The 57671-nt window shown below is 67.8% G+C and carries 48 protein-coding genes and 2 pseudogenes (2 of these 50 only partly in view); 24 read left to right on the top strand and 26 right to left on the bottom strand.

The annotated features are described in order from the left end of the window. The first annotated feature begins 182 nt into the window (after positions 1–182). On the top strand, positions 183–290 hold the full coding sequence (locus B0I32_RS60345; RefSeq protein ID WP_245956276.1) for a hypothetical protein: 108 nt from the start codon (positions 183–185) through the stop codon (positions 288–290). Positions 291–397: 107 nt separating this feature from the next. On the opposite strand, the gene B0I32_RS37015 is transcribed toward B0I32_RS60345, so the two are convergent. The 3 genes from B0I32_RS37015 to B0I32_RS37030 form a co-directional block, all read right to left on the bottom strand. Then, on the bottom strand, positions 398–655 hold the full coding sequence (locus tag B0I32_RS37015) for an abortive infection family protein (protein ID WP_106247730.1): 258 nt from the start codon (positions 653–655) through the stop codon (positions 398–400). Between the two features lie 306 nt (positions 656–961). Further along, a complete protein-coding gene (locus B0I32_RS37025) occupies positions 962–1585 on the bottom strand; it encodes a YdeI/OmpD-associated family protein (RefSeq protein WP_219912198.1) in 624 nt (207 codons plus the stop codon). Between the two features lie 152 nt (positions 1586–1737). Next, positions 1738–2187: a carboxymuconolactone decarboxylase family protein gene (locus B0I32_RS37030; RefSeq protein ID WP_106247733.1), complete on the bottom strand. Its 450-nt coding sequence runs from the start codon at positions 2185–2187 to the stop codon at positions 1738–1740. Positions 2188–2360: 173 nt separating this feature from the next. On the opposite strand from B0I32_RS37030, the gene B0I32_RS37035 reads away from it, so the two are divergent. Beyond that, positions 2361–3311 (top strand): helix-turn-helix transcriptional regulator, encoded by a 951-nt coding sequence (locus tag B0I32_RS37035; RefSeq protein ID WP_106247734.1) that lies wholly within the window; start codon positions 2361–2363, stop codon positions 3309–3311. Between the two features lie 513 nt (positions 3312–3824). Here the strand turns inward: B0I32_RS37035 and B0I32_RS37040 are convergent. Further along, a complete protein-coding gene (locus B0I32_RS37040; RefSeq protein ID WP_106247736.1) occupies positions 3825–4673 on the bottom strand; it encodes a tryptophan 2,3-dioxygenase in 849 nt (282 codons plus the stop codon). 413 nt (positions 4674–5086) lie between these two features. Here B0I32_RS37040 and B0I32_RS37045 point away from each other — a divergent pair, with 413 nt between their 5' ends. The 9 genes and pseudogenes from B0I32_RS37045 (at position 5087) to B0I32_RS37090 (ending at position 15124) form a co-directional block, all read left to right on the top strand. After that, positions 5087–6580, top strand: a complete 1494-nt coding sequence (locus B0I32_RS37045; protein WP_106247737.1) for a multicopper oxidase family protein — start codon at positions 5087–5089, stop codon at positions 6578–6580. Positions 6581–6872: 292 nt separating this feature from the next. Beyond that, positions 6873–7181, top strand: coding sequence for a hypothetical protein (locus tag B0I32_RS37050; protein WP_106247739.1), 309 nt, complete (start codon positions 6873–6875; stop codon positions 7179–7181). A gap of 799 nt (positions 7182–7980) precedes the next feature. After that, positions 7981–8265, top strand: a pseudogene (locus tag B0I32_RS61810) (DUF4158 domain-containing protein); the annotation flags it as partial. Between the two features lie 65 nt (positions 8266–8330). Next, on the top strand, positions 8331–9608 hold the full coding sequence (locus B0I32_RS60350) for a hypothetical protein (protein WP_245956251.1): 1278 nt from the start codon (positions 8331–8333) through the stop codon (positions 9606–9608). Continuing rightward, on the top strand, positions 9587–11152 hold the full coding sequence (locus B0I32_RS59115; RefSeq protein WP_106247744.1) for a Tn3 family transposase: 1566 nt from the start codon (positions 9587–9589) through the stop codon (positions 11150–11152). The genes B0I32_RS60350 and B0I32_RS59115 overlap by 22 nt, the downstream gene beginning before the upstream one ends. Further along, positions 11140–11787, top strand: a complete 648-nt coding sequence (locus tag B0I32_RS59120; protein ID WP_245956277.1) for a tyrosine-type recombinase/integrase — start codon at positions 11140–11142, stop codon at positions 11785–11787. Before B0I32_RS59115 ends, B0I32_RS59120 begins: the two co-directional genes overlap by 13 nt. After that, complete coding sequence (locus tag B0I32_RS59125) at positions 11784–13049, top strand: hypothetical protein (protein WP_219912200.1); 1266 nt, start codon at positions 11784–11786, stop codon at positions 13047–13049. Before B0I32_RS59120 ends, B0I32_RS59125 begins: the two co-directional genes overlap by 4 nt. A gap of 60 nt (positions 13050–13109) precedes the next feature. Continuing rightward, positions 13110–14273 carry a tyrosine-type recombinase/integrase gene (locus tag B0I32_RS59130; RefSeq protein WP_219912201.1) on the top strand — a complete coding sequence of 388 codons (1164 nt, stop codon included), beginning with the start codon at positions 13110–13112 and terminating at the stop codon, positions 14271–14273. A gap of 461 nt (positions 14274–14734) precedes the next feature. Next, positions 14735–15124 (top strand): Tn3 family transposase, encoded by a 390-nt coding sequence (locus tag B0I32_RS37090; RefSeq protein ID WP_281262648.1) that lies wholly within the window; start codon positions 14735–14737, stop codon positions 15122–15124. Positions 15125–15331: 207 nt separating this feature from the next. On the opposite strand, the gene B0I32_RS37095 is transcribed toward B0I32_RS37090, so the two are convergent. Then, a complete protein-coding gene (locus B0I32_RS37095; protein ID WP_106247751.1) occupies positions 15332–15571 on the bottom strand; it encodes a helix-turn-helix domain-containing protein in 240 nt (79 codons plus the stop codon). Then, complete coding sequence (locus B0I32_RS37100; RefSeq protein ID WP_106247752.1) at positions 15571–16272, bottom strand: DUF2975 domain-containing protein; 702 nt, start codon at positions 16270–16272, stop codon at positions 15571–15573. Before B0I32_RS37100 ends, B0I32_RS37095 begins: the two co-directional genes overlap by 1 nt. Before the next feature lie 346 nt (positions 16273–16618). Here B0I32_RS37100 and B0I32_RS61815 point away from each other — a divergent pair, with 346 nt between their 5' ends. Further along, positions 16619–16999, top strand: a complete 381-nt coding sequence (locus B0I32_RS61815) for a helix-turn-helix domain-containing protein (protein WP_219912202.1) — start codon at positions 16619–16621, stop codon at positions 16997–16999. Continuing rightward, positions 16912–17553, top strand: a complete 642-nt coding sequence (locus B0I32_RS59140) for an IS30 family transposase (RefSeq protein WP_245956278.1) — start codon at positions 16912–16914, stop codon at positions 17551–17553. The genes B0I32_RS61815 and B0I32_RS59140 overlap by 88 nt, the downstream gene beginning before the upstream one ends. Positions 17554–17732: 179 nt before the next feature. Here B0I32_RS59140 and B0I32_RS37110 read toward each other — a convergent pair whose 3' ends face one another. From B0I32_RS37110 to B0I32_RS37140, 7 genes and pseudogenes are all read right to left on the bottom strand, one after another. After that, complete coding sequence (locus B0I32_RS37110; protein ID WP_281262643.1) at positions 17733–18287, bottom strand: ATP-binding protein; 555 nt, start codon at positions 18285–18287, stop codon at positions 17733–17735. Further along, positions 18284–19958 (bottom strand): annotated as a pseudogene (gene istA / locus B0I32_RS37115) (IS21 family transposase). Before istA ends, B0I32_RS37110 begins: the two are co-directional and overlap by 4 nt. A gap of 421 nt (positions 19959–20379) precedes the next feature. Continuing rightward, entirely contained in the window at positions 20380–21213 is an 834-nt protein-coding gene (locus B0I32_RS37120) for an alpha/beta fold hydrolase (protein WP_106247754.1), read from the bottom strand. 27 nt (positions 21214–21240) lie between these two features. Then, positions 21241–21663, bottom strand: a complete 423-nt coding sequence (locus B0I32_RS37125; RefSeq protein WP_106247755.1) for a DoxX family protein — start codon at positions 21661–21663, stop codon at positions 21241–21243. 103 nt (positions 21664–21766) lie between these two features. Then, positions 21767–22612 (bottom strand): ABC transporter permease, encoded by an 846-nt coding sequence (locus B0I32_RS37130; protein ID WP_106247757.1) that lies wholly within the window; start codon positions 22610–22612, stop codon positions 21767–21769. Next, the gene (locus B0I32_RS37135) at positions 22609–23562 is read right to left on the bottom strand and encodes an ATP-binding cassette domain-containing protein (protein ID WP_106247758.1); all 954 of its coding nucleotides are present in this window, start codon (positions 23560–23562) and stop codon (positions 22609–22611) included. Before B0I32_RS37135 ends, B0I32_RS37130 begins: the two co-directional genes overlap by 4 nt. A 103-nt stretch (positions 23563–23665) precedes the next feature. Then, positions 23666–24259 (bottom strand): PadR family transcriptional regulator, encoded by a 594-nt coding sequence (locus B0I32_RS37140; RefSeq protein WP_106247760.1) that lies wholly within the window; start codon positions 24257–24259, stop codon positions 23666–23668. Between the two features lie 121 nt (positions 24260–24380). Here B0I32_RS37140 and B0I32_RS37145 point away from each other — a divergent pair, with 121 nt between their 5' ends. Together B0I32_RS37145 and B0I32_RS37150 are read left to right on the top strand one after the other, a co-directional pair. Next, on the top strand, positions 24381–24671 hold the full coding sequence (locus B0I32_RS37145; RefSeq protein WP_106247762.1) for a hypothetical protein: 291 nt from the start codon (positions 24381–24383) through the stop codon (positions 24669–24671). Positions 24672–24704: 33 nt separating this feature from the next. Further along, entirely contained in the window at positions 24705–25766 is a 1062-nt protein-coding gene (locus B0I32_RS37150; RefSeq protein ID WP_106247763.1) for an integrase core domain-containing protein, read from the top strand. A 40-nt stretch (positions 25767–25806) separates the two neighbouring features. Here B0I32_RS37150 and B0I32_RS56805 read toward each other — a convergent pair whose 3' ends face one another. The 3 genes from B0I32_RS56805 to B0I32_RS37165 all read right to left on the bottom strand — a co-directional run bounded on the left by B0I32_RS56805 (position 25807) and on the right by B0I32_RS37165 (position 34096). After that, on the bottom strand, positions 25807–26496 hold the full coding sequence (locus tag B0I32_RS56805) for a histidine kinase (protein ID WP_146178461.1): 690 nt from the start codon (positions 26494–26496) through the stop codon (positions 25807–25809). Between the two features lie 509 nt (positions 26497–27005). Then, positions 27006–27398 carry a DUF5958 family protein gene (locus B0I32_RS37160; RefSeq protein ID WP_106248004.1) on the bottom strand — a complete coding sequence of 131 codons (393 nt, stop codon included), beginning with the start codon at positions 27396–27398 and terminating at the stop codon, positions 27006–27008. After that, positions 27398–34096 carry an RHS repeat-associated core domain-containing protein gene (locus tag B0I32_RS37165; protein ID WP_146178462.1) on the bottom strand — a complete coding sequence of 2233 codons (6699 nt, stop codon included), beginning with the start codon at positions 34094–34096 and terminating at the stop codon, positions 27398–27400. Before B0I32_RS37165 ends, B0I32_RS37160 begins: the two co-directional genes overlap by 1 nt. 1177 nt (positions 34097–35273) lie before the next feature. On the opposite strand from B0I32_RS37165, the gene B0I32_RS37170 reads away from it, so the two are divergent. Continuing rightward, positions 35274–36296: an IS630 family transposase gene (locus B0I32_RS37170; RefSeq protein WP_106247768.1), complete on the top strand. Its 1023-nt coding sequence runs from the start codon at positions 35274–35276 to the stop codon at positions 36294–36296. A 1290-nt stretch (positions 36297–37586) separates the two neighbouring features. Here the strand turns inward: B0I32_RS37170 and B0I32_RS37175 are convergent. The 3 genes from B0I32_RS37175 to B0I32_RS37185 form a co-directional block, all read right to left on the bottom strand. Continuing rightward, complete coding sequence (locus B0I32_RS37175; protein WP_106247770.1) at positions 37587–38471, bottom strand: HpcH/HpaI aldolase/citrate lyase family protein; 885 nt, start codon at positions 38469–38471, stop codon at positions 37587–37589. Next, entirely contained in the window at positions 38461–39645 is a 1185-nt protein-coding gene (locus B0I32_RS37180) for a CaiB/BaiF CoA transferase family protein (protein ID WP_219912204.1), read from the bottom strand. Before B0I32_RS37180 ends, B0I32_RS37175 begins: the two co-directional genes overlap by 11 nt. Positions 39646–39744: 99 nt before the next feature. Continuing rightward, on the bottom strand, positions 39745–40674 hold the full coding sequence (locus tag B0I32_RS37185; RefSeq protein WP_106247773.1) for a LysR family transcriptional regulator: 930 nt from the start codon (positions 40672–40674) through the stop codon (positions 39745–39747). 106 nt (positions 40675–40780) lie between these two features. On the opposite strand from B0I32_RS37185, the gene B0I32_RS37190 reads away from it, so the two are divergent. The 3 genes from B0I32_RS37190 to B0I32_RS37200 are packed head-to-tail and all read left to right on the top strand — an operon-like array spanning position 40781 to position 45313. Continuing rightward, positions 40781–42109: a CitMHS family transporter gene (locus B0I32_RS37190; RefSeq protein ID WP_106247774.1), complete on the top strand. Its 1329-nt coding sequence runs from the start codon at positions 40781–40783 to the stop codon at positions 42107–42109. Positions 42110–42119: 10 nt separating this feature from the next. Further along, positions 42120–43694 carry a CocE/NonD family hydrolase gene (locus B0I32_RS37195; RefSeq protein WP_219912205.1) on the top strand — a complete coding sequence of 525 codons (1575 nt, stop codon included), beginning with the start codon at positions 42120–42122 and terminating at the stop codon, positions 43692–43694. Next, positions 43691–45313: a tannase/feruloyl esterase family alpha/beta hydrolase gene (locus B0I32_RS37200; protein WP_106247776.1), complete on the top strand. Its 1623-nt coding sequence runs from the start codon at positions 43691–43693 to the stop codon at positions 45311–45313. Before B0I32_RS37195 ends, B0I32_RS37200 begins: the two co-directional genes overlap by 4 nt. Before the next feature lie 373 nt (positions 45314–45686). On the opposite strand, the gene B0I32_RS37205 is transcribed toward B0I32_RS37200, so the two are convergent. The 3 genes from B0I32_RS37205 to B0I32_RS37220 all read right to left on the bottom strand — a co-directional run bounded on the left by B0I32_RS37205 (position 45687) and on the right by B0I32_RS37220 (position 46843). Then, positions 45687–45845, bottom strand: a complete 159-nt coding sequence (locus tag B0I32_RS37205; RefSeq protein WP_146178463.1) for a cupin domain-containing protein — start codon at positions 45843–45845, stop codon at positions 45687–45689. A 319-nt stretch (positions 45846–46164) separates the two neighbouring features. Continuing rightward, positions 46165–46635 carry a Clp protease N-terminal domain-containing protein gene (locus B0I32_RS37215; protein ID WP_219912206.1) on the bottom strand — a complete coding sequence of 157 codons (471 nt, stop codon included), beginning with the start codon at positions 46633–46635 and terminating at the stop codon, positions 46165–46167. Between the two features lie 7 nt (positions 46636–46642). After that, positions 46643–46843 carry a hypothetical protein gene (locus B0I32_RS37220; RefSeq protein WP_106247777.1) on the bottom strand — a complete coding sequence of 67 codons (201 nt, stop codon included), beginning with the start codon at positions 46841–46843 and terminating at the stop codon, positions 46643–46645. An 84-nt stretch (positions 46844–46927) separates the two neighbouring features. On the opposite strand from B0I32_RS37220, the gene B0I32_RS37225 reads away from it, so the two are divergent. Next, entirely contained in the window at positions 46928–47620 is a 693-nt protein-coding gene (locus B0I32_RS37225; RefSeq protein WP_106247778.1) for a DUF998 domain-containing protein, read from the top strand. Positions 47621–47954: 334 nt separating this feature from the next. Here B0I32_RS37225 and B0I32_RS37230 read toward each other — a convergent pair whose 3' ends face one another. Together B0I32_RS37230 and B0I32_RS37235 are read right to left on the bottom strand one after the other, a co-directional pair. Next, positions 47955–48626 carry a response regulator gene (locus B0I32_RS37230; RefSeq protein ID WP_106248009.1) on the bottom strand — a complete coding sequence of 224 codons (672 nt, stop codon included), beginning with the start codon at positions 48624–48626 and terminating at the stop codon, positions 47955–47957. Further along, positions 48623–49978, bottom strand: a complete 1356-nt coding sequence (locus tag B0I32_RS37235) for a sensor histidine kinase (protein ID WP_245956253.1) — start codon at positions 49976–49978, stop codon at positions 48623–48625. The genes B0I32_RS37230 and B0I32_RS37235 overlap by 4 nt, the downstream gene beginning before the upstream one ends. 275 nt (positions 49979–50253) lie before the next feature. Between B0I32_RS37235 and B0I32_RS37240 the strand changes: the two genes are divergently transcribed. From B0I32_RS37240 to B0I32_RS37255, 4 genes are read left to right on the top strand one after another with little or no spacing between them, the layout of a single operon-like run. Then, positions 50254–51144, top strand: coding sequence for an ABC transporter ATP-binding protein (locus B0I32_RS37240; protein ID WP_106247781.1), 891 nt, complete (start codon positions 50254–50256; stop codon positions 51142–51144). Further along, on the top strand, positions 51141–52214 hold the full coding sequence (locus B0I32_RS37245; RefSeq protein ID WP_106247783.1) for an ABC transporter permease: 1074 nt from the start codon (positions 51141–51143) through the stop codon (positions 52212–52214). Before B0I32_RS37240 ends, B0I32_RS37245 begins: the two co-directional genes overlap by 4 nt. Next, positions 52211–53656 carry a S41 family peptidase gene (locus tag B0I32_RS37250; protein WP_106247785.1) on the top strand — a complete coding sequence of 482 codons (1446 nt, stop codon included), beginning with the start codon at positions 52211–52213 and terminating at the stop codon, positions 53654–53656. Before B0I32_RS37245 ends, B0I32_RS37250 begins: the two co-directional genes overlap by 4 nt. Before the next feature lie 12 nt (positions 53657–53668). Further along, a complete protein-coding gene (locus B0I32_RS37255; protein WP_106247786.1) occupies positions 53669–54823 on the top strand; it encodes an alpha/beta hydrolase family protein in 1155 nt (384 codons plus the stop codon). 618 nt (positions 54824–55441) lie between these two features. Here the strand turns inward: B0I32_RS37255 and B0I32_RS37260 are convergent. Further along, on the bottom strand, positions 55442–57671 hold the 3' portion of the coding sequence (locus B0I32_RS37260; RefSeq protein ID WP_245956254.1) for an MMPL family transporter. It continues 2 nt past the right edge of the window; the window shows 2230 of its 2232 coding nt (coding positions 3–2232); only part of the start codon is in view: it crosses the right edge, with 1 base visible at position 57671; the stop codon is at positions 55442–55444. After that, a protein-coding gene (locus tag B0I32_RS61120) for a hypothetical protein (protein ID WP_281262644.1) crosses the window boundary here: on the bottom strand, positions 57670–57671 show a 2-nt sliver of it. It continues 124 nt past the right edge of the window; a 2-nt sliver of its 126-nt coding sequence is all that appears in the window; the start codon falls outside the window, past its right edge — the gene reads right to left on this strand; only part of the stop codon is in view: it crosses the right edge, with 2 bases visible at positions 57670–57671. Before B0I32_RS61120 ends, B0I32_RS37260 begins: the two co-directional genes overlap by 4 nt.

Consider the following 57671-nt stretch of genomic DNA (forward strand, 5'->3'; position numbering starts at 1 on the left):
CGATGCCCTGGAGGCCTGGCTGCGCTCCCACCCCGGGGTCGAGATCGTGTGCCGCGACGGATCGGGCGCCTACGGCGAGGCGATTCGACGCGCCTTGCCGGACGCGGTGCCCGGAACGACAGCCCGACCGGGTCCGCGAGGAGCTGCTCAAGCACGCCACCGTCTCCTCGATCGCCCGGCTGCTGAACGTCAGCCGCTCCACGATCTACAAGTACGTGCCCGAACTCGCCACGGGCCACCCCGCCGCCGAACGGCCAACGGTGCGAGCCGAGCTGGAAGCGGGACACTGATTCCCCGGATCAGCGCCTACTTGGCGGCTGGTGGCGCATTGGTTAACGGCACCTTGGGGTTGAGGACGAAGCCCGCAGAAATGAGCGGCAGCGCGGTACGGAGGAGGTCATGTCGTAGTAGGCGTGGTGGCCGAAGCGGATGGCGGCCGTTGCCAGGGAGCCTCGGGGTCGGCCAGCGTTTCGAGGATAAGTTCGCACCACGTGATGGCCGCGTTGGCTGCTAGATGGGCATGCCGAGGGCGGAGCGCGTGTCGGGCGCTGGCGGGACCGTAGCCGGTGCCGTAGCCGCTGTTGCGCAGTTCGGCGACGCCAAGGGCGATGGCGCTGGCGCTTCCCAAGATTTTCTTGATCGGCGACAGCTTGATCGCTTCCGCCTTGCGGTCGCTGCCCTCCCTGGACCCAGTCCAGGGAGGGCAGCGCGTCGTTCAACTGCGCCAGGGCGCTGTCATCTCCTCGCGCAGGCTGTCGCAGAACTCGGTCGGGTCCAGGGGCTTGCGGGGGCGGGCCACCCCTTGGTGCTTACGGGCCGGTCTGGGTGAGCACGACGATGACGTGGAGCATGCCAATGATGGGTTCTTGGGGGCTGGGTAAGGTTCCGGCTCTGGCCGAACGTCGCGCAGCCATGTGCGTGGGCTTGGAGGAGCGAGGCGGGGAGAGGAGTGGTCTAGCGTTCAACTGCCGAGGGCGCGCTTTTGTGGGTGGATCGTCTCGCCGCGGGCGAGCATGTCAACGAACTGGGTGATACGGCGGGCTCGGGTCTCGGCGCGTTTGGCGTTCGTGATCCGATAGAGAATGGCGTAGCGGTTTTGGGAGGTGAGGATGTCGAACATCGCTTGTGCCTGGGGTTTCGCGGCCAATGCGGCGGCCAGGTCGGCTGGTACCTCGATGCCGGCTTGTCCCGCGTAGGCCGTGTCCCAGCGGCCGTCGGCCTTGGCGCGTTGGACCTCGGCCATTCCGGCCGGATGCATCCGGCCCTCGCCGATCAGACGGGTGACGATGGAAGCGTTCCGCGCTGACCAGGGACTTTGCCTTCCGCGAGGAGTGAAGCGCCGGCAGAAGGTGATCTCATCCCGCCGTCGTAGCCGGCCATCGATCCAGCCGTGGCACAGGGCTTCGTCGAGCGCCTGGTCATAGGTCAGGCTGGTGGGCCGGGTCGTGTTCTGCTTGGCGAGGACCAGCCACACCCCTGCCGAGCTGTCGTGGTGCCTGCTGAGCCACTCCCGCCAGGCTCGGGCATCGGCAACGGTCAGTTCCAGTAGTTCGTTGCTCATCGTCATTGTGCCCCTGATGATCATCAAAGGGATGGTTGTCGGCGGTCACCCGAAGGTGAGAGCCCAGAACGGGGCCTGCCGGCAGTGGCGCTGGATCGGCCAGCGGTGGAGCCGGCCGATCTCGTCCTTCGCCACGTCGCCACCGCGTCCTCTGGACGGATGACGGCCGCCCGCCTTCACCAGGCCTTGCCAGCCTGCTCCCGGATCGTGTGGTTGATCCGGTTGAAGAAGTTGGTGATGGCGATGTTCAAGATGATCGCCGACATCTGCTTCTCGTCGAAGTGGGTGGCAGCGGCGTCCCAGATCTCGTCGGTCACGCCCGGCGCGCCGTCCTGGATTCGGGTGGCGGCCTCGGTCAGCGCGAGCGCTGCCCGCTCCTCCTCGGTGAAGAACGGGGTCTCGCGCCAGGTGACCACGCTGTGCAGCCGCTCGTCGGTCTCTCCATGCTTCTTCGCCGACTGGACGCCGGCGAACACACACGGGCTGCAGCCGTTGATCTGGCTGGCCCGCAGATGGACCAGCTCGAGCACGAGCGGGTCGACGCCACCGGCGTGAATCGCCTTCTGGAGATGCTGGACCGCTGTGATCACGTCGGAATTCGCCACGCTCTTCATGCGTGCTTCCATCAGTGTTGCTCCTTCATCGGTTACCTCGGCCCGTCCGGTTCCGTCATCTAACGCACCTTGGCGGAGGTCATCGTCGTCATGGACCTTTCGGCCGAGGAGTTCTCGGTCATGCCGGCGACGTTACGGTATGACCCGGTCAGAAACGGTCCTGGTTATCGAGCAGACTGTCAGCCATGGTCAACACCTCGGCGCGGCTGCTGCAGTTGCTGTCTTTGCTGTCAACGCGGCAGTCCTGGACGTGCGCTGATCTGGCCGCCCAACTGGAGATCACCGAACGGACGGTTCGCAGGGACATCGCCCGGCTACGTGAACTCGGCTACGGCATCGAATCGGAGATGGGCCCATGGGGCGGCTACCACCTCGGGCCCGGAACCAGCATTCCGCCACTGATCCTTGACGAGGAGGAGGCCCTCGCGGTCGCTGTCGGGCTGCGCACCGCCGCCTTCAGCGGAGTCTCCGGCAGCGACCAAGCAGCCCTGTCGGCGCTGCTGAAACTACGCCAGGTGCTGCCGGCCAGGATCGCCGACCGGCTCGGCGAGCTGGACGCCGCGTTCACCCACACCGCACGACCCGACGACAGCCAGATCTCCCCCGCGCTGCTCCTCGACCTGGCCACCGCGTGCCGGCGAGGCGAACGTACCCAGGTGACCTACCGCGACGGGGCCGGAACGACGTCCACCCGCCGGGTAGACCCCCACCGGCTCATCTACACCGGCCGCCGCTGGTATCTCCTCGCCTACGACCTGACGCGGCAGGACTGGCGTACCTTCCGTACCGATCGCATCATCGATGCCACAGCCACCGGGCAGGCCACCGCCCTGCCCGACCCGCCAGATCCAGCACAGATGGTCAGCACGGGCATCGCGCTGAGGCCCTACCCGGTGCGGGTGACCATCCGCCTGGCCGTGCCGGCCGATGAGGCCCGCAGGCTGGTGCCACCAACGGTCGGCGTCCACCACCCGGACGGCGATGACGCCACGATCATCGACATCGGCGGGCCCGACGCCGACGGCCTGGCCCGCTACCTGCTCAGCCTCGGCCGGCCACTCCAGATACTGGACCCAGAAGAGGTCCGCCAGGCATTCCTCACCCGCACACAACAACTCCTCAACGACAACCAGTAACACGAACACCCGCCGATCGCTGACACGGCTACCTGCAATGACGGATGTTGCCAGCCACCATGAAGTGCGAATTCGATCTTGACTGTCTCAATCGAGGTCCGCTCAACGAGACACGCCGCACTGCCGGTCCGCGAAGACGCGACCTGCGGAAACGCTGTCTCAGATAGGAGGTCCGCGCCGCCGGGACCTGGACGCCGGACTGGACAATCCCGCGCTGAACGCCACCGCGGAGGGTCGGACCGATGAACCGGGGATTCAGGAGGCAGGCGGGGCCATCGGCACCCAGCGGAGGCGCACGAAGCGCTCTATGCGGCCCGACCCGTTTTCCGCTGGAGACGCAGTGCCGCATCCCCACTGCGGCGATCCGCGCACCCCGCGCAGGGAACTGCACCGCTGGCACTTCCTCGGCGTCGAGATCTGCCGGCGGTGCCGGCGGCGGGCAGGGTCGATTTGGCCGCCCCCGGGTAACCCTGGGTAAGGCTGAAGCCTGCCACCCAAAGCAGTCACATACAGTCACATGGTCGTACGCGCGCTCCACAGTTCGGGGAAGACGGTCTGCTCCTCACCGCTGCGCAGCCAGTCGACAGCGGGCGTGTGGTAGTAGCCCGGCTTGTCGCCGAAGGTGCGCATGGTCACCGTCAGGTGTGCTTGCGTCCATCGATGGAAGCGATCGGCGACCTGGGTCAGCGCCTCGCCGAGGTCCCGAAGGTCAGTGAAGGATTCGTCGTGGTAGACCTGCACCCAAGCGGCCTCCACCTGAGGTTGTGCGACATACGGCTCGGCGAAGTCGCGGTGGACGGCCGAGTCCGGCACCGGCAGCCCTCTGCGCTGCAGTAGAGCCAGCACTTCGTCATAGAGGCTGGGCGCGCTGAGAGCCTCCTGCAGCCCTTGGTGGATCAGAGGCGTGGACCGGTGTGGCTCCAGCATCTCCGGGGACTTCTGTCCCAGCAGGAACACCAGGTGGCGGTACATGTAGGAGTGGACCGAGGAGGCCTCGCCCTTGCCGAGCTGGGCCTTGATGGGGTTCCAGTCCGCGGGTGTCATGTCCTCGTAGCTCTCCCAGGTGGCCTCGAGGGCACGCAGATGGCCCACGGTACGGCTCAGTGTGCGCAGGACCGCGGGCACATCATCAGCGCGGACTTCGCGTCGCGCTCTGCCGAGCTCATGGCAGAGCAAGCCGAAGTACAGCTCCATCACCTGGGAACTGATCAGGAAAGCCATCTCATAGGCGGTTTCCGTCATCGGGTGCTGCAAGGTGTGCAGCTGCCGAACCTGGAAGATATCGATGTAGCGGGTGGTCCCGCTGATCTCGCCGGAGGTGGCGGTTTCCGGGCGTAGATCGCGCCATGATTGGGTGAGCATGGTATCCCTCCCTCTCCGAGGAGCACGGGTACCCGTCTGCTGTCACGGAAGGGGTAGACCTTTACGGTTCGGCCGGTTCACTAAAATTCTACGTCCGGAACGAAGGGCCCTGCCTGGTTCATCGCGGCCGGCGCCATCGGCCTGAGCCTGCGCCAGCTCCCCGCAGGCGGCCTCGGGCACAGGGGCCCGCACGCGCGTGTGCGCATCAACGCTCAGCCCACAGGACGACGGATCGGACACCGATCTCGCCCCTCGACACCAGTGGCCGCAGGCCCCCGGGGGTCCCTCACCTGCGACGATTACCTATTGTCATACATTGAGGACTAAAAGCATGGAACATGTGCTGGGCCTGTTGCGAGACCGCCGCGTGCCAGCCCGGACCGCCAGGGGGACAGTAGAAGGGGGAGCACACCATGTCGATCGCTCGTCGCGACGTGCTCAAACTGGGCGGTGCGGCCCTGATGGCCGGCGGCGTGGCCAAGACGATCTCCGCCTTGGATCCCACCGCGACCGCGTCCGACTTCGCCTTGCTGGATAGGCTGACAGGCAGGGCCGATTACACGCTGCGTATCGGAACCGGGCTCGTCGAGCTCGCGCCCGACACGATCATCTCCACCACGACCTACAACGGCCAGTTTCCCGGGCCGCTGATCCGCTTCACCGAGGGCCGCCCCGTCGTGGTGGACGTGCACAACGACACCGACACCCCTGAGCAGCTGCACTGGCATGGTCAGATCGTTCCCGTCGATGTGGACGGGTCCGCGGAGGAGGGCACCCCCTACATCCCGGCCCACGGCATGCGGCGCCTGTCGTTCACTCCAGGACCAGCGGGGTTCCGCTTCTACCACACCCACGTGGTGCCCCGTAGCGATCTGTCCAAGGGCCAGTACACCGGCGAAGTAGGCCCCGTCTACATTGAACCCAGGAACGAGGCCGGCGCCTACGATCAGGAAGTCTTCCTGACGTTGAAGGAATTTCTTCCTGTCTTCAGCCAAGGCGGGGACATGGCCCAGGACTTCCTGGCCGGTTCGATGGTGCCGGCGCTGCGGCAGCGGGGCGAGAAGGCGATGGCCGCCTCTCTGCGGCGGGGGATGCCGCACGGCTATGAGGTCGGCTACAGCGCCTTCAGCATCAACGGCCGCAAGCTGGGCCACGGCGAACCGATCAAGGTCAAGGCCGGGCAACGCGTGCTGTTCCACGTCCTGAACGGCAGCGCCACCGAGATCCGCAGCCTGGCCCTGCCCGGCCACACCTTCCGCATCGTCGCGCTGGACGGCAACCCGGTCTCACGACAGGCCGAGGTGCCGGTGTTGTGGATCGGCACCGCCGAACGCGTGTCCGCGCTGGTGGAGATGAACCATCCCGGCGTGTGGGTGCTGGGCGACCTGTCCGACGACGACCGCAAAAACGGCATGGGCACGGTGGTGCAGTACGCCGGCCGCAGCGGTACTCCGCAATGGAGCACGCCCGCCAAGTTCACCTGGGACTACCGCGCCTTCGCCCGGTCCGGCCCGCCGACCGCGCGGCCCGACCATGTCATGGACTTCCTGATCGACAAGCGCAACGCCGCCGACCAGGGATTCAACCTCTGGACCCTGAACGGCAAAGCGTTCGACATGCACACCAACGAGCCGATCCTGCGGGTCCAGCGCGGCAAGCGCTACCGGTTGCGCTTCCGCAACGCCACCGACGACATCCACCCTCTCCACCTGCACCGCCACAGCTTCGACGTCACTCACATCGCCGGCACACCCGTCCACGGCCTGCTCAAGGATGTGGTCATGCTCGGCGGCTACCAGAGCCTCGATTTCGACTTCACCGCCGACCAGCCGGGGCTGTCGTTGTTCCACTGCCACCAGCAGATCCACATGGACTACGGATTCATGTTCCTGCTGCGCTGCACTTGACAACGACGCCGCCGGCGGCAGGTCATCGACCCGCCCGGAGAACTGCGGGTGGCCGAGCAGGATCAGATCAGCTCGATCGGACGGCTGGCGGCTTGACCCCGACCATGACCGGAAACGGGCTCAAGCCGCTGCCCATCGGCGGGCAATGGATCGCACCGCCGACGCGCGAGACCGGCGTGTCGCGGCGCCGATCCGGCCTCGCTGTAGTCCGGGGGAAATTTCCAACGGATTTGCCTGACCTGCGGCGATACACGGGCCTGGACGGCAGCCATGAGGCGTCTACGGTGGGATCATGGGCGACGACGAGCCGAGGTTCGGCTACGGCCAAGGGCGGCGGCCGCTGTGGAGCGAGCGCGATCGCGATGCCGAGCGAATCCGGGACGCACTGCGTGCTGCCGGGCTGATGGAGTTCAGCGACGGCCGGGCCGGGTTCGTGGTGGAGGGCGTGGGCGCGGAGCGGCCCTTCCTGGTGGCTTTCGCCGGGCCCACGAGCGGTGCCGGGGACCAGGTTGTCGCGTACGCGGCAGCGTTGAGGGCGGCAGGAATGCGGGGCGAGCCCGACTCCGATGATGAGCAGACCCTGCTGGTGTGGCCGGCCTGATGAGCGGTCGGCCGCCATGGTGTGGTGCGGTCAGCGGGGTGTTGGAGCGCGGAGTGCCGCAGCTGGTGCAGCGACCAGCCGGCCCCCGTGCGGGTCGAGCGCGGCGGAGGCCTGCTTGAACAGGTACTCGGCGTCCCGCGGGCGTCACGGGAGCCGGGCTCAGGGTGGGGTCAGCGGTGGGTGATCCACCAGATGGATCGGGGCGGTGGCCAGAGCCGCTGACCAGCATCAAGGCGCACCGCCGAGCACGAAAGGAGTGACCGTGCCACCCCCACGGCCAAACGAAAAGGATGATCAGGTGGAAAACGCCGCGAAGACGAGTAGTTCACCCAACTCGACCAAGACCTGAGCCATCGAGGTCGGTGATCACGAAACGGGCGGCCGTTGCCCCACTGCGTCGGCAACGACGGCGCGATCCGCTCCCACGTCTGGTCCGACAACACCTGATCACGGGTCACGCGCCCAGCTCAGCGCCTCACCGGGGGAGTACGCCCCAGTTGACGGCACAGCCATGCCACTCGAGCCGCGATGGCGTCCTGCGAGAGCACGGCATGGGGAACCACGACGTCGAACCCGGCCCCCCGCTCGGGTCCGCGTCACCAGCCGCAAAGTAACTCTGAGTAACTGATACTGCGCGGTTGGCCATAGGTTCCGTCGTGGGCCGGCCGCAAAGTAGCAAAGCGTTATGTCTCCGGCGCGTTGCGTCGCTGTCACAAGTGCGACATACCAGGTAGCCGGATGGTTACAGCCCATGTTTCTCCTGACCTCTCGTTGGAGGTCAGGGAGAAGGGTGCGGGACATGCGACGCGAATGGGAGATAGAGGACCTGATCGAGTGCTGGACGCTGGATGAGGAGGAGCTGGCGCTGCTGGCGAACAAGTCCGGGGCGACTCGGCTCGGCTTTGGCCTGATGCTGAAGTTCTTCGAGCTCGAGGCGAGGTCTCCGCGCCGGGAGGATCTGCCTCGCCCAGCGGTGGAGTTCATGGCGGGGCAGGTCAAGGTGGACGCGGCGTTGTTCGCCTCCTACGACTGGTCCGGGCGCACGATCGAGTACCACCGCGCGCAGAACAGGAAGTTCCACGACTTCCGCAGCCGACGGTCGGCGATGAGGACAAGCTCGCCGACTGGCTGGCCACCAAGATCTGCCCGGTGGAGATGTCGCGGGATCGGCTGCGCGGGGCGCTGCTGGCGCGCTGCCGCGAAGACCGGATCGAGCCGCCGAAGACGACCCGGATCGAACGCGTGCTGGGCGCGGCCGAGGCGATGTTCGAGCGGAACTTCACCACCACGACCGTGCAGCGCTTGTCGCTGGAGTCGGTCGGCAAGCTGGAAGAGCTGATCGTCGCCGAAGCCGCCCCGGCGGGCGTCCCGGCCGGCGGACAGGACGCTCCGCAAGGGGACGGGCAGGCTCAGGCCGCCGCTGCGGCCAGTGGCGGCAGGCGCGCGTTCTTGCAGGAGCTGAAGGAGGACCCGGGGCCGCTGCAGTTGGAGACGCTGCTGGCCGAGATCGTGAAGCTGGAGCGGGTCAAGGCGGTCGGTCTGCCGGCGGCGTTGTTCGAGGGGGTTTCGGAGAAGGTCGTGGCGGGCTGGCGGGCCCGGGCGATGAAGATGTACCCGTCCGATTTCGAGGCGGCGGCGCCGCCGGTGCGCCTTACCGTGCTGGCCGCTTTGTGCCAGGTGCGGCAGGCGGAGCTGATCGACGGGCTGGTGGAGCTGCTGATCCAGCTCGTGCACAAGATCAGTGTGCGGGCGGAGCAGAAGGTCGAGGGGGAGCTCAACGCCGAGTTCCGGCGGGTGCAGGGCAAGAACGGGATCTTGGTGAAGCTCGCCACGGCGGCGCTGGAGCTGCCGGAGGAGATCGTCCGCAAGGCGCTGTATCCGGTGGTCGGTGAGCGGACGCTGGAAGACATCATCGCTGAGGCCAAGGCGAACGAGAAGGAGCTGCGTACGCGGGTGCGGACCAAGCTGCGCGGCTCCTACTCCCACCACTATCGGCGCGGCCTGCCCAAGCTGCTCAAGGCGGTGCGGTTCCGCTCCAGCAACGACACCTTCAAACCGGTGATGGACGCCCTGGACCTGCTAAAACGCTACGACGGTTCCGACGCCGACTTCTACGCCGCCGCCGAGGCGGTGCCGCTGGAGCACGTGGTGCCCGACGACTGGCGCGACGCGGTCCTCGACCTCGACAGCGACCTGGTGGAGCGGATCCCATACGAGCTGTGTGTGCTGGTGGCGCTGCGCAAGGCCATCCGGCGCCGTGAGATTTGGGTCGAGGGCGCCAACACCTGGCGCAATCCCGACGAGGACCTGCCCGCCGACTTTGAGGACAACCGGGATGTGCACTACGAGGCGCTGTCCAAGCCCCGCGACCCGGCCGACTTCATCGCCGACCTGCAAAAGCGCACGTGGCGGCGCTGGACCGGCTGAACAAGGGGCTGAAGAAGGCCACCACGGGCGGGGTGAGCATCACCCGGAGGAAGGGCGAGCCGTGGATCAGCGTGTCGCCCCTGGGCAAGCAGGTCGAGCCGGAGAACCTGGAGGCGCTGAAGGAGGAGATCGCCCGCCGGTGGGGTGTGATCGACCTGCTGGACTTGATCAAGAACGTCGACCACGCCACGCAGTTCACCGGCGAGTTCACCTCGGTGGCCTCGCGCACGGTGACCGACGTCGAGGTGTTGCGCCGCCGGCTGCTGCTGTGCACCTTCGGGCTCGGCACGAACATGGGAATCAAACGGGTCGCCGACGGCACCGCGGCGATCGAGGGGATGGAGGCCGACACCGAGGCGGCGCTGCGCCGTACCCGCCGGCTGTTCGTCAACCGCGACAACCTGCGAGCCGCGATCCGCACAGTGGTCAACAAGACGCTGGAGGTACGCGATATCTGGCTGTGGGGGCCGGGTACGGCGTGCGCGTCGGACTCGCGCAAGTTCGGCTCGTGGTCGGCGAACTTCATGACCGAATGGCACCAACGATACGGCGGCGCCGGGATCATGGTGTACTGGCACGTAGAACGCAAGAATGTCTGCATCTATAGCCAAGTCAGATCAACAACGGACTCCGAGGTCGCCTCGATGATCGAGGGCCTGCTTCGGCATCTGACCAGTGCGGAGATCGACCGCCAGTACACCGATACGCACGGTGCTTCGATCGTGGGCTTTGCGTTCTCGCACTTGCTGGACTTCAAGCTGCTGCCCTGGCTGAAGAACATCGGCTCGGCCCGCCTGTATCGGCCGGGGCTGGCCGAGGGCGAGGCCTGGCCGCGGTTGGAGGGCGTGCTGTCGGGCAAGGCCATCGACTGGGAATTGGTCGCCAACCAGTACGACCAGATGATCAAGTACGCGACGGCGCTGCGGCTGGGCACCGCCGAGGCCCATCAGATGCTGCGCCGCTTCACCCGCGGCGGCCCCAAGCACCCCACCTACCGGGCCATTGAGGAACTCGGCCGGGTGATCCGCACCGTCTTCATATCAGTTACGTGGAATCAGACTGGGAGAGCGATCATGCTCTCCACGGTCTCACCACGAACTGAGGAGAAGCGTTGCCCCCCGTTGTACTTGAGGAGAAGTGGCCCGTTCTGGGTCGGCATGAGCAGGCGATCGGCTGGTTGCGGATTTGGACCGATCTGGGCAGGGCGCCCCGGACGATCGACGCGTACGCTCGCGGTCTGGCGGAGTACCTGGACCGGTGCGAGCGGGAGGGCATCGACCCGGTGCAGGCGACCCGGGAGCATGTCGCGGGCCACGTGCGGGAGCCCAGCACGCGGCCGAGTCACCGCGGCGCCAATGTCGTGTCGATTGACTCCGGGTCGGGGCTGGCCAATGCCACGATCCAGCAGCGGCTGGTGCCGGTCCGGCTGTTCTACGACTTCCTCATCGAGGAGGGCGTGCGCGACTCGAACCCCGTCGGGCGCGGGCGCTACACACCCGGACGGCGGTTCGGCGGTTATCAGCGCGGCTTGGTGCCGCGGCTGACCAAACTGCCCTGGATCCCCACCGACGCCGAGTGGCTGGCCTTCCTGGAGGTCGCCAAGGACGAGCCGTCTCGGAATCGGGTCATGCTGGCGCTGGCCTACGACTCCGCGCTGCGTCGCGAGGAGCTGTGCGCGTTGCGCACCGATGACCTCGACCCAGGACACCGCATGGTGCGGGTTCGGGCCGAGACCACCAAGAATCGGTACGAGCGGGTGGTGCCCTACTCGGCCTCGACGGGGGTGCTGCTGGCAGGCTATCTGCGGCACCGGGCGATGATCAGCCGGGCCCGCGGCCCGTTGTTCCTGTCGGAGTCGCGGCGCAACCAGGGGCAGCCGTTGACGTTGTGGAGCTGGTCGAAGATCGTGCGCCGGCTCGCCGTGGCCGCTGACCTGCCCCGCTTTGCCACGCACACGACTCGGCACCTGTGCCTGACCGATCTGGCCCGCATGGGCTGGGAGCTGCACACGATCGCTTCTTTCGCCGGTCACCGGTCGACCGAGTCGACGATGAAGTACATCCATCTGTCAGGCCGGGACCTCGCCGACAAGCTGGCCAAGGGCATGGAGCAGATCCACGCTTGGAGGATCGCGCAACTCGCCCAGCTCGCGACCGACTCCTCGGCGGGCAACGCGTGAGCGCCGCGCTCTCTGCGGCCGGCATCGGTCCGGCCGCGGCCCGCACCTGGCCATGGCCCATCGACCCCAGCCGCTACAACCGTCGGGCCGAACTGACCACGCAGGAGCTTCAAGCGCTGCGGGAGCTGGACTGGCAGGTCCGGCGGCGCCGGTGCTACGACCCGGACCTGCCGCAGTGGCGCGTCATCGGCAGGCTCCTCCTGCCGTTGGACGATGCGCGGGCAGCCCTGGGCTGGTGCCCTGACACCCCAGCGCACCGACGGTCGGTGACCGACGCGATCGGTCTGGTCCTCCGCCGCTGCCTCGAGGAGGAGACCTCGTTTTGGGCTTGGTCGGCCGAGACCTGGTTCGAGCTGATCGCGCCCGGCCACCTCGAGTTCGAGGCCGCCTGGCCCGGCTGGATCGACGGGACGGTCCGCCCTTACGTGGCCGCGTTCGCCTACCTGCTCGGCGACTTCACCGGCTTCCACCGGATCGGCCACTTCAACCGCCGCTCGCTGGCCTGGCGGATCTTCGGCAAGGACGTCGTCGAGGACGCCGTCGATCAGGTCGCCGACACCTTGCAGGGATGGGGTTGCCACCCCTCCGACGGAGCGGTCGGGCAGTTCCGGACGGTCTTGATCCAAGCGATGCTGGTCAACCGCAGCCCGCTCCTGCAGGACATGACCAGCGAAGCCCTCGCCCGAATCCGCGAAGCTCCCGGCACCACGCCCCACCACCGGCGGGGCCACTTTCGGGGCCTACACAAGGCCCTGTTCGCGCTCGGCCACGCAGGCCCGCCACCCAAGCCGATTCACGCGGTGACGCCCGACATCGGCGGCGTCCCCGACGCATGGGTGGAGATGATCGAACGCTGGCATGCCACCTCCACGCTGTCTCCCAAGGTCAGGGGCACCTATCGGACTATCATGGCCAAGGCGGCACGATGGCTCGCGGCAGAGCATCCCAACGTGATCGAGCCCGGCCAGTTGACTCGGGAGATCTGCGCTGCGTGGGTTGCGGCCATCGACCGGATGACGGTGGGTGACTACGTCCAACGCCAGGCCGGCCTTGAACGACACGGCGGAAAACCGCTGTCTCCCCAGACCAAGGCCGGCTATCTGAGCGCCACCCGCGCCTTCTTCCGGGACGCTCAGGAGTGGGGTTGGATCGTGCGTCGCTTCGACCCGGCCCGCGCCCTGGCCACCCCCAGAAGCATCGCGGCCCTGCTCGCGCCCAACCCCCGCGTCATCGCCGACGACATCTGGGCCAAGCTCCTCTGAGCCGGGCTCAACCTCGAACCCGAGGACTGTCCGACCAACACCTACGGGCTGGGCTACCCGATGGAGCTGATCCGAGCGGTCACGCTCACCTGGCTGTTCGGCGGCCTGCGCAGTGACGAGATCTCCCGGCTGCGCGTCGGATGCATCCGATGGCAGCACGACGGCGTCCCGATCTCCGCCGACGCACGTGACGTGCTGGCCACCGAGGCGGTCTGCCTCCTGGACGTCCCCACGCACAAGACCGGCACCGCGTTCACCAAACCCGTCGACCCGCTGCTCGGCCAGGCGATCGAGGCGTGGCAGACCGTCCGGCCCCAGCAGCCGGCCATGCTGGACCGCAAGACCTCTGAGCAGGTCCACTTCCTGTTCGCCCACCGCGCCAAGCGCATGGCCAAGACCTACATCAACAGCGCGGTCATCCCCTCCCTCTGCCGGAAGGCCGGAGTGCCGAGCACCGACGTCCGCGGCAACATCACCAGCCACCGGGCCCGCTCCACCATCGCCACGCAGCTCTACAACGCCAAGGAGCCGATGACCCTGTTCGAGCTTCAGGCCTGGCTCGGGCACAAGTCAGCCGACACCACCCAGCACTACGCCAAGATCACCCCGAACACATTGTCCAAGGCCTACCGCGACGCGGGCTACTTCGAACGCAACGTCCGAACCATCGAGGTCCTGGTCGACCGGGAAGCCGTCGAGAACGGGGCCGCGGCCGCCGGCGAGCCGTGGCAGTACTACGACCTGGGACACGGGTTCTGCAACTACACCTTCTTCGAGCAGTGCCAGCACCGGATGGCCTGCGCCAAATGCGACTTCTACACCCCGAAGGACTCCTCCAAGGCGCTGCTGCTGGAGGCCAAGGACAACCTGCAACACATGCTTGCCGCCATCCCCCTCACCGACGACGAACGCGCCGCGGTCGACGACGGCCAGGCTGCCCTGGACCGGCTGCTCGGCCAACTCGCCGACATCCCCACCCCCGCCGGGCCCACACCCCGGCACATCAGTGCCCCGGCCCAGGCGACCCTGCTGCCGGTCATCGAGATCAACCGGAGGCCGACCCAGTCAGGCCGCGCCGCAGCCGAGTGGGTGCCGCACCGACTCCGGGTGGGCGTCGCCGACCTCGATGCTGTTCTCATCAAGAGCGTTGGCGATATGGAAGCGGCCAGTGTTGTCGAACACGAACTCCACAGCGAGGGTGCCAGCCGCCATATCGCGACGTGATGGCCGCCACTCAAGCAGCGCCACCTCGCGCAGCTCCTGGCCGATGAACGGCTCAAGCTGTTCATCGGCTCCGGACCACGCCGGAGTCAGCTCGAACCACTCCCAGCCGGCGATCGCAGCCGTCGTGTCGATGGTGTTCCAGCCGATCGACAGCTCATCGAACTTCGAGTGGCTGATCTCTACCTGGACGCCGTTGAAGTCCAGGACGACGGGGCAGTCGGCATACCAGTCCCCGTCCTCGACGAAACGCACGAGCGCGAACCCGGTCAGACACCGGCCGACCAGCGCGGCCAGGCCCGGTCCGTGTTCCTCGCTGATGGCTTTGAGCCCGACGAGGAAGGTCGGCTCGAAGCCGGAGATACCCATCACGACAGGCGATTGTCCAGGTTCATCGCGAAACCGGCCAGCCGATATCCACTGCCGAGCCGCAGGGCCACGCTTGACAAATCAGATTCCACATAATCGCCCGCTACTTATATGACCGCGACCTGCAGCGAGAGATCGAGGAAGGGCTGAACGTGGTCGAGGCGTGGAATCGCGCCAACTCGGTGATCTGCTACGGCCGCGGGGGAGAGATTTCCACCAACCGGCGCGACGAGGTGGAGATGACCGCGCTATGTCTTAGGATCTTGCAGGCCTCGCTCGTCATGGTGAATGTTCTGATGCTGCAAGACGTTCTCGCCGAACCCGAATGGGCCGCGCTGCTCACACCGATCGACCGGCGCGGACTGACCCCCGCTGTTCTGGCTGCACGTCCGCCCCTACGGCGAGGTGCGTCTCGACCTGAGCGCCCGGTTGAGCATCGGTTCTCTCGGCTCGTTCGGTGGCGCATGACAGATATGGCTTGCTGATCATGTCGAGAATCGGTCGTTATCTTGACCCGGTAGCTGGCCCAGTTCTCTGTCCTGTACTGGCTCGTCGACGGCGCTGTCTTCGCCGGGACGTCGAGGTTGAGCTCGGTCTGCACCAGATATCCGGTGAGCAGATAGCGCTCGGTGCGGCCCCCGCCCTACTACCGCACCGAGCGCTATTCTTCGCGACCTCGGGACTGTACGCAATCAACCTGAAGAGCGGGGTGTGAAGGACAGTAGGTCGCCGGGCTGGCAGCCGAGAACCTCGCAGATCTTGCTCAGCGTCGAGAACCGGATCGCCTTGGCGCGGTTGTTCTTGAGGATCGACAGGTTCACGTTGGTGATCCCCACCTTGTCGGCCAGCTCGACCACTGTCATGCCGCGCTCTTCGAGCAATCGATCCAGATGTACCTCGATGGCGTGCTCGGGGTTTTCGGCGGGCGACATCAGACAGTTCCTTCGAGTTCCTCGCGCATGTGCGCGCCGACGCGGACGACCTTGGACATCACGACAAGCCCGAGCCCGGCGATCAGGGACGCCCATGGAAAGGCCCAGCCGTACAAAGCCATCCACCCCACCTCCCTGACGGTCCCGGCCACCATCGACACGGCCAGGCCGGTCTCGACGATGGTGGTGTAGAGCGACGCCGCGACTGTGCCGACCATAAGAGACACGCCGAGGAACCGCAGCTTGCGGACGACCACCTCATCGAAACCGCTGTCCTGTCGTGCGTCTCTGATCAGCCGGTCGAGGAGGAAGAGCGCGATGAGCAATGCGAGCGCGGTGGCGAACCGCGAGGTCTGGTAGAGCACCTGTGTGCCGAGGCTGGAGTCGTCCTTACAGATCTGAGGCAGCGGGTAGGCGAAGTCGACTCCCTTCTCCACGGGATAGGGGTTGTCGTCGACGCCGCTGCTCCCCGCCATGGCCTTTCGGCTTTGAGGGTCCTCGGCGAAGTTTCCCTCCACGTCGAGGATGCTCGGTGATGGCACACACACCAGACTTTGGACGCCGCGGGAACCGAAGGCGTTCTCTCCACCGGTCAAGGCTGCACGCCCGACTTCGTAGGCCATCGTCACGGCGAACAGCACCAGGAGAAGGCGGACGACGATCGCCGTCCACTTCAGGGGGGTGGATCTGTCGAGGGGCACGGCACGGCTCCATATCGTTGTCCGATATTATCGTTTGTCGATGATATCGAGGAACGATAAAGCGTCAAGTGGGGTCCTGATCGAGCAGGTTGTCCCGATGCGGACCCCCGAGCCCCGGGTCCCGGGCGGCCTGCTCTGGCCACTCCAGCGGCGTTGTTTGCCCCACCGTCACTCGCCATTACTGATCATGTCGAGATACGTTCGATTCTCAACACCCTGGCGAGAGTCCTCTTCGCGATCCGCCGACGGGCAGCCAGAGTGAACTTAGATTCGAACGATCAACGCAACACTGCAAGTGGATGGGTGGATCGTGGCTCGGATGGGTCGGCCGGGGATGTCGGACGCGATGAAAGAGGACTTGTGGCGGCGGTGGCGCGCGGGTGAGTCAATCAGCGTGATCTCTCGGGCACTGGGCAAGCCTCCGGGGTCGGTTTTCACGGTGCTGAAGCACCATGGCGGCATCGCGCCGGCCGCGCGGGTGCGCCGGGCCGACCGATTGAGCGCCGAGGAGCGGGAATCGATCTCCCGCGGCCTGGAGGCAGGAGCCTCACTACGGTCGATCGCCGTGTCGATCGGCCGCCCGGCATCCACGGTGAGCCGGGAGGTGCCCGCAACGGCGGCCGAGCGAAGTACCGTGGGATCGCTGCCGAGCAACGCGCCCAAGAGCAGGCACGCCGTCCGAAACCGTCCGCCCTGCAGGACAACCCAGTGCTGCGCCGGCTGGTGATCGAACTCCTCGACAACGAGTGGTCCCCGGAGCAGATCGTGGGACATCTGCGGCTGACGCACGCCGGCAACCCGCTCATGCGGATCAGCCACGAAAGCATCTACCGCGCGATCTACACAACCCGGTGGAAGCTGATCCCGCGTGAGCTGTGCACCAAGCTGCGCACGCGCCGTCCCATCCGCAAGAACAAGAAGAACACGGTCAAGGGCCAGTGGCGTTCCCAGATCACCGGGGCACAACCGATCGAGGAACGGCCTGAGGCAGCCGACGCCCGGACCGAGCTCGGCCACCTCGAAGGCGACCTCATCGTCGGAGCCAAAAACAGCCAGATCGCGACGCTGGTCGACCGCAAGTCCTGCTACCTGACCATGGTCGCGCTACCCAGCCGTCACACCACGACGGTCATCCCCGCCCTGCAGCAGGCGTTCGCACGGATGGATGCTCGCCTACGCAGCACTCTGACCTGGGACCGCGGCATGGAACTCGCCGGCCACCAGCTGCTCACCGAAGCGACCGGCATCGACGTCTTCTTCGCGGCACCGCGCAGCCCATGACAGCGGGGCACGAACGAGAACACCGACAAGCTAATCCGGCAGTACTTACCGAAGGGCACCGATCTGAGCCTGTACAGCCAAGCCGACCTTGACGCCCTCGCAGCCCGGCTGAACAACCGTCCCCGCAAGTGCCTCGGCTACCGAACCCCGGCCCAATGTGTTGCCTTGACTCTTTGAATCTAAGGCATGTAGCCGAGTTCGTCGATGCACAGCAGGTCGACGCGGCCGTAGCGGGCGATGGTCTTCGCCAGCGTCATCTCGTCGGCGGCCTCGACGAGCTCGTTGGCAAGCTGGGTCGCCAGGGTGTACTTGACCCGGTAGCCGGCCATGGCGGCCTCGGTGCCGAGTGCGATCAGCAGATGGGACTTGTCGGTGCCGGAGTCCCCGATCAGACACAGCGGCTGTCCCTTCTGGACCCATTCGCACTTGGCGAGGGTGTGGATCACGGCGGGATCGATGTTGGGGTTGGCGTCGAGGTCGAAGGCCCGCAGGGACTTCTCGCGGGGGAACTTGGCGGCCTTGATCCGGCGTTCGGACCGGCGTCGGGCGCGATCGTCGCACTCGGCAAGCAATAGTTCGGCGAGGAACCCGCGGTAAGACATCTGCTCACGCCCTGCCCGGTCGGCGTAGTCGGTGAAGGAGTTGCGGATGGTGGGCATTCGCAGCATCCGGCACGCTTGGTCGATCGCGGCGTCGGCTGCTTCTTCGGTCATTCCACGGCGCTTGGTGGTCACGGTGCGGCTCCTTCGTTCGGGGTGTCACGTCGGCTGGCCAACAGCTGGTCGTACTTCTCCACGCTCGGCAGCGGCCGAGTGTCGGCCGGGATGTGGGCGCGGAGCCGGCGCTCGGTCAGCGATCACACGGCAGGGATCTCGCCTTCTCCGCGTGCCCTGTCGCCGCTCATCAGGGACTGGTGGTCCGCTGTCGTGTCGTCGGCTCCGCCATCTGCTGTGTCGTTGTACTTGCGCGCTTCCAACGCGACAGCGTCCGCGGTGAGCGCGCCTGCACGCAGCGCCGTCGCGAGTCCGGCGACGACGTGGTCGTGTGGAAGGTGCCGGTGCAGCATCAGGACCTCAATGAGGGCACGGGTGCCGTCGGCGTCACCGTGGGCCTTGCAGGCCGCGGCCCACCAGGCGTCGTGAACGGGCGTGAACCGCCCGGATGCCCTGGCCTGCTCCAGCGCTTTCGCACCGGGTAGCACGCCCGGTTTGCGGAGGAGGACCTCGAGATAGTGGTCCAGGTCGACCCGGGTCGAGCCCTTGGTCATGAGCCGTTCGTGGCGGGCGATCTCGGTCCTGCCGTCGAACACGACCAGGTCGCTGGCGTTCAGGAGCACCCGGGCTTGACGGCCGACCATGCGCGCGGGCACGGAGTACTTGTTCATCCGGACCGTGACCTGGGCGTACCGGTCCACGCGCGGGGTGAACCAGCGGCCGGTCTCGAACGGCTCGGTCGGAAGGGGCGCGAGGAGTGGCTGTTCGGTGGCGAAGTGTTCCCCGACCGTGCGGGCGCGGGACCCGATCCGCCGGGCGTCGTCGGCTTCGTCCCAGGCGTCGACCATAGCGTTGAGCTCGTCTAGGGAGTCGACTTCTGGGATGGGGACGAGGTGGTTGCGTCGGAACCAGCCGATCTGCCCCTCGACGCCGCCCTTCTCGTGCGCACCTTGGATTCGGGCTGGCAATAGAAGGCTTCGATGCCGTAGTGGGAACGGACGGCGGTCCACCTGTCGGCCTCGACCCGCTGGCGGGAGAACCCGATCACGCTCGCGACGGCGGCCTTGAGGTTGTCGTAGCGGATCTTCCCGGTCGGCACCCCGCCGAGCACGTTGAAGGCGTGGACGTGACCCTCGAAGAAGGCTTCCTGCCAGCCGAGGCACTGACCCTGTGCACGGCCTTGCCCGAGCAGGAGAGCCGAAGGCTGAACAGCGCGCAGGTTACGAGCTCGCCGCGCAGGCGGATGGCGACGTCGCCGAAGTCAACCTCGGCCTCGCGGCCCGGGAGGTGCTCTTGCGGGATGAACGCGTTGGCAGGTTCCCGTCCGACCTCGACGCGAATCTCACGGCGTCGGGTGGCGACGTACTCGCGGACCATCCAGTACGACACCACCCCGGCCCCGTCATGTTCGTCAAGCAGTCGATCGAAGATCCGCTTCGCCGTGTGTCGCTGCTTCCGCGGCGCGTCGAGGTCCGAGCGCAGCCAGTCGTCGATCACCACTCGGTACGCGTCAAGCCGTGAGCCGCGTTTGGGCGGTTGCTTTCTCTCCTTCGGCCATGCAGATTCCAGCGCCGCCGTCACGGTTCGGAAGCCGACGCCGTGCTTGCGCTGCAGCGCGCGGTTGGACATCCCAGATCGGGCATCCCCTCGGATCGCCGCGTACAGGTCGACCCGGGAACGCGGCTGCGTCATCGGTGGCACTCCTGACGTGAGCACGCCGTGGGCACGACTTTCGGCACCGGGCCACCGCCCGGGAACGGTGACCGCATGCGACCACAGCCCGGAATCACTGGCCCTGCCGAGGTGCCTGGTCATGTGCTGCGCAGGGCTTCGGTGGGCGGTACTGAGGCGGCCCGGAGTGCGGGGTACGACCGACGACGGAGCCGATGAGCCGCGAGTAGGCCAGGTCGAGTCCCACTGAAGCCCAGGTCAGTACGACGGCCCGGCCTTGCGTGGCGACGAAGACGTTGGTGACGAGCACGCCCAGGATCAGGCCTGTGATGCCGCCGACGACATCAACCTCGGCACCACCTGTCCGCCCCGTGTCCCTGGCGCGACGAAGATCTGCTTGCGCGGTGCCTCATCGGTCTTCCCGCACCACCTCGCGGGCCTCTCAGTGTTCGCTGCTGAAGAACCGTAGCAATAGTGGGCCGATGGTCTGTGGGTCGACGACGTGATCCGGCCCGTCGAGGGTCTCCCGTTGAGCGTGGGGTAGTAGGTCTGCAAGCTCGTCGGCTGCGCGGTCGAAGAAGTCCGAGGGCAGGCCTGCCATGTAGGGGACCGTGATCGGTCCTCCGGTGGTGACCAGGACCGGTTGGGTGACCGTTGCCAGTCGATCGGTCGGCAATTGGTAGCGGTTGTGGAAGACGCTGTCGTGGACCAGCGTGGGCGCGAGGGCGACCGAATCCGCCCAATGCGACGTCTGCTTGCCTGCCGCTTTCCTGGCCGCGATGTTGTCGTCGGAAGCGCCGGACAGGCGCATGAACAGTTCGAGAACCTCCTCGTCTCGCCCGGCGTCGAAGGCGCGTCGGGTGTCCGCGATGTACTCCTCGAATCGCGGGCGTATGTCGTCCCCGACCGCGTAGGGCACCTCCCACACGGCGATCGTGTCGATGGCTGACCCGGCCGCGGCGGCTTCCAGCGCCAGCGCGCCACCAGAGGACGCCCCGAACAGGTGTGCCGAGCCACCCGCCTCCGCGATCAACGCATCCAGGTCCTCGATCTCTCTTTCCACGGCGTAGGGCTCGGTGAAGCCGCTCGCGCCGCGTCCCCGACGGGCATAGTTGTAGACCGTGAAGTGCTCGGCGAGAGCAGGTACCAAGGGAGCGTTCTCGGCTCCGTCGTCCAGCGCGCCGCCTACCAGGACGACAGCCGGGCCGCTTCCCTTCCGGTCGTAGGCGATGGTGGTGCCATCGTTTGATGTCACGCGAAAGTCCATCTCGTTCATCTCACATCTCCGTTCGAGAGGTTTGTCTCAGCGCCTGAGCAGCGTGCCGACGACGGCCTCGGTGCGCGACCACCGCGCCCTTGCGATCACGGCCGCCACGACGAGACAGGCGAGCGGCAGCCAAGGGCTCTGCTCGAGCACGAACTGATCGGTGATGACAGCACCGGTCAGCAATGCCGCCAACCCGAGACTGGCCAGGCCCGCCAGAGCCGGGATCAGGAGTCCAACCCCTCCCGCGACCTCCAGCGCTCCGACCAGGTACCGGAGCCACTGGCCAGCCCCGATGTCGGCGAACATGTCCACCATGACCGGGTCGCCGGCGAGCTTCGAGATTCCGCCGCCGGCGATTATCGCCGCCAGCACGACTTGCAGAATCCAGACCCCGATGCTGCTCGCCCGCCCGGGCGTGTGCGCAACGGTTTCCGAGTTGTTCTTGGGGATGGTGCTCATTCGGCTCTCCTTGTCGTGTCCGGGCCTGGTACCGGTGATGGCGTTGGCCGAGTGGGCCGGGTTGTCGGAGTTGATGTCGACCAAGTGCTCGCGGTAGCGGGATCTATTTCTTGTTGCGGTAGAGGACCATGGTGATGGGACCGAAGACCGCGAGGAGAAGTACGGACGAGACGAGCACCCAGCCGATTTCCCCGGCGGGCACCGAGCCGTGCATCAGGCCGCGTACCACGGTCGCCAGGTGGCTGATCGGGTTGACCTCGACGACCGCCTGCATCCACCCGGGCATCGTCTTCGGGTCCACGAAGATGTTGCTCACGAACGTCAGCGGGAACATCACCATCATGCTGACCCCCGCCACCGAGTTCGGCGTGCGCAGGATCAGGCTGAGCATCGTCCACAGCCACGACAGGCAGAACGAGAACACCAGCAGCAGCGCGACCGACAGCACCACGCCGACGGCGCCACCCTCCGGCCGGAACCCTAGGACCAGTCCGAGCGTGATCACGATCGCCGACCCGATCGAGTAGCGCATCACATCGCCGAGCAGGGCGCCGACCAGCGGTGACGGTCGCCACACCGGAAGTGACCTGAACCTGTCGAACACCCCCTTCTGGATGTCGGTGTTCAGCGTTATGCCGGTGTTCATGGTGATCATGACGTTCGCCTGCACCAGGATGCCCGGCAGCAGGAACTGCAGGTACTCCTGAGTCGACCCGGCGAGCGCGCCACCGAACAGGTAGGTGAACATCAGCGTGAACATGATCGGGAACATGGTCACGTCGACGAGCTGCTCGGGCACGTGTTTGATCTTCAGCAAAGCGCGCCAGCCGAACGTCAGCGAGGTGAGCACCGGGCCGGGGCGCGACGGCCGCTCGCCGGCCAACAGCACACTGCGCAGCGCGTCCTCGGTGACCGGCGCCGACGCCTGTTCCGCGGTCGTGGTATTCATGCGGCATCCTCCTCGGCGGCGTGTCCGGTCAGGGTGAGGAACACCTCGTCCAGGCTCGGCTGACCGAGCGCGAACTCGGTGACGTCGATGCCGCTGCGGGACAGCTCGGCCAGGGCGCGGGCGACCCGCTCGGGGTCGGAGATCCGCGCGGACAGCGCGGCCGGGTCGGCGGACGGCTCGGCCGGCACCTCGAGGACGCCGGCGAGGACCCGTTCGGCCTCGGCCCGCTGCTCGGGCGCACGTAGCCGTACGTGCAGAGAGCCGGCACCGACCGATGCCTTGAGCTCGCCACTCGAGCCCTCGGCGATCACCTTCCCGTGGTCGATCACCGCGATCCGGTCGGCCAGCTGGTCGGCCTCGTCGAGGTACTGCGTGGTCAGCAACACGGTGGCGCCCTCGGCGACCATGCCCCTGACGATCTCCCAGACCTGGTTCCTGCTGCGCGGGTCGAGCCCGGTCGTGGGCTCGTCGAGGAAGATCAGTTCGGGGGTGACGACCAGGCTCGCCGCGATGTCGATGCGCCTGCGCATCCCGCCGGAGTACTTCTTCACCGGCCGGTCGGCCGCCTCGGCAAGACCGAACGCGTCGAGCAGGTCGGCCGCCCGCTCCCTGCCTCGGCGGCGTGAGTAGCCGAGCAACCTGGCGAGCAGCAACAGGTTCTCCACCCCGGTGAGGTCCTCGTCGACCGACGCGAACTGCCCGGTGAGGCCCACCCTGCTCTGCACCGCCCGGGCGTCACGCACGACGTCGTAACCGAGCACTTGCGCCTCTCCGGCATCGGGGCGCAGGAGCGTGGCCAGCATGCGGATCGTCGTGGTCTTGCCCGCCCCGTTCGGACCGAGCACGCCGTACACGCCACCGGCGCTCACGGCCAGATCCACACCGGCGACCGCGTGGGTCTTGCCGAAGCTCTTCTTCAACCCTCTCGTCTCGATCGCGAGCTTTCCCATGGGTTCGAGTCCTTCTCTCGGTGTTGCGAACGGATTGGTTGAGCTAGTCAAGTTTGACTACTTGGCCAGAGTGCACGAGGAGGAAGCGTCTAGTCAAGGTTGATTAGAAGCGCATCTTGAGGGGATCGGGGACCGTTCGCCACGAACCCGGATCATCGGCCATGGTGTAGGCGCCCTCAGACAGTCGTTTGCTCAGGTTCTTCGCCCACTCCAGTTCGGTGCGTGCGTGTCCCGCCCACAGTTCGGCCTGATCGCGGACGTGTTCGGGAATGTCGGGGTTCGGGTTCTCCCGCCACTTGGCCTGCTCTACGAGCTCCGCTTCCAGGCGCGCGACCCGCTCGTTAACGTGCGCGATGGCATCTGTCCTGGTCAGCATGGGCAACATGGCGATGGACGCGTCGAGCATGGTGGGGTCATGGGTGCGCCGCAGACCGTCGCGGACCAGTTCGACTATCTCGTCACGTCCCCGAGCTGTCACGCGGTACAGAACGCGCTCCGGCCCGGAGTTGCCCGGCTCGGCGTGTTCGGTGAGGAGGCCATCAGCCGCCGCCTTCTTCAGCGCGTGATAAATCGAGCCGGGCTTGATCTTGGCCCAAATCTCCGCATGCCAGCTCTGCAGTTCGGACCGCACCTGGTATCCATGCGCGCCGCCGGAGAGGTGCACGATACCGAGCACCAGGAGCTTCGTCGCCGACATGCGCCCCCTCCGCTCAATCTGCTCGGACTCGCTCCGCTTGCGCCCGCCAGGGTGGTGTCAACTCCCACCAATACTAGGGTGCCCTCCTGGTCCGGGTGGTGTCAGCACTGACCTACAAACGGTGCTGGTGGAGACCTCCAAAGCCACAGCGGCGAACCTGGCGGGGTTCCCCAACGAAAGCGCGGGCGGGTACGAGACGGTGTATCCGCAGGCCAGAGTGATGGCGATCAGTGAGTGTGCCTCGCATGCGATCGTCGCGGCGGATGCCTCGGGCTGCTGGGACAGTGAGCAGACCCTCGCCTACTCGTTGTACGGACGGCTCACGCCCGAGCTGCTGCTGACCGCCGACCGCGGCTTCTGCAGCTTGTACCGCTTCATAACTCATCGCGTGGTGCTTGATCTGCGGCTTTGACCTCCACAGGCCCTACGGGCAAGATCGCAGTTCGTGTCGGTGCGTCTGCCGTATCTGAGCTTGATCCGGGTGTTCGGCTGGCTGGTGTTGCTGGGGCGTAGCCAGGCGTCCAAGGATGTCGAGATCATGGTGCTCCGCCACGAGGTTGCGGTGCTGAAGCGTCAGGTGGTGCGGCCGAAGCCGGACTGGGCCGATAGAGTGCTCCTGGCGGCCTTGGCCCGCGTTCTGCCGTCGGTGCTGCGCGCGCCTCGGCTGGTCACCCCAGGTACCCTCTTGGCCTGGCATTGTCGTTTGATCAAACGCTCCTGGACCTACCCCCACCGCACCGGCCGTCCCGGAACCAGTAAAGAGGCCCGGGATCTGGTCCTCCGCCTGGCCCGCGAGAACCCCAGATGGGGATACCGGCGGGTCCACGGTGAACTGGTTCAGCTCGGTCTGCAGGTCAGCTCGGCGACCGTGCGGCGGATCCTGCGTTCACACCGGCACAGTCCGGCGCCACGAACCTTCGACACCACTTGGCGGACGTTTCTACGGCTGCAAGCGAAGGGACTGCTCGCCTGTGACTTCTTCCACGTCGACACGGTCTTCCTGAAGCGCCTGTACGTGTTGTTCGTGATGGAGGTGGAAACGCGACGCGTGCACATCCTGGGCGTCACCACTCACCCCACAGGCGCCTGGACGGCTCAGCAGGCGAGAAATCTGCTTGTGGATCTCGGCCGTCAGGCAACGTCATTTCGGTTCCTCATTCGTGACCGGGACGCCAAGTTCACCGCCGCCTTCGACGAGATCTTCACCAGCCAGGGCATCACGGTGATGAAGACACCGCCACGAACGCCCCGAGCCAACTGCTACGCCGAACGCTGGATCCGCACCGTCCGAGCCGAATGCACCGACCGCATGCTGATCTACGACGAACGCCACTCTCGATCGGTCCTGAACGAGTACGTCGAGCACTACAACGCGCACCGCCCGCACCAGTCCCGCCGGCAACGCCCACCTGATCAAGACGAGGACGCCGTGGTGCCGCTGGAAGGCCGGGTTCAGCGCCGGAGGGTGCTCAGCGGAGCCATCAACGAGTACCACCGAGCCGCCTAGCTGTTCCGAAGAAACACCCAGCTCAGACCACATGCACCAGTTAAGAAGCGGTACAGGTGTAGGCGGCGAGCCGGTGCTCATCGAGGCCGACGCCGCCGTCGTCGACGGTGATCACAGCGCCGCGCTGTACCTGCCGGACCTCGACCTCGACCAGGGTGGTGGGCGGGGAACACGAGGTCGCGTTCGCCAGCAGTTCGGCCACCAGATGGATGAGCTGCTCCACCACCGAAGCTGCGGCGGCCAGGGTGCGGTCGCCGATCACCTTGACCCGGCGGTAGTCCACGATGCGGCCTGAGGCGGCGCGGACGACCTCGACGAACGCCATCGGGTCCGGCCACTGCTGACCCGGCCACTCGCGGCAGAGCACGGCCAGGCTCTGCGCCGCACGTGCTTGCTGGGCTGCGGCGTGGTCGATGCGCATCATCGTTTCCTGGACGAGTTCGTCGCTGATCCGGGCGTCGGCCAGGCGTGTGGCAGACTCCTGGATGCGATGAGCGGAGGGCTGTACGCGCCGGGCGAGAGCGACCGGAACCTGCCGCAGCGCCTCGCGGCGGTCGGCGTGCTGGGCATCACGTCGCGTGATCTCTTCCCTTACGACCTGCACCACGTCGTGGAGCGCCTCGGCGATGTCGTCCCCAGCCTGGGGCTCGGACGGCGCGTCTAGAATGGGAGCGCCACTGGCCACCGCGGCGATTCGCTCCTGCACCAGATGGGTGGTCAGGCGTTGCACGGCCGACGTTCTGTCGTCCCAGGCGTCGCGCCACTGCTGGTTGAGCTCGCGGGCCTCCTCACGAAGGGCGCTTTCACGCGGCTAGCGGACGTGCGCAGCCGTTGGTGCGCGATGTGCAGGCGTTTGAAGTCGGCGAGCACGCGTCGCTGTTCACGCTCTCGCAGCACGGTCAAGGCCAACACGGAGCCCACTCCACCTCGACAACCGACGGAGTGAACACCTCCGTCAACTCCCGCGCCGACACCGCCCGTGCGAACCTCGGGTACGCAGTCCGATCGATCGACGCCAACCCAGACCCCCGGAAGCCGCCACCAACCAGCGCGAACCAAGCGAGGCTAACGACCGGTGATCAACTGCGCGGCCCGTTTCTGCCGTATTCCGGTGGCACTCCTTGAGGAAGTCCTGGGCTGCCTGCGGAAGCTGCGGCGGAGCGCCGTCCCGAAGCTCGCCGCGCTTCGGGACGGGGACGTCATTCTTGCAACCGCGCCGCCGTCACCACCTGTTCCAGGTCAGTGGTTGCCCAAGTTATGCCACGGATGCGTGCACCCATCAGCGCAATCAAGCTCACGCCTACGGGCATCCGAGATCGATAGAAGTGCCAGCAATATCCTGAATGATTTTTCCATCTCGGCTTCAGGTAGATTCCCTATCTTAGCCAGCTTCTCACGGATTGGCCCACGGGAAATCAAGACAGCCGGAGTCGCCGTCGGCTTCACCCCTGCGCGGGCGATACTCTCCGCAGCATCCTCAGTTGCAGCCCTCGCCTGAAGAGCGTAAGAAGACAGCTCTCGAACCACGTCACGTTGCTCATCCAGCGGCAGCGTTTTGAACCAGTCAATCCCTTCCTGGAGTGGGCGGAGCCCTTGACTCAGTTCATTCAGGACGATAGATCGTTTGCTCATCACGGCTCCGGATCGAAGATGACGTGCGGGCGCTCAGGATCCAGGGTGGCATACCCCGGAGCATCCGGATTGTAATCCTGGAAGATGTCCTGCCCTCGTCTCCGGCCCTGCCAATCTCCGCCGATCCCTTCGGGGAGCGAGCTTGCAGCCCTGCCCCTTAGCCGGCCTGTCCTGCCGGACAATATGTAGTCCCAGTCCGAATCTGCCTTGGCGGTACCGCTTGCACGACTGCCTACCACTACAATCCGGGCCCCCATCCTATTCGCTGCGTTCTGGATGCGCCGGGCCTCGCTAGGGAGAATCCCCGCTTCCGCAGGAGTTTTGAGCCCGCACGGGCCACTGTTGTGCACCAGGACGGATGTCGTGCCTGCTTCCACATAGTACGTGTGCAGGTCGGCTACCGTCAGGTTGTGGACGCGCTGATCAGCAGCGGTCGACTTCTCGATCTCAGCAATCTTCAGATAGGTGCCTTGGCTGGTCTGCAGCCACTGCCCTGGCCGAAGCGTGCCTGCCTGCTCCCACTGCCGAGCGGTCGGCACCCAGAAGGGATGTGTGTCCGTGGCGGTGACGATGCCGGTCTCGCCGCCTTGGTCGCCGTCGCTGTCCACCGTCACCCGCACCAGATTCTTGACGCCTTCGCTGGTGATCGGAGTGATGACGGATTTCACCTCGTTCTTTCCTGTTTTTGGATCGGTCGCGACGACTTCATCGCCGGCCTCGATGTCTTCAATGGATTTCTTGGTTCCGTCTGCCATGAGGACTTTGGTGCCGGGAACAAAACTGCTGCAGGGCAACCCAGCCCTGATCCGCCCCTTCTTTGGCCCTACAAAGTCCAGCGGATTGTGGATGTTGCCATTTAATATGGCATCGGCCGGGCTGATGCCAGCCTTATCCAGCTTCCGATCAATCTCCTTCGCCTTCTCGCACATCTCCTTTGTGCTGTTCTTGCCACAGTACAAGCTCTCCTGAAAACCAGGTTTCCGGTTCTTCTCGGCTTCCTTCGCCGCTCTTCTCTCGGCCAATCCCTTCTTGTCCCGCGCTAGGGCAGAAAGCGCCTGGCCCTTCTCTCGCCGGCGGAAATTTCTCGCCGCCCTGCGTTCTCCGGCCATGTAGCTTTTGGTGATCTTTTTGCGTTCCTTCGCAGACTTTTTGCCCCAGTTCTTGTCATGCCACGGCCTGGGTTCTTCTCCGTCCGGATCCGAGAAACCAACAGGATTGTTGGCGGCGTAGCTGTAGGGGTTGGCCCATTCCGGCCGCTTCAAGCTGAGAACGGGGTCGGTGGAGATGAACCTGGCGATGGCCGGGTCGTAGTAGCGGGCGCCCAGGTAGGTGAGATCCGTGGAGGCGTCTTCGGTCTTGCCGAGGAAGCCGCGGTCAGTGAAGGGCAAGTCGTCGGCGCCGCGGCGTTGGCCGAAGGGCAGGTAGCGTTCGCGGCTGACGGTGCCGGTGGTGTCGTTGACGGCGAGCTGGGTGCTGCCGTGCGTGCCGGCGAGCAGCCAGGTGACACCACTGGCGTCGCGCATGGCGGCCAGGTCGCCGTCGGCGCTGCTGTAGTAGCGCTTGCCAGCCACGGAGCCGGCGGCCAGGCGCAGCTCCATGACCCCGAGGTAGAGGGTGGTCGTGCCGTCGGGGTCGCGCCGGATTAGGCGCTCACCGGCGGCGTCGTAGACCATGTCGGTCTGCCGGCCGTCGATGGTGGCCTGGGTAAGCTGGCCCAGCTGGTCCCAGGCGAAGGTGCCTTGCTTACCGCCGACGGTGCGGGCGGTGAGCTGGCCCTTGTTGTCATAGGCGTAGGTGTCGGTACCGCTCGGGCGGGCGATGCTGGTGACGGCGTTGGGACGGACGGCGGTGGCGCCGGCGGCGGGGTAGGTGTAGGTGGCCGTCTGGCCGTTGTGAGTCAGGCCGGTGAGGTTGCCGACCTTGTCATAGGCGTAGGCCTGGCTGTAGGGGTCCAATCCCAAGGCATCGCCGGTGCCGGTGCATGAGCTCGCGGTGGTGGTGTAGGCGGTCTTCAGCCGGAGCAGGCCGTCGTAGGTGAAGCATTCGGACTGGCCGTCGGTCTGGCCGGCGATGGCCGAGGCGGCGTCCAGCACGCGGGTGACGTTGCCGCCCAGGTTGTAGGTGTAGCGGTCGTCCTGGACGGTGTCAGGGGTGGATGTGTTGGCCTTGGTCTGGGTGGTGACCCTGGAGAGCCACTCGGTGGTGGCATCGCGCTGCAGGACGCGTTTGATCTGGCCGTTGCCGCCCAGCGAGCGGGTCTCGAGCTTGCCGGTGGCGGTGAAGGTGCTGTCCTTGACGTAGGTGAAGCCGCCCAGGTCGGATGTGGTGGCCTCGGTGAAACCGAGATCGGTGTAGCTGTGGGTGAGTTTCTCGGCCGGCAGGCCGCCCGCTGCGGGCATGCTCTGCTCGCGCAGGTTGCCGGCCGCGTCGTAGGCGGAGGTGAAGGTGTAGTCGCGGCCGAGACCGCCCTCGCCGGCTGGGATGGTGATGGTGGTGGTGGTGGGCCGGTAGTCGCTGTCGTAGGCGGTGACCGTCTCGGTGTAGGGCTGGCCGCCGGTGTAGCGGGTGGCGGCGCCGGGTTGCCCCTTGGCGACGGTGTCGTAGGTCCAGGCGGCGAGCCGGGTGCCGCTGTTCGGCTCGCCGGCCCACTGGCCGGTGCGGCGGCCCAGATCGTCGTAGACGGTGGAGACCTTCTGGCTCTTGCCGTCGATGGCCCAGATCTGCCGGCCCGCGGCGTCGTAGCCGAAGCTGGAGGCACCCGCGTCCGGATCCGAAGCGGCGGTGCGCCGGTCCAGCCAGTCATAGGTGTAGGTGCGGACGTTGCCGTTGGCGTCCGTCATCTTGGTCAGGTTGTCGTTGAGGTCGTAGCCGTAGAGGGTGTCGGCGTGGCTGGTCGCGTCTGACCATTCCTCGACCTTGACGACGCGGTCGAAAACATCGGTTACGGTGGCGGTCTTGCCGCCGACCGGCGGGGTGACCTCGGTGCGGTCGGTGCCGGGGTAGGCGGTGGTGGTCCGGCGCAGCTCGGTGCCCTGGTGGTAGGCGATGGACGCCACTTCGCGTTCCAGGCCGTCGTAGACGGTCTTGGTCCATTGCGGCAGGGTGACTGGCGCCGGGTTGAGCAGGCCGCTGCCCGGCTCGCCGCCGTTGTACACCGGTTCGCCGACCGCCTCGGTCAGGCCGCGCGCGTTGTAGGTGGTGGCCACGACGATCCGGCCACCGTCGGGACTGGGGGAGGCGGTCTGGTTCTCGCGGGGACGGCCGAGCCCGTCCTCATAACTGTGACTGGTCATCCACGTGGCCCCGCTGCCGGTGCCGGTCAGCAGTTGCTTGGCGGTGGTCTTGATCGGCGCGGTGGGCTGCCCAAGCCAGCCGTCCCAGGCGATCGCGTAGGCGACGGTGGCGCTGGGCGTGCCACCGTCGCGTGGCCGACCCGGCTCCCACAACGCGACGGCGCGGCCGATGCCGTCGTAGTCCAGCTCGGTGGTCTTGTTGTTGGCGTCGACCGACTTGGTGGGCTCGCCGAGGGTGTGCGAGAGGCTGGTGGTGGTGATGTAGCCGAGCGGGTCCTTGACCGTGATGCCGCCGGCGGGCCAGCCGACCGCCGGGGTGTAGGTGGTCGTGGTGGTCTTGCTGAGCGGGTCGGTCGCGCTCAGCGTCCGGCCGTAGTCGTCGAAGGTGGCCTTGCTGGTGGAGACGGTGCTCGCGCCCGCGTGCGCGCGGACCTCCGTGGGGTTGCCGTCGCTCGGCTTGTTCGTGGCCGGGTCGCTGCCCTGGTCGTACAGGGTGACGGTCCTACCAGCCAAGGTCCCTGCGGTGCAGTCGTCGCCGGAGCGTTTCTCCACCACGGACGGGAAGTTGACCAGCCACTGACCGGAGTCGGTGTTGCGCGCATACGTAATCTTGGTGCAGGAGTTGTCAGTGGTGACGCCGTCCTGGCCGTAGTCGTTGATCGTCTCTGGCAGACCGTCGGCGTTCGGGACGGTCTTCTCGTCGGTGTAGCGCCAGGTGCCGCCGGTGACCTTCTCCCGGGAGCGCTCGCGGGTCTGCACCACGTACGCCGGGTTCTGGCCGGCCCAGCCGGTGCCGGTGGACTTGAGCGTGTACTCCCAGCGGGTGGAGTCGATCTCGGTGTAGGCGCGCGGGCTGAGCGCGGTCATCTGCCAGGTCTGCTCCTGCAGCACCTGGCCCTGCAAGAGCGGCGCGTCGGTGACCGCGGTGCCGTCGAAGTCGGTGACCGTGCCACCGGTGCCGCGTAAGAAGGTCTTGGTGGTGACGCTGTAGCCGGCCGGGTCGCTGCCGGAGCCCTGGACGGTGCGGACCTGGCCGTAGCCGCGCCAGTCCGAACCGGCCGGTGCCAGCGCCGGCTCGGCGATCTGGACCGGGTTCGTCCAGCGCGGGCTGCCCAGGAATTCGTAGCTGTGGACCATGTCCGGCGAGCCGCCGACCATGTCCCGCTCGACGACCTTGGTGGCCAGCTGCTTGTAGAAGCGAGCCCAGGCCTCGTAGCCGCTCTCGGGTTCGCTGCCCATGTCGACCTGGTAGCAGTCGCCGACCTGGTCATTGTGATAATTGGAGCCGTCGCGACCCTTGCCGCCGCCGCATGTGTCGGCCTGCCCGTAGGTGACCTCGATCCGGCCGCCCATGCCGTTCTTGATGGCCGCGATCCGCGGCACCATCCTCCAGGACAGCTGGTCCTGCCAGTCGGAGTTGCTGATGTAGTCCATCCGGCCGGCCAGCATCACCGCGTCGAAGTCCAGCGGCGGCAGCGTCACCTCCGGCTCGGCGGCCTGGCCGGTCTGCTGCACGGTGTCCAGCCACATCGCCGCGTCCCACGGCAGCCCCTGGTCGGTGCGCTGGTACACCCACGTGTGGGTGAAGTCCAGCCGGTCCACCGGATCCCAGGCCGCCGAGCCGGACGTGCGCGACTCGGTCTGCACCGAGGCGAGCCGGCGTGTGCTGAAGAAGGCGATCGCGTCGTTGGCGCAGCCGGTCGCCTGCGTGCATTGCAGGTCGGTGGGCACGTCGTCACCGGTGCGAGCTCCGGTGGTGAACGTCATCCGCGCCGTCGAGACGCTGCCGGACACCTGCGTGTTGTGCCCCCACTGCACCGAAGACAGGAAACCGCCCCGGTCGTAGGGCAGCATCGAGTAGACCTCGTCGGTGCACGATGGCAGACAGAAGTAGTTGACGTCCCGGCTGTAGGAGTAGTCGATCACGTTCTCGTTGCGGTCGACCTCCTGGTCCAGGTTCCACCGCCACACCCCGGTGCAGGTGGGCGGGATGAAGTTGGCCCAGTACCGGTCGGCGCACGGCTCATTCAGTTCCTCACCGATGTACGGCACCTGCCATTGGGCGTCCTTGTTGTAACCGAACCGCCAGATCTGCCCGTCCCGGTCGGTGATCTTCCAGTACGCGTTGCCGTCCGCGCCCCCGGCGACCTGCTCGATCTTCCAGCCGAAGTCCGGAACCGTCTTCCACGCCCCCGCCGTGGTCTTGACGATCTGCGCCGATCGGCCACCCGCGCTCAGCACCAGCTCCGACTGCGTGCGATCCACACCGGCCGCATGCTCGTCCGGCGCCTCCCAGCACAACGCACTGCCGTTCTCGGCCTCTTCGGCGTACCAGATCAGATCCGCGTTTTCGGGGTGGTATTCGGTCCACACCTTACAGCGGCGATAGCGGCGCTCGATGAAGCCCGCACTCAGGTCCCAGCCCGCGCCGACCACGCTGGCCTGGTTGTTGGTCCACTCGCCCTGACCGTCCACCGACGAGGCGCTGTACTGCAGCGACAGATCCGGCCCATTGCCGGTCACCGACGGCGGCTCCGGCAACGGAACGTCATAGTCGAACCCGCCCCCGGATGTGCCCGCCTGCCAGGTGCCCGACGGCTTCAGATCGGTGGCGCCCCAGTTGCCGTCCGGCCCGGTCAGGCCGGCGGCCAGCACGTACACCGAGCCCGCCGCCAGCTGCGCCGCCAGCCTGGCCTGCGATGCCTTTGCCGCATCCGCCTTACGGTCCTTGTCCGGCTCCGTCGGCGTGACCGCTGCCTCCTTCGCGCCGACGGGGGCCGCCTCCACCTCCGCGGTCAGCGTGCCCGCCTTGAGGTCGTTGGTCGAGGGCACCACCGTGGGCCGCATCACGCACGTCTTTGGCCGCGGCACCGCAACAGCGCACGCAGGCAGCCGCACCACCTGCAATCGGGACGCGAACTGGCCGCCGTAGGCATCGCGGAAATCGGCGTAGGAGAACGCCGCCCGCACCTGGCCCGGGGTCGTGCCGCCGTCGGCGCGCACCAGCCGCGCGGCCACCCCCACCCCGCCCAGCTTGGTCGCGGTCTCCGGCGCCAGCGTCTCCACCGACACCTTGTCCAGCGCGGCGCCCTCGACCCGGCCCACCCGTACCGGCAACGCCCCGGCCTCGGCCAGCTTGCCCGGCTCCGGCACGCTCACCTCAGCCTTGCCCGGCTGGGGCCACACCGGCTTCTTCCGTGTCACCTTCGGCGCGGATTCCTCCGCCCCCTTGGCCGTCTTCTTGTCCGGTACCGGACGGCCGTCCACCGCCTGCTCCGGATCCGGCGCGGCCGCCGCCGCCTGCTGAATCAGCTGGTCAGGCACGCCCACACTGGAGATCAACACCAGCGACGCGAGACCGGCCATCAAGGCCACCCACCACATCCGTAAACCAGGACGGCGCATCTCGAAACTCCTTCACGGCACGCTGACGCCGGCCCGGGCAAGAGGGCGTTTAGGCGTCTAAAGCAGACATAAGGACGATCAAGAGGAATGTGATCGACAATCCAAGATCGGTCAATGACGGGAACGTCCCTTTCCCGACACGGACCGTCAGGAAAGAGTTAGGGTTTTTGATCATGTCTGCTGGTCAACTGGGCCGTTATAGACGATTTCGATGATCGCCCTTCGCGATCAGTGATATGGGTCACATAGCGGCCACTCTTGCATTCTTGCGATTTTGTGCTTTATTGCACTGCAGGAATTTTAGTTCTGAAGATCTACCAGTGCCGTGTGCAGGGCTTACTTGCTCATGTGCTCGGCGAGTTGAGCGATCACGGCGGCGTGGCGACCAGGAGAACCCGGCGAAGGCCTCGCCGGGCAGAGCGCGTCAGCCGTTCCACCGTCAGCGGAACAGGCCCGAACGGTCCCAGCCACGCCGGTGCCGGACTTGTACCTGGCGAGCCTGGACCTCGAGAACTACCTCCTGCTGGTCAACGGGGCCCGGGCGGCGTGGTTGCACGCCGCATCCGACGGCTGGCAGATCCACGACGCCAGCGGGCGGCTCGTCACCACCCTGCCCGCCGACAACACGCACGGGCTCGGACTGGTTCTCGCCCGGCGTGCGGCGGCCGCGCTGGACATCGGCGGCGCCGAGCACGCGGCGATGACGCTCGGCCCGCTAACCGACGACCGCGGCAGGACAATGCGCGCATCACCGGCACCTGCCCCGAGACCGACGAACAGTACGAGGGCTGCCTGTCCTTCTTCGACGTACGCGGCATGGGCCCCCGGCCGCTCACCCTGGAGGTCGAGCACACCACCCTGGACGGGCGGCAGAAGATCACCGCCTTCCCGTACGGGTTCACCGGTCCGGGTCGCCCACGAGATCGACCACCTTCCAGGCCGCCTGTACACCAGTCGCATGCGCGATGGCGTCAAGCCCATGCCCGTCGAGGAGTACTGCGGCATCGGGCGGCCCCGGCCCAAGGCCCCCTCCGGTCCGGCGTTCCAATCGGTCGAATCCTCGCAGACGCGGTCGTCCGCGCAACCCGGCTCTCGCTGCGCTCACCCCAGACCGCCAAAGATCTAATCCGTTCACAGGTTTTCGGACTTACTCCGGCGTTTGTGGGACGATTGATGCGTGGCGAGGTTGGGGCGGCGGGCCAGCTTTGAGGAGCGCCTGCGGGCGTGTCAGCTGATCGAGAGCGGGAAATCACCGGATCTGGTCGCGGAGATTCTCGGGTTCGGACGGGCGACGGTATTCGGGTGGTTGCAGGACTACCGGGCGCTGGGCCCGGAGGGGTTGCGCACGAAGAAGACCCGCGGGCCGGTGGCCCGACTGGATGAGGCGCAGCTGGCCCGGTTGTATGCGTTTATCGCGGGTAATGATCCGAGCCAGCTGAGTTTCGGGTTCGCGTTGTGGACACGGGCCATGGTGGCCGAGCTGATCCGCCGCGAGTTCAAGGTGAGACTGTCGCTGGTGAGCGTCGGCCGGGTGCTGGCCAGGCTGGGCATGTCGCCGCAACGGCCGCTGTATCGGGCCTACCAGCAGGACCCGGCAGCGGTGGCCGAGTGGAAGCAGCACACCTTCCCCGCGATCGCGGCCGAGGCCAGACGGCTCGGCGCGGCAGTGTTCTTCGCGGATGAGGCTGCGGTGCGTACCGACTACCACGCCGGCACCACCTGGGCCCCGATCGGGCGCACCCCGGTGGTGGCCACCACCGGAGCTCGCCGCTCGGTCATGATGATCTCCGCGGTCAGCCCGCGCGGCGAACTGCGCTTCCAGCTTTTCGATCAAGGACTGGACGCCGACGCGTTCATCGGATTCTGCAAGCGCCTGATCGGTGATGCGGACCGTCCGGTGTTTTTGATCGTGGACAACTCCCGGGTGCATCGGGCCAAGAAGGTCAAGGCGTTCATCGACTCGACCGAGGGCCGGCTGTCGCTGTTCTTCCTGCCGCCGTACTCACCTGAGCTCAACCCGGACGAGTGGGTGTGGAAGAACGTCAAGCACGACCGGATCGCCCGCGCTTCCACTCGCGGTGTCGAGGAACTCAAAGCTCTCGCTCTGGGCGCGCTGCGACGGTTGCAGAAGCTGCCCGCGCTGGTGCGGGCATTCTTCGCCGATCCGCACCTTGCCTACATCGGAGACGGCCTTCGGTAGTCCAGAAACCTACGAACTGATTGGGATCTAACGGACTACCGGTACCAGCTCAGCTATCGAAGAGCGACTGCCGTATTAGACTGCGCCTGCACCAAAACTTCATCACAACTTCAGTCCGGCAGGGCACAATATTTGCAAGTGAACTGAAGCGTCGAATGACTATCGACCGCTCTGCTCAAGGAACTGACACGGCTAACATCAGCTCCCGTTGGCAGTCGAAGGCTGAACACGCATATCGCTGGCCCGGCCAATCAACTCGGCGAAGGACATCTAGATGATGAAGTGCAAGCTCAGGCACCTTCTTTCCCGGACCACCGCGGCGCTAATCGCTGGTACGGCAGCTGTCGGCTTCGCGGCTGGTCCTGCCGGTGCGGCGGAACGACAAGCTACTGCGATGCAAGCGAGCAGCGTCGCCGCAACGTATTCAGCGGTGACGCCTTTTCGGCTGGCCAACGGCAATCTCCGTTTTCAAGCCATCATGACAGACGCGCCCAGTGCCAGGAGGATATGTATAATCGCCTGGTACGCGGGCCAGCCGCCAATCCCGGCTGGACCGATTTACAATAAGTGCTTCAACGTGGCCGGTGGTGTGCTCGGGCGTTACATTGACACGAACTGCTCCTTCCACGGCGCGTACTATACGACCGCATCTTTCTACAACGGCTCGGGCACGAGGCTTGCGTCCCGGACGTCTGACAGGCGCTCCTTTGTCTGCTGAAGCTGAAGCCATCGCTGCCATGCCGGGCGCCGGTATGTCTGTCAGGTGTGGGGACAGGCCGGTGCCGCGGTTGTCGAACCTGGTGACTTGGAAGCCGAGCTCGACCAGCGCGTCGCAGAGGCCTTCGGGGAAGATCAGCATGTGTACTCCTGGGCCGTTGATCAGCAGTAACGGCGCTCCGTTCCTGGTGGCGAAGGTCTCGTAGGCGCGATGGTTGTCTTGGGTTCGAGACCTCTTCCCACAGGTCAGAGCGATATGATCTTGTCAGGCGCGTAAGGCACGTCGACCAGCCTTGAAGGCAGCGCCAAGCTGGGCGTGCGCGGCCCTCGGCCGGGGCCGCGATGACAGATGGCTGGAGTTCTGTGTCACACCGCCCGACGCATGCGGCCACCCGAGCGTCCCGGTTCTCCCGGCCGAAACCCGGTCGAGCGTCGCCCGCGGCTGAATGTCGCGGGCCCAAGCTCTGGCGGGCAGACCGGCAGGTAGGGCAGGTCGGATCAGAGGGTGTCCGGAACTGATACGGCAGGTCACCGTCGTGGAGAGGGGACCGAGTCAGCAACGATGACGAGCCGTCACCGGTCCTGCGCTCTGTGCAGGGCCGCGCGAGCTCTGGCCGCCATGGCTTCGTCCACCATTTCGCCTTCGAAGGTGATCGCTCCTGCTCCGCGAGCCTGAGCTTCCTCGACTGTGGCGATCAGCCGCGCGTACCGGGCCAGGTCGTCGGGACCGGGTGAGAACGCCTCGTTGATGACGGGGATATGGGAGGGGTGGATGGCCATCATGCCCTCGTAGCCGAGGGAGCGGTTCTGCTCGGCGAAGGCGCGCAGGCCGTCGAGGTCGCCGATGGTGGTCCACAGCCCGGCGACAGGACAAGGCGCCCCGGCGGCGCGGATGTCCAGCAGCACGCGTGAGCGCAAGGCCAGGGTCTCGGTGCCGGAAGGGCTCCAGCGGTAGCCGATGGCCCGCTCGACGTCGCCGCCCTTGCCGGTGACCGCGCCCAGATAGGCCGCCCGGGGCGCGGCCGTGGCGATGTCGTAGGCGGCGCGCAGCGCCAGGGCGCTCTCCAGTAGCGGCACCAGGGCGATGCGGCCCTCGGTAAGGCCGTGCTCGCGCTCGCACCAGGTCAGCATCCGGTCGGCCAGCAGCACGTCGGCGGGTTCGCCCACCTTGGGCAGGACCACCCCGTGCAGGCGGCTGTGGGTGACGGCGCGCAGGTCCTCGGCCGCTGCCCAGCCGTCGAGGGGATTGATCCGGACGAAGAGCGCCATGTCACCGGTCCACGTGGCGACGGCCTCGGCCACCTGGGCGCGGGCGGCCGATTTCCCGGCCGGCGGGACGGCGTCCTCCAGGTCGAGGATGGCCGCGTCGGCGCCGGCGGCCGCCGCCTTGAGCAGCCAGTCCGTACGATTGCCCGGCACGAACAGCAGCGACCGCAGCGGCGGCCGGTCAGATGACACCGCGCTTCTCCAGGTCGTCGACGTCGAGCTCGAGCCACTGGCGGTAGACCAGGTCGTTGTCCTGGCCGAGCGCGGGCCCGGTGCGCCAGATGTGTCCCGGCGCCTGATGGAAGTGTGGGATGACGGCCTGCATGCGTACGGGGCCGAGGTCGGCGTCGTCGACGGTGACGATGTCGCCGCGTTCGGCGTAGACGGGGTCGGTGAGGATGTCCTCGGCAGTGAACACACGCGAGGCGACCACCTCGGCTGCCTCGAACGCGCGTAGGCATTCGGCGGTGCCGCGTTCTGCCACCCACGTGCTCAGTGCCTGGTCGAGCTGCTCCTTGCCGGCGAGTTGTTGCCGGGTGGTGGCGAAGTCGTCCTCGGGCAGGCCGAGAAGCCGGACGACGTTCAGCACCGAGCGCAGGGTGGCGGAGGTGACGGTGATCCAGTCGCCGTCGCCCGACAGGTAGGTGTTGATCACTGCCGCGGGGGCGACGGCGAGCTGGTTGCCCGATCTGCCGGGGATGGCGCCAAGCTGATCATGGGTGATGATCTGCCACTCCACCAGCCGAAACAGCGGCTCGAACAGGGCCAGGTCGATCCACTCCCCGTCGAATTCGGGGTCGTGGGCGCGGCGGTGCAGCGCGGCCAGCACAGCATAGGCGCCCATCAGCCCGGTCACCGCGTCTCCGTGGGAGAAGCCGGTGTGGACGGGCGGCCCGTCCGGGAATCCGGTCAGGTGCACCACGCCGCTTCTGGCCTCGCCGACCTTGCCGAACCCCGGCGCGTCGTTCTGCGCTCCGAAGCCGCTGATCTGCAGGAGGACGGCTTGGGGGTTGATGCGGTGTACGGCCTTCCAGTCGAGTTCCCACGCGCGCAGGCGCCCGGGGCGCAGCGTGACGATCACGACATCCGCCCAGGCCACCAGCCGGTGGGCGACCTGGCGGCCGTCCGGGTCGTGCAGGTCCAGGGTGACGGAGCGCTTGTTGCGGCCGGCGACCTTGAACCACAACGGTGTTCCGTCGCGGGTCGGCCCCATCGAGCGGGCGGCGTCACCGGAACCGGGCGGTTCGACGTGGACGACGTCGGCGCCCTGATCGGCGAGCATGGAGCCGGCCAGCGGCCCGGCGACCACGTGGGCGAACTCCACCACCTTCAATCCGCGCAACTGCCCGCGCTGTTCAAAGGCCACGCATGAACTCCTTCGCCCTGGTTGACGGAGCTTCATCGTGCACGGAGAGAGAAATGCGGGTCCAGCAGGATAGGTGGATATATTCATGCACTTGCTGCATCAGTCGGTGATCCAGGCGGCGCCGGCCGGCACCTCTCGTCCCTCGGCGCGCGCCTCCTGCAGCAGGTCGAGGAACGCGGTGGCGGCAGGAGGCAGGGCGCGCCGGGCCCGCACCACGATGTCCAGACGCCGTTCGACCACCGGGGCGACCAGTTCGCGATGCACGACGTGCCCCGGCCCCAGCAGGGGAAGCACGAGGGCGGGCATCGCGGAGACGCCGAGCCCGGCGGCGACCAATCCGCCCACCGTCGCCACGTTGCCGGCCTCCGCCGCAGGCGGAGCCACGGCCCCGGCCTGCTCGAAGGCCGCGTCGGTGAGCCGGCGCACGCTGGATTCGGGGCCGACGGCCAGGAACGGCTCGGCGGCCAGGTCCTGCCAGGTGACCTCCTCACGGTCAGCCAGCGGATGACTTTCCGGCAATACGGCGCGGAAGCGGTCACGGATGAGCGGGCGGTGCTCGAGCCGGTCGGAGGCCGCACCGACGGTCGTGACGGCGAAGTCGGCGTCGCCGTTGAGCACCTTGCCGAGCACCGCCTGTTCCAGACCGTCCATGATGCGCACGCTCACGTCCGGCCGACGGCCCCGGAAGGTGGAGATCATCCGGGGCAGCAGCACGGCCGCGACCGACGGGAGGGTGGCCATGGCGACGATGCCGGACTCGCCGAGCAGGTAGCGCCGCAACTGTTTCATTCCCGACCGGTGGGCCTCGACGATCTGCTCGGCAACCCGCAGGGTCTCCTGGCCGGCCGCGGTGAGCTGCACGTTGCGGGTGTCGCGTTCCAGCAGTTGGACGCCGAGGACGCGCTCCAGATCGGACACGGCGCGGCTCAACGTCGACTGGGAGACACGCATCTGCGCCGCCGCGGCGGTGAAACCGGCGGCTCTGGCCACGGCGACATAAGCGGCGAGCTGCCGCAGGCTGGCGTCCACGGCACCCACTGTTGCGCATACCGCATCGATAAATCCACTTTTGATGGTGGACGTGAAACGCCGGTGCTCGGAAACTTGCCCGTAACCTCCCGCCGAAAGGACCCCGATGATCGCGACCCTAGGCTTTCTCACCATTGGCCTGTTCCTGGTGCTGACCATGACCAGGCGTGTCTCGGTCCTGACCGCGCTCATCCTGGTCCCCGTCGTCACCGCGCTCGTCGGCGGGTTCGCCGCGGGCATGGGTCCGATGATCCTGGAAGGGCTGGGCAAGGTCGCCCCCACCGGAATCATGATCGCGTTCGCGGTCCTGTACTTCAGCCTGATGATCGACAGCGGCCTGTTCGACCCGCTGATCCGCGGCATCCTGCGCCTGGCCAAGGACGACCCGCTGCGCATCACCGTCGGCACCGTGGTCCTCACCATGTGCGTGGCCCTCGACGGCGACGGCGCCTCCACCTTCCTCATCACCGTCTCGGCCCTGTTGCCCGTCTACAAGCGGCTGAACATGAGCCCTCTGGTGCTCACCGGCGTCGTCTGCCTCGGCGCGGGCGTGATGAACATGGTCCCCTGGGGCGGCCCCACCGCCCGCGCGATGGCGGTGTTGAAGCTCGACAGCTCCCAGGTGTTCACTCCGGTGCTGCCCGCCATGGCCGCCGGCATCGCCTGGGTGCTGGTGGCCTCCTACCTGATCGGGCTGCGCGAACGCCGCCGCCTGGGCACCCTGACCCTGCCTGCCGAGCCTGCCGAAGCGCAGGCCGGGCAGGTCCGCGGTGACGGGCCGAGCGCGTCTTCGGCCCCGGAGCGCGAGCGCAAGAGCCGAGCTCTGATCCTCTTCAACCTCGTGCTCACCATCGTGCTGCTCGTCGCGCTGGTGTTGCAGGTCATGCCGCTGCCGGTGCTGTTCGTGCTCGGCTTCGCCATCGCCGCCGTGGTCAATCTGCCCACCTGGGACAAGCAGCAGGCGCTGCTCGACAAGCACGCCAGGAGCGTCGTCCTGGTCACCACCATGATCTTCGCGGCAGGCGTCTTCACCGGCATTCTCAACGGAACCAAGATGATCAACGAGATGGCCACCGCGTTCGTCGGGATCATCCCCGACTCCTTCGGCGGTCACCTGCCGCTGCTCGTGGCGATCACCAGTATGCCGCTCAGCCTCGTCTTCACCCCCGACGCCTACTACTTCGGCGTGCTGCCCGTGCTGGCCCAGACCGCGAGCGGCTTCGGCATCGACTCGGCCGAGATCGCCAGGGCGGCCATCCTCGGCCAGATGACCACCGGCTTCCCGCTCAGCCCGCTCACCGCCGCCACGTTCATCCTCGTCGGCATGAGCGGCGTACAGCTCGGCCAGCACCAGCGCTTCATCTTCGGCTGGGCGTTCGCCACCACCGCCGTCATGACCGTCGTCGCGCTCCTGACCGGCGCCATCTCGTTCTGAAGGAGAGTCTGTGTTCGTGACGTACGGCCGGATCCTCGCCGCCCTGTCCACCGCGTTAACCGTGCCGCTGGCAGCACACACCCCGGCGGCCGCGCAGATCGGCCCCTCCCTCACCCACGACCAGCCGGCCACGCACGAGGTGCGTATCGGCGAAGCGACCGACCCCTTCTTCGCCTACGACCGGCCGGCCGCCTACGAGGTGCGCACCGAGCGTGTCCAGGTCCCGCTGCGCGACGGCAGTCACCTGGCCTGCGACTTGCACCGGCCCGCCGCTGACGGCCGCTTCCCGGTGATCGTGTACGACTACACCGCCTACGACCAGCTCGACAGCCTCGGCCGGGCGGCCGCCTACTTCGTCGCCCGCGGCTACAACGCCGCCGTCTGCAACGCCCGCGGCTCCGGCGGCTCGCCCGGCTACCTCGACCCGTTCAGCGCCCAGGAGCAGCGCGACAACTACGACCTCATCGAATGGCTGGCCGCCCAACCCTGGTCCACCGGCAAGGTCGGGCAGATGGGCGTCAGCTACGGCGGGCACTCCTCCCTGCTCGTCGCGGTCAACAAGCCGCCCCACCTGGCCGCGATCATTCCCGTGGACGGCATCAGCGACTGGTATGAGAACACCATCTACCGCGGCGGCATCTACTCGGCCAGGATCCGCGACTGGCAGCGCTCCACCGCTCCCGACACCCTGACGACCTACGCCCAGCACCCGCTCTACGACGATTACTGGCGCGAACGCAGCGTCAAGGCCCGCTGGAAGGACCTCGACATCCCGGTCCTGCAGATCGCCGGCTGGTACGACCGCTACCGCGCGGCCATGGTGGAGAACTTCCAGGCCCGCCCCGGCAACGTCTGGCTCGTCGCCGGCCCCTGGCAGCACGGCTGGCCGGCCGGACAGCCCGCCGATATCGGCAACGGGCCCTATCTCGCCTGGTGGGACCGCTGGCTCTCCGGACGACGCGACGCCCCGCTGCCCGCCGCCAAGGTCACCTCCTACGAGATCCCCGGCCCTGGCGCCGGTACCGGGTGGAAGCGCTTGTCCACCTGGCCCCCGCGCGGCGCCCGACAGGAACGGCTCCGGCTCGGCGGCGATGGCGGGCTGACCGCCGACGCCGGCGAGCCGGCCAGTCGCCGCTTCACCGTCAATACCGACCAGGCGCCCGCCGCTCCGGACGAGCGCTTGACCTTCCATACGCGGCCCTACCAGTCGGACCTCGTGCTGACCGGCGAGATCACCGCGACGGTGCGGGCCGCCTTCAGCGCCACCGACGGCAACCTCGCCGTCGTGGCCGAGGATGTCGCCCCCGACGGCATGGCCGTCCGTATCACCCAGGGCTGGCTCAAGGCCAGCCACCGCTTCGGGCACGACCATGCCGTCCCTGTCCGCCCTGGTAAGACCTACGACCTGCGGATCCGCACCTGGCCGACTCACTACCGGCTGGCCGCCGGGCACAGTCTGCGCATCATCGTCTCCAGCGACGACTACCCCGAGATCGACTCCGACGCCTCCGAAGGCTCGGTCGACGTGCGTATCGGCCGCGGCGGTACTGACATCGTCCTCACCACTTGGAAGGAGACCCCGTGAGCCGCCTGTACGGATTCCTGACCGCGGTCGTGGCCTCGACCCTCATGGTGCTGAGCATCCCGGTGAACGCCGCAGCACGCTTCACCAGTCCCGCGGACGGCACCGGTGGTACGGCCGGCATGAGCACGGACGCCGATGCAGAAAGCAGGGCGTGCGAGGACCTGACCGGCATCTCGTTGCCGCACACCACGATCACCGTCGCCGAGACGATCCCCGCCGGTGACTACACCGCGCCCGACGGGCGCGCGCTGCCATCCGTGCCGGGCTTCTGCCGCGTCCACGGCATCGCCAAGCCGGTGCCCGCCTCCACCATCGGCTTCGAGGTGTGGATACCCCAGCAGTGGAACCAGCGGCTCCTGATGTACGGCAACGGAGGCTACGACTCCGCCATCGATTTCGCGTCCATGGGCGGCCCCACTCTGGCGGCCGGGTATGCCACGGTCGGTACCGACACCGGTCACACCGGCAACGACCCCGAGGTGTTCATCCAAGGGGCGGCCAATCCGGAAATCATCGTGGACTGGGGACACCGGGCTGTTCACGAGACGATCGTCAACGCCAAACTCGTCGTCGAGGCCTACACCGGGGCCAAGCCCCGCTACTCCTACTTCATCGGCTGCTCCACCGGCGGCCACCAGGCGCTGATGGAGGCCCAGCGCTACCCGGACGACTTCGACGGCATCGTGGCCGGTGCCCCCGGCAACAACCGCGTCGCCCTCAACGCCGGCTTCCTGTGGCAGTTCCTCCGCAACCACATCCCCGGTGACGACACCGAGCCGATCATCCCCGCCGCGAAGCTGCCGCTGCTCACCAAGGCCGCGGTCGGGCAGTGCCGGGGCAAAGACGGCGGCCGGCCCACCGACGCGTTCCTCACCGACCCGAGCCGGTGCACCTTCGACCCCGCCTCGCTGCGGTGCCGTTCCGCTGACGCCCCCACCTGCCTGACCGCACGTCAGGTCAAGGCTCTGCGGACGATGTACGCCGGAGCCCGCGACCCGCGCACCGGCAAGCAGATCTATCCCGGCTGGCCCATCGGCAGCGAGGCCGCCGTGGTAGACGCGACCGGCAGGGTCCGCTCGGGGTGGAGCGGCTATTGGGGCACCACCGAACCCGCCCGCGCCAACTTCTGGCGCTACTGGGTGTTCAACGACCCCCACTGGGACTGGTGGGACTTCAACTACCACCGCGATCTGCGCCACGCCCAGAACAAGCTGGGGCCGATCATCGACGCCACCAACCCTGACCTGCGCCCCTTCCGCCGCAGCGGCGGCAAACTCCTCATGTACACAGGCTGGGCTGACCCGGTCGTGTCCGCCCACGACACCATCGACTACTTCCGCCAGGTGGTCCGTACGACCTCCGGTGGCCGCGCACACGAGACCGGCACGTTCGCGCGGCTGTTCCTGGTGCCCGGCATGACCCATTGCAGCGGGGGGCCTGGCCCGAACACCTTCGACAAGCTGACCCCGATCGTTCGCTGGGTGGAACAGGGCATCGCCCCGGCCGAGATCGTCGCGACGAAATTCGTGAACGACAACCCCGGCGATGGTGTCGTGACGACCAGGTCCCTCATGCCGTTCGCGTGTGAGGCAACTCCATGGAACTCGGCCGGCCGATGAGGCGCTGGGCAAGCCGGTGACCGGCTGGCGCATGTCCATCCGTTCTCCCCCAGCCAGCCAGCCAGCCAGCCAGCCAGCCAGCCAGCCAGCCAGCCGGCCGGCCTGCGCTGCGGGCGGTCGTGCCAGTCTGCGCGTTCTGAGAGGTTTCGGCCCGACGGCACTAACGGCGAAGGCTGTGGCCAGGGCCAGGGCTGGGAGATGATGTGCGCGCGTTCCAGGTGCCACCGGTGCGCCTCAGGCGCGGCGGCGGAGCCTGGAACGCGCATCTCGGCGCGGTAGGCGGGCCGATCCGTGCGGGCATCGGGCGGCCGATCACCGCTGGTCCTCCTGCGCGTCCTTCTGGCTGGATGAGCAGCAGCCGTCCGTGCAGCCGTCAGCCTCGGACACGGCGCCGGACCCAGGACGCGTTGCCCAGGATCGGCACCAGGACCGTGCCGGCAAGGCCATAGCCGAGCTGGTTGGCGTTGACGTTCCACTGCGGCTCCCGGATGGCGCCGGGCTCCAGCACGACACGCCCTCGCCGCCGATCCATTGATCGAGATTCATGTGCTGGCGTATGTCCAGGTCAAGCAGCGAGTGTCCCCGCTGGCGGGACTGCGTCACGGCGTGTCGCCCGATCATCGCCCTTCCGGTCGTCCTGGTTCGTACCATCTGCACCAACTAACTAACCGGCGACCGCGTCGCCGAGTTCAAGAAGCTCCCGGCCACCATCGACAAGCCGATGCCGGCCGGCCTGGACGTCCACCTGATCTGCATCTACGGCACTCACAAGACGCCGGCGATCCAGGCGTGGCCGGCCCGTCATCCCCGCTTTCACCTGCACGTCACCCCCTGCCTGGGATGGCGTGCGGTCAGGAGCCGTCCCGCGCGAGGCGTTGCGATACGGCCGCGTGATCCACGCCCAGCCGCGCCAGCAGCTCCGCCGCCGGGTCGGGACGTTTCAACTCCAGCAGCGCGCGCAGCAGATGCCTGGTGTCGATGTCGCGGGTCCTGGCCTTCGCGGCCTTGACGGCCTTCGTCAGTACGGCCTGGGCGGTGGAGGTCATCGGCGGGTACTTGCGGGAGGGCACTCCTAGATCGGTGACGAGGTCTCCGAGGTCGATGCCGATGGCCCGCAGGGCCTCACGGTCCAGCGCCTCCAAGGCTGCGTAGGCGGCGTCCAGATCGACCTGAAGGGCTCGTACAGAGTCCGAGCCGGTCTCGTGGAGCAGGCCGAGCAGCAGGTGCTCGGTCCCCATGCGTTTGGCGCCCCCTCGACGCGCCTCCTCCCGGGCGGCGGTGACGACGACCACGAAGGGGCTGCCGGTGAACTGTTCGAACACGGTGTCCTCACTTCCCATGCCGGGCACGCGCGGACTGCCGCGACCTGCCCAGCGCGTCACCGATCTGCTCCCATGATCGTCCCTGTCGCCGGGCGTGGGTGCCGGCTGCGGTCTTCACCTGTTCGGCCAGTGGGTGCAGCACTCCCACGGCTCGCAGGCCGAGGGCCGGGCCGTGTGCTTCGATGCGCTGCGTCAGGTCTTCGACCATGTCTGTCAGTTTGTCTTGACACGACCCATCTGTCAAGTGAAACTGACAGACATCGCGCCATCGTCGGCTTCCTGGAGGCACGTCATGCTCAAACAGATCGGTTTGCGGTGCGGTGTGGTCGCCGGACCGCTGTTCATGCTCGTTCTCCTCATCCAGGGAGCCGTCCGCGACGGCTATGACCCGATCCGCCATGCGGGCAGTTCTCTGGAACTGGGCAGCAGGCTCGGCTGGATACAGCAGGCCAATTTCCTTCTGGCCGGGGTGCTCGTGATCGTCTTCGCGCTGGCCCTGCCTGGCGCGCTGCGAGAGCACGGCCGGCAGCCGGCCTTGGGGCCGCTGCTCGTCGCCCTGTGGGGAGCGGGGCTCATCGGGGCGGGCGTCTTCCTGGACGATCCGGTCAGCGGCTATCCGCCGGGGACCCCGGCACTCACCGTGCCCCCCACCCTCCACGGCGACCTGCACGGCAAGATCTCCCTCGTCGGGTTCCTGGCGCTGGCCGTCGCCTGCTTCGTGTTCACTCGGCGCTTCGCGGGGTGGGGCGAAGGCCGATGGGCACTGTATTCGGCACTCAGCGGAATCCTGTTCTCCATCGGGTTCGTCTTGTTCGTCGCGGCATCTCTCCAGGTGAACGGTCTGGTCGAAGTCGGCGGCCTGATCCAGCGCCTGACGGTCGGCATCGGCTGGCTCTGGCTGACACTGCTGGCGATCCACCTCATCCGGATGCCCGGCGGCCTCCTGCGTGTGGGAGGGAACCGGGCCGCACGTCGGCAACCCTGAGCGGGGGGTTCAGATGCCGAAGTGGCTGACCTACCGGTAGTTCGGCGGTCTACTCCGTCAGAGGGACGGAGGTGAGGTTCTCCGCAGCGGTGTAGGCGAAGCGGTCGAACGGCCCGATCTGGTCGAAGAACCGCGCGAGGTCCTCGGGGGAGGAGGCGTCGACAGTGAGGCCGGCGGCGTTGTCGGGGAGTTCGGCGAGGGCGTGTTCGACCGATGCTGGGCGGCGGGAGCCGATGACGACCCTCGCGCCGGTGGCGGCACTCCTCTGGCCAGCGCTGATGTTGTGCGAAACCGATCATTCATGAGACACCCTGCAGCCACAGTCCGTCTCTCGTCATCCGGTGCCGCCGGGAGAGGCCAGGCCGGTCTCGTAGGCGACCACCACGGCTTGGACACGATCGCGCAGGCCGAGCTTGGACAGGATGCTGGCGACGTGTGTCTTCACCGTGGCCACGCTGAGCGACAACTGGCCGGCGAGTTCGGCGTTGCTCAGGCCGGTGGCGAGCAGACGCAGCACGTCCAGCTCCCGAGGCGTCAGGGCCGACAAGTCGCGGTGGAGGGTGGGCTTCACGTTGTCGCGGCGGGCGAAACGCTCGACCAGGCGGCGGGTGATGGTGGGCGCGAGCAGAGCGTCGCCGGAGCGCACCAGACGTACCGCGGCCACCAGGTGCTCGGGTGAGACGTCCTTGAGCAGGAACCCGCTCGCGCCCGCGGTGAGCGCAGCGTAGACGTAGTGGTCGAGGTCATAGGTGGTCAGGATCAGCACGCGGGTGTCCTCATCGCCGCCCGTGAGGATCCGCCGGGTGGCTTCGAGGCCGTCCATCTGCGGCATCCGGATGTCCATGAGCACGACGTCGGGCCTGGTCCGGCGGACCGCGGCGACGGCTTCGTCCCCGTTGGCGGCCTCGGCCGCCACGTCGATGCCGTTGGCGGTGAGGATCATGCGGAATCCCGTACGGACCAGTGCCTGGTCGTCGGCGATGACGGCGCGCAAGGGCTCGGTCATGCGGTCCTCCACGGGAGGCGGGCCTTGATCCGGAATCCGCCCTCGGCCGTCCGTCCGGCGTCGAGGGTTCCGCCGTAGACGGCGAGCCGCTCACGCAACCCGAGCAGCCCCCTCCCTCCACCGGTCCGGGGCTCGGCTCTGCGTGTACCGCCGGTGTCGGCCACCTCGATCTCCAGCCAGTCGCCGCCATGGCCGATCTTCACGGACGCGGCAGCCCCGGGCGCGTGCTTGATCGTGTTGGTGAGGGCTTCCTGTACGACGCGGTAGGCGGCGAGGTCGATCCCGGGGGGCAGCGGCCCGGGCGGCGACACCGCGACGTCCACCGGCACTCCAGCGGCGCGGACCCGTTCCACCAGAGCGTCGAGCTGGTCGAGCCCGGGTTGGGGTTCGAGCCCGTCGGCAGGCCCGTCGAGGCGTTCGCCGCCCGGGCCGGCCAGGAGGCCCATGACATGGCGCAGCTCGGCCATGGCGGCCCGGCCGCCGGACTCGATGGCGAGCAGCGCCTGTTTCGACTGTTCCGGCTCCGCGTCCATCACGCTGCGGGCGGCGCCGGCCTGGATCACCATCACATTGACATTGTGGGTCACCACATCGTGGAGTTCGGCGGCGATCCGGGAGCGTTCCTCCGCGACGGCCCGGCGCATGGCGTCCGCCTGCTCCTGTCGCATCTCGGCGAGCCGGCGCCGCCAGAAGCGGACGAAGTTTCCGAGCACGCCGGCGCTCAGCAGGGCAAAGAACGGGCCCATCCAGCCGGGCAGCGCGGGCGCGATGTCCCCGAAACCGGCGCCGAGAAGCCCGCCCGCGAGCAGCAGGCCACCCATCGCCAGGACCCGGTTGCGGCTGTGGACGATGGCACCGTACGCGGCGATCGTGCACGTCAGGACGGTGATCCAAGTCGCGTCCGCGTGTGTGGCGCGCGCCGCCACCAGCACCACCCAGAAGACGATGAGCGGGTACCGGCGCCTCACTGCCAGCGGCAACGCCGTCAGCGCCACGAGGAATGCGGGCGCCTCGTGGGATGGAAGCTGGACAAGGGGATGACCGAAGAGCTCTGACGGGCTCTGGGGCAGGACGCGGGGAGATGGTGGGGGGCCGGCCCGGAGCCGCAGGCTCTCGATCACTCCGGGCTGCTGTGCTGCGGCGCCGATCGCCGGATACTGCGCCGCAGCGGTCACCGCGAGGACCGTCAGGGCGATCGCGACCACCACATCTGCGGCGAGCGCCCGGCGGGACAGTCGCGGAGTTCCGTCGCTGCTCCGCTCGGGAGTGTCCCGGGCCGAATCGTCCTCGTTCAACCGGCTGTACAGGTCGAGCACACACCGCCACCACGGCCGTCGTTCACTGGTCTCCACCGGCACATTGTCACGCCTGCCCCGTCCATCCCACATCGGCCGTCGTGACGGCGCTGCAGGCTCTTCAGGACTAGGTCGCGGGGATGACCTGCCGGTCCCTCGTTCTCAAGCACTGGGTGATCTCGGCAGCACGGCCGAAGCGCACAGGCAGGAGCGGCGCCTAGCTTCGTTCCCGGCACCAGGCCGCGGTGCAGCCGCGGCCCCGGATGGCGGCCTCGACGATCGAGGCGCTGTTCATGACCATCCTTTCCAACCGCTGCTCAGGAGGACATAGCGTGACTTCCGTCCTGCAGGCCCAGGCGCTGGGCAAGAAGTACGGCAGCCGCTGGGCGCTGCGCGAGTGCACCATCGACATCCCCGCCGGCCACATCGTGGGGCTGGTGGGTCCCAACGGAGCCGGCAAGTCCACCCTGCTGAAGCTGGCCGGCGGCCAGCTCGAACCGACCGCGGGCGGGATCTCCGTGCTCGGCGGCCGGCCGGGCAGCACGCCCGCGCAGCTGGCCAAGGTCGGGTTCGTCGCCCAGGACACCCCGGTCTACGCGAGCCTGACCGTGGCCGAACATCTGCGGCTGGGAGCCCGGCTCAACCCCCGCTGGGACGGGGCCATGGCGCGTGAACGCATCGCGCGGCTCGGTCTCGTCCCAGCGCATCGGGCGGGTAAGCTGTCGGGCGGCCAGCGCGCCCAGCTCACCCTCACCCTGGGCCTGGCCAAACGCCCCGACCTGCTGATCCTGGACGAGCCCGCGGCCGCCCTCGACCCGCTGGCCCGTCACGAGTTCCTGCAGCACCTGATGGAGGCCGCCGCCGAGCGCAAGCTGAGCGTGGTGCTCTCCTCCCACCTGGTCTCCGACCTGGAACGGGTCTGCGACTACCTCGTCGTGCTGGTCGACTCCCGCGTCCAGATCGCCGGCAGGACCGACCATCTGCTGGCCACCCATTACCGGCTCACCGGCCCGCGCCGCGATCCCGGCAGGCTGCCCGCCGGCCAGTACGTGGTCTCGGCCCGGCACACCGACCGGCAGAGCACGTTCGTGGTCCGTGCCGGTGACCCGATGCACGACCCCGCCTGGACGGTCAGCCGGATCAGCCTGGAAGACCTCGTGCTGGCCTACATGGACCGGCGCACCGCTGAGCACCGGCGGGTCACTCAAGAGGTGCAGGGATGATCTGGCTGACCTGGCGCCAGTTCCGCGGCTCGGCCGCGATGACGGCCGCCGTGCTCCTCGTCCTCGGTATCGCGCTGGCCGTGACCGGCCCGGGTCTGGCCTCCCGTTACGCCGCCGGGATCGCCGACTGCACCCCGAACGACACCTGCACCGACTTCTTCGACCGGTTCTTCGGCGAGTACCAGATCCCCTTCCTGGCCCTCACCCTCGTCGTGCTGATCCTGCCGGCGTTGGCCGGGCTGTTCTGGGGTGCTCCGCTGGTCACCCGTGAGCTGGAGGCGGGTACGCACCTGCTGGTGTGGAATCAGAGCATCACTCGTGCCCGCTGGCTGGCGGTCAAGCTCGGGCTCATCGGCCTGGTCGCCATGGCCTCCGCCGGGGTGTGCGCTCTTGCGGTGACCTGGTGGTCCGACCCCCTGGACAAGTCGGCCGTTCCGGAAATGGCGCGCATGGCTCCTGTGGTGTTCGGCGCGCGCGGCATCACGCCGATGGGGTACGCGGTCTTCGCCTTCGTCCTGGGCGTGACCCTGGGCGTGCTGGTGCGCCGCACCCTGCCCGCCATGGCTGTCACCCTGGTCGCCTTCGCCGCGATTCAGCTCGCCATGCCGCTGCTGGTCCGGCCCTACCTGATGCCGCCGGTCACGTCGACGTTCGAGCTCGGCCGGACGAACGTGGAAGGCATGGTGCCGCAAGACCGGCAGGGCGGAGCCATGCAAGTCTTCCTGAGCACGTCGGCGGTGCCTGGTCATGCGGGAGCCTGGGTCCTGTCCAGCGACCTGGTCGATCCGTCCGGACGCGTCGTCGGCGGCGATCGAGCCTCGGGGCCGTCCTCGACGATCGCGCGGTCCGTCCCGGTCTCCACGACGTCGGGACCCTGCGCGCCCAGGGCAGGACTGGGCACCGACGCGTGTACAGCCGAGATCAACCGGCTCGGCTACCGGCAGCAGGCGACCTACCAGCCGCTGGAGCGGTTCTGGACCTTCCAAGGGATCGAGACCGGAACCTACGCCCTGCTCACGCTCGCCCTCACCTGGCTCTGCTTCCGGCGGATACGGACAGGCCTGTCATGACCGCCTTCACGGCAGGCGTCAGGACCGCGACCGCCGCCCTCGCCCTCCTCCTGACGCCCCTGCTGATGACGGCCTGCACCGCGCCGGCGCCGCCGCGCGGCGAGACGAGCACGGCGGCCGGTACGGTCTGCGCGCCGCCCCAGGGCGCCCCCGGCAAGGAGAGCGCCACCACGATCGACGTCATCGAGCAGGCGTACTCCTGCATCCTCGGCAACTACCACAGCGGCGCCACACTGGACGCCCGCTCCCTGCTGGCCGCCGGGTTCGCCGCCCTGACCCAGGAGCTCAACCGCAACGGACGCGACCTGCCCGAGGCGGCTGCGCCGGCGCTGAACGGCGACCGCAAAGCCGACTGGGCCGCCTTCGAAACCGTCTACCGGAAGATCACCGATCAGGTGCCCGACCTGCGCGACAAGCTCGCCGTCGCCACCCTCGAAGCCATCGTGGCCGCCCTCGATCACCACGCCTCCTGGGCGCACGATGTCCAGCAGCCGCCGGACTACTATGACGGCGACGGCTACGGCCTGGGTCTCGAGGCGAACGTCAACGCTTCGCAGGCGGACGGCAACCTCGACGCCGCCGTACCGCCGCTGTTCGTCACCTCCGTCCAGGGCGGCGCGGCGCAGGCCGCCGGGCTGCGCCCCGGCGACGTCATCGAATCGATCAACGGCTCGGCGCCCTTCATCGACCACAAGGCCACCCCCGCGATCGCCGCCCTCTACCCGCAGTACCCGCAGGCGCGCCCGGTCCGGCTGCGGCTCCTGCGGCAGGGCAGCGGCCGCCGCTGGAGCGTGACGCTCAAGCCCGGCCTCTACCAGCGGGATCTGGCCGCCCTGCAGGTGGTGCGGTCGAAGCTGCTGGACGACGACATCGCCTACGTACGGGTGACCGGCTTCGTACCCGACTCCGCGGACCGGATCCTGCGGGCGATCTCCCGGCTGCGCCAGGGCCGGACACTGTCCGGCGTCGTGCTCGACCTGCGCGGCGCCAGCAGTAGCGGCGGCGGCTCCACGGAAGCGACCCGGCTGCTGAGCGCGTTCGCCCACGGCAAGGTCACCGCCTATCACTGCACCGCCGACGACACCTGCCAGAGCCTGCGCACCGACGACACCGTCGTACTGCTCGGCCTGCCGCTGGTGGTGCTCACCGACCGCGGCTGCGCCTCGGCGTGCGAGCACTTCGCCTCCGCGGTCAAGGACCTGAGGGCCGGCCTGCTGGTCGGCACACGAACTGCCGGCATGATCTCCGGGCCGGCGCAGCCGTACCTGCTCGCCGACAACACCATCCTGAGCCTTCCTGACAAACACCACCTGGGCCCGAACCGTGAGGTCGTCGACCAGATCGGCGTGCCGCCCGATCACCACGTGCCCCTGACCCCCGCAGACGCGGCCGCCGGGCACGACCCCGCCCTGGCCAAGGCCCTGACCCTGCTGCACAAGTGAAGGGACCTTCCGATGAGACACCTCTTGGGAGTCGCCGCGGGGCTGGCCCTCCTCGCCGCGTCCGCCTGCTCCGCGCCCACCCCGCCCAGGGCCGCTGCCGTGTCACCCACGCCGGCCGGCCCTGCCACCCTGCCCGCCCCCACCGGCCCCCACCCAGTCGGCACCACCGTCCTCTACCTCAAGGACACCTCCCGCCCCGACCCCTGGAACCTCGACGCCAAGGCCAGGGAGCTCAAGGTCACCCTCTGGTACCCGGCCAAGCAGCGCGACGGGCAGCGCGCTCCGTATATGACGCCCAAGGAATCCGAGCTCCTCTTGAGAGGCACCGGAATCGCGAGTGCGCCGTACGACACGCTGAGCAAGACCCGGACGAACGCCATCAAGGACGCCGAGCCCGCAGGCAAGACACTACCGCTGGTGGTGCTCTCTCCCGGCTTCACCAAGCCGATGAGCACTCTCACCTCGCTGGCCGAGGATCTGGCCGGCCGCGGCTACGTCGTGGCCGGCATCGACCACACCTACGAAAGCTACGCCACCACCTTCCCCGACGGGCGCATCGCCGAATGCCTCGCCTGCGACAGCAACTCCGATCCTGGCTTCGGCGCCGGACTGGTTCAGGGCCGGGCCGCCGACGTCTCGTTCGTGCTCGACCAACTGCCCTCGAAGTGGGACGGTTCCAGCCGGATCGACCGCTCCCGCATCGCCATGGCCGGCCAGTCGATCGGCGGGTCCAGCGCCATGGCGACCATGCTCGAAGACCCCCGCGTGCGGGCCGGAATCGACATCGACGGCACCGCCTACGCCCGGATCCCCAAGAGCGGCTTCTCCCGGCCGTTCATGTTCCTGGGCTCGGCGCAGCACATCTCCGGAGGCTCCGCCCCCACGTGGGACCGCGACTGGAGACTGCTCACCGGCTGGAAACGCTGGATCGTACTGTCGGGCACCGAACATCAGTCCTTCACTGACACCCCGCTGCTGGCGGACGCCCTCGGCATCACACCTACCGCTGGCGTCCTGCCCGCGGCGCGCGCCGCCGAGCTCACCCGCACCTACGTGGCGGCCTTCCTCGACCAGCACCTGAAGTCCCAGCGGCAGTCCCTGCTGGACAAACCGTCCTCGCGCTACCCCGAGGCCAAGTTCTGCCCCGCCACCTGCGCTCCATCCTGAGGCCCAGCCGTCCCTGAAGCCCTCAGGGGATCCTGAAGACGCCGAATGCCTTCCTGGCCCGGGTGCACCGCGCCGAGCCCGAGCCTCTGGAGTTGTTGCAGGTCTTCGCGGAGCGGGGTCTCGAATGGTGGAGAAGTGCCTCCACCCACCACGAGAACCGGCTCAGTTCGGATCTCCGGAAACTTTCGGGAAGATCCGCTAGATCGCTGATGCGAATTTCGGTGATCGGCTGCGGGCGTGACGAAGGGCGTCCATGGCCGGTTGGCCGCCTCGTCCGCCACCCCCATCGCCACCAAATCCGCCCCGCCCGCAACGCCCCACCGCATCCGTCATGATCTCCACCGCGTCCCGGTACACCTGCGGCAATACCCCACCGCCATACCTGGCCGCCACGGTGGCACCGTCACCACTCCACGCGGAACCGCCTGCGGGGCCACCGCGTCAGCGGCCTCAACCCCGTCGAGCTGGTCGTCAGCAGTCCGCCGGCCAGCCACCGTACCGGCACCGGTGGCGGCGGGGAACCTACGCCGCGTCAACCGTCAGGGGAATGTGGCTCGTGCTTCCGGGATGGTTGTACGGCACCGCCGGTGTCGGCCGAATGTCAGCCGCTCGCCGGGATCAACCCGGGCCTGCCGGGCCGGTAACACGGTCAGGCTGGTGGAGAAGCGTCCGCGGCGCGCCTGCGGGCCACCAGTTGAGCGGGCCGGCCAGTCGCATGAGGCTCGGCACCAGCACGGCCCTGATGACGGTGGCGTCCACCAGCACGGCCACGGCCATGCCCACGCCCAGCATCTGCACGAACGTCACCCGCGCCGGGGCGTAGGCGGCGAACGTGAGCGCCAGGATCCCGCCCGCCGCTGTGATCAGCGGCGCGCCCCGCTGCAGGCCGACGGCCACGGCCCGCTCGGTGTCGCCGGTCCTGTCGTACTCCTCCTTGATGCGTGACAGCAGGAACACCTCGTAGTCCATCGACAGCCCGTAGGCCACACAGAGCATGAGAATCGGGATGCTTGGGTCGAGGGTCCCGGTCGGGGTGAAGCCGAGCAGGCCAGACAGGTTACCTTCCTGGAAGACCCAGACGATCGCGCCGAACATGACGCCGAGACTGAGGACGTTCAGCAGCGTCGCCTTGAGCGGGATGATGAGGCTGCGTGTCATGAGGAACAGGACGGCGAACGTCACGCCGAGCATGAGCGCCAGCACCAGCGGGAGCCGGTCCACGACCGAGGCCCGGTAGTCCGACAGCTCGGCCGGGTAACCCCCGACCAGCACCTCGAAGGGCGGCTCGATGGAGCGGACGGCCGCCACCAGGCGTACCGGGTCGTCGGCCAGGGCGGCGGCCGAGGGCACCGCCGACAACCAGGTTCCCTGTTCGGTCGCGGTGGTGCCGCGGAAGCGGATCGGGTCGCCGTCGCCCACGCGGCGTCCCCCGGCGAAGGAGCCGGCGGCAGAGTCGACCTGGGCGATGCCCGGCAGCCGGGACAACGACTCGGCGTACGCGGATATGTCGCCCGCCGCCGGACCCTTCGAGATGATCTGGATGGCGTCGGTCTCCTCGGCCGGGAACGACTGGCGGATGACCTCCTGCGTCTGCCGGGAGGCGGCCTCCGGTGGCAGGATGCGATCGTCGGCGACGCCGAAGCGCAGCCCGAGGAAGGGTGAGGCGAGCAGAAGCAGCACCGCCGTCGCCAGGCCCCCGAAGACCAGCGGGCGGCGCATCACGCGCACGGCCAGCCCGTGCCAGAACCCCGAGTCTCCGGGCTCGGATCGTGTGGACTTGGGCAGCAGCGTGCCGCCGATCGTGGCGAGCACGGCGGGCAGCACGAGCACCGCTGCCACCAGGCCGCCGACCACCACGGCGATGCCCGCGTAGGCGAACGAGCGCAGGAAGTCGAAGGGCAGCGCGAACAGAACGGCCAGCGACATGGCCACGGTGAGGCCGCTGAACAGCACGGTACGGCCCGCGTGCTCGACCGCCCCCGCGATCGCGCTCGCCCGGTCTCGCCCGTCGCGGATCTCCTCGCGGAAGCGCTGGATGACGAACAGGCAGTAGTCGATGCCGAGCCCCAGGCCCATGGCCAGGGTCAGATTCAGGGCGAAGGTGGAGATCTCCGTCCAGAGCAGGACGCCACCCAGCAGCGCCAGCCCGGTCACCATGGCGAACACCCCAGCCAGGATCGGCACCAGAGCCGCCATCGCGCGCCGCTGGTAGAGCCAGAGCAGCACGAACGCCACCGGAAAGATCACCAGCTCCGCCCGGACGAAGTCCTGCCTGGCCAGCGGCACGGTCTCGCGGAAGACCTCCTCGCCGCCCCCGGCACGGACCTGGAGCAGGTCGTCACCGGCGGTGATCCGCGGCACCAGGACGGGCAGCACCCGGGCGCGCACGTGATCGGCGTCGCCGGGGACGCGCACCACGATCAGCGCGTGCCGGCCGTCCGTACTGCGCATGGTCGCGGGCTTGCCGCGGGTCCAGTACGAGGCGGCCTCGGCGACGCCGTCCTCGCGGCCGACCCTGGCGGTCAGTTCGCGACCCGCCGCCGCCACGGCCGGGTCGTCCACGGTGCCCTGTCTCGCGGTGACCAAAAAGATCATGTCTGGGCTGCCGGTGCCGAATCGCCCGGCCAGCTCGGCCTGTGCCCGGTCGGACTCCGAACCAGGCGCCTCGAACCTGGCCAGCGACAACCCCGACGCCGCGCCGGCCGCCAGTACGCCCGCGGCGATCAGCCCGGCCAGCGCCAATGCCAGCACCAGCCGGCGACGGCGGACGAGCAGGAACCCGAGCCTGCGCAGCGGCGGCCCCACCGTCATCTCCCCGGACTGCCTGGCCGGGGCGCCGACGGCCGTC

It is taken from the genome of Nonomuraea fuscirosea (genome assembly GCF_003001935.1).
Classification (GTDB): Bacteria; Actinomycetota; Actinomycetes; order Streptosporangiales; family Streptosporangiaceae; genus Nonomuraea; species Nonomuraea fuscirosea.

Bases quoted from the DNA above. Each gene is read 5' to 3' on its own strand.
- B0I32_RS37050 (WP_106247739.1), top strand. From the start codon at position 6,873: ATGGGCGACGACGAGCCGAGGTTCGGCTACGGCCAAGGGCGGCGGCCG.
- B0I32_RS37035 (WP_106247734.1), top strand. From the start codon at position 2,361: ATGGTCAACACCTCGGCGCGGCTGCTGCAGTTGCTGTCTTTGCTGTCA.
- B0I32_RS37135 (WP_106247758.1), bottom strand. From the start codon at position 23,562: ATGGGAAAGCTCGCGATCGAGACGAGAGGGTTGAAGAAGAGCTTCGGC.
- B0I32_RS37095 (WP_106247751.1), bottom strand. From the start codon at position 15,571: ATGTCGCCCGCCGAAAACCCCGAGCACGCCATCGAGGTACATCTGGAT.
- B0I32_RS37220 (WP_106247777.1), bottom strand. From the start codon at position 46,843: ATGGTCGAAGACCTGACGCAGCGCATCGAAGCACACGGCCCGGCCCTC.
- B0I32_RS37225 (WP_106247778.1), top strand. From the start codon at position 46,928: ATGCTCAAACAGATCGGTTTGCGGTGCGGTGTGGTCGCCGGACCGCTG.
- B0I32_RS37160 (WP_106248004.1), bottom strand. From the start codon at position 27,398: ATGAGCAAACGATCTATCGTCCTGAATGAACTGAGTCAAGGGCTCCGC.
- B0I32_RS37130 (WP_106247757.1), bottom strand. From the start codon at position 22,612: ATGAATACCACGACCGCGGAACAGGCGTCGGCGCCGGTCACCGAGGAC.
- B0I32_RS37040 (WP_106247736.1), bottom strand. From the start codon at position 4,673: ATGCTCACCCAATCATGGCGCGATCTACGCCCGGAAACCGCCACCTCC.
- B0I32_RS37190 (WP_106247774.1), top strand. From the start codon at position 40,781: ATGATCGCGACCCTAGGCTTTCTCACCATTGGCCTGTTCCTGGTGCTG.
- B0I32_RS37245 (WP_106247783.1), top strand. From the start codon at position 51,141: ATGATCTGGCTGACCTGGCGCCAGTTCCGCGGCTCGGCCGCGATGACG.
- B0I32_RS37230 (WP_106248009.1), bottom strand. From the start codon at position 48,626: ATGACCGAGCCCTTGCGCGCCGTCATCGCCGACGACCAGGCACTGGTC.
- B0I32_RS37045 (WP_106247737.1), top strand. From the start codon at position 5,087: ATGTCGATCGCTCGTCGCGACGTGCTCAAACTGGGCGGTGCGGCCCTG.
- B0I32_RS37025 (WP_219912198.1), bottom strand. From the start codon at position 1,585: ATGATCATCAGGGGCACAATGACGATGAGCAACGAACTACTGGAACTG.
- B0I32_RS61815 (WP_219912202.1), top strand. From the start codon at position 16,619: ATGAAAGAGGACTTGTGGCGGCGGTGGCGCGCGGGTGAGTCAATCAGC.
- B0I32_RS37165 (WP_146178462.1), bottom strand. From the start codon at position 34,096: ATGCGCCGTCCTGGTTTACGGATGTGGTGGGTGGCCTTGATGGCCGGT.
- B0I32_RS37250 (WP_106247785.1), top strand. From the start codon at position 52,211: ATGACCGCCTTCACGGCAGGCGTCAGGACCGCGACCGCCGCCCTCGCC.
- B0I32_RS59130 (WP_219912201.1), top strand. From the start codon at position 13,110: ATGGAGCTGATCCGAGCGGTCACGCTCACCTGGCTGTTCGGCGGCCTG.
- B0I32_RS37125 (WP_106247755.1), bottom strand. From the start codon at position 21,663: ATGAGCACCATCCCCAAGAACAACTCGGAAACCGTTGCGCACACGCCC.
- B0I32_RS37140 (WP_106247760.1), bottom strand. From the start codon at position 24,259: ATGTCGGCGACGAAGCTCCTGGTGCTCGGTATCGTGCACCTCTCCGGC.
- B0I32_RS37120 (WP_106247754.1), bottom strand. From the start codon at position 21,213: ATGAACGAGATGGACTTTCGCGTGACATCAAACGATGGCACCACCATC.
- B0I32_RS37205 (WP_146178463.1), bottom strand. From the start codon at position 45,845: ATGGATCGGCGGCGAGGGCGTGTCGTGCTGGAGCCCGGCGCCATCCGG.
- B0I32_RS37255 (WP_106247786.1), top strand. From the start codon at position 53,669: ATGAGACACCTCTTGGGAGTCGCCGCGGGGCTGGCCCTCCTCGCCGCG.
- B0I32_RS37030 (WP_106247733.1), bottom strand. From the start codon at position 2,187: ATGGAAGCACGCATGAAGAGCGTGGCGAATTCCGACGTGATCACAGCG.